This window comes from Desulfurellaceae bacterium (genome assembly GCA_021296095.1).
Taxonomy (GTDB): domain Bacteria; phylum Desulfobacterota; class Binatia; order Bin18; family Bin18; genus JAAXHF01.
Genome location: JAGWBB010000004.1, coordinates 51590 through 105381, shown reverse-complemented (window position 1 = coordinate 105381; position 53792 = coordinate 51590). Strand labels below are relative to the sequence as shown.

The window sequence follows — 53792 nt, the reverse complement described above, 5'->3', positions numbered from 1 at the left end:
CCTGGGTCAGGAGCTGCCAGCCCTGCCAGTCGTCCTCGGCCAGGCCGTCTTCAATCGAGACCAGCGGATAGCGCTCGGCCCAGCGCTGATAGCGCTTGACCAGCTGGGCAGCGGTACGCCGGCTACCGCCCGACTTCTGAAACACGTAGGCGCCATCCTGGTAGAGTTCGGTGGCGGCCACGTCAAGGGCCAGCCCGATCTGACGGCCGGGCTGGTAGCCGGCCCGCTCTATGGCGTCGAGCAGCAGGTCGAGCGCCTGCTCGTCAGAGCGCAGGTCGGGCGCGACCCCGCCCTCGTCGCCGACTGCGGTGCTCAGACCCTTGGCCTGGAGCAGGCTTTTGAGGGCGCTGAAGATCTCGGCGCCCATGCGCAGGCCGTCGCCAAAAGACCGCGCTCCGAGCGGAACAATCATGAACTCCTGGATATCGAGGGTATTGGTGGCGTGCGCGCCGCCGTTCAGCACGTTCAGCAGCGGAACCGGCAGGGTGCGCGCCCGGCTGCCGCCCAGCCAGCGGTACAGGGGCTTGCCGCTGGCTGCGGCGGCTGCCTTGGCCACGGCCAGCGAGGTGGCGATCATGGCGTTGGCGCCCAGCTTTTTCTTGTTGGGCGTGCCGTCGAGTTCGCACAGCAGACGGTCGAGACCGGTTTGATCGCTGGCATCCTTGCCGGCCAAACCCTTGGCGATGATAGTGTTGATATGGGCTACCGCCTGTTGTACGCCTTTTCCGCCGTAGCGCTTTCTGCGCCGGTCACGCAGTTCCCAGGCCTCGTGGGCGCCGGTCGAGGCGCCGGACGGTGCGGCTGCGCGGCCGATCAGGCCGCTGGTCAGAATTACATCCGCCTCAACGGTGGGGTTGCCCCGGCTGTCGAGAATCTCTCGACCCCGGACAGACTTGATCTTCATGCTGGTGTCTCCTCTCTGAGCCCTGCCTCACAGTGGCTGGGGGCGGGCAGGTACGGGGCCTTGCCCCTGCGGTTCTGCCTGCCCACCGTTGCGTGGGGGGCCGGGTGGACCTACAATGCACCTCGTGGGTCGCTTTCTTTCCTTGCGTGTCGTGTGGCTGCCAGCGGTTCTGGGCGTCTATGTGTTGCTCGGCATCTCGACCGTGTTCGGTGGCTGGGGATTGTTGCACCTGCGGGGCTTGGCCCAGGAGCGGGCCGACCTTGAGGCTGCGGTGTTTGCCCGGCTGCGTGAAAGTGAGGCCCTGCGGGTGTGCATGCGGCGGCTGGAGACCGACGACACGTTTCTGGAACAGCTCGCCCGTGAAGAGTTCGGTTTTGTCCGGCCGGATGATATTGTCTACCGCTTTGACGCGCCGCTGGACGAGTCGCTGCCCCCCTGGCAGCGGATGTGTCTGAGCCGTTTCCCGGCCAACGTCCCGGTGTCGGCCGACGATGTCCCCCGTGGCCATGGTTCCACCGCTTCCCGCGCGCCCTAGTCGGCTCGCCGGGCAAGCCCGTGGGCCATATCGCTGACGATCTGCCGGGCGGCCAGGCGTGGGTCGGCCGCGTCTCGGATCGGTTTTCCGACCACCACATAGTCTGCGCCCCGGCTCATCGCCTGTTGCGGGCTGAGCACCCGCTTCTGGTCGTCCCAGTCCGCCCCCGACGGCCGCACCCCGGGCACGATCAGGCGCAGTCGCGGGCCGCACTCGCGGCGCAGGCGGGAGAGTTCGTGGGGAGACGTCACCACCCCGCCTAGGCCTGACGCCTGGGCCAGTCTGGCCAGGCGGACGACCTGTGTTTGCGGGCCGGCGGCAACCCCGGTCTGGCGCAGGTCATCGGCGTTCAGGCTGGTCAGGACGGTGACGGCCAGGATCAGCGGACGCCGCAGGCCCTCGGCCCGACAGCGTGTGGCGACCTCGGTTCGGGTCGTGCGCATCATGTCCAGGCCGCCTGCGGCGTGGACGTTGAACATGGCCACCCCCAGGCGGGCGGCCTCAATTCCGGCCTGAGCCACGGTGCGGGGAATATCGTGGAATTTGAGATCCAGAAACACCTGTCCGCCCCGGCTATGAACGAGCCGGACCGCCTCCGGGCCGGCATGCACAAAGAGCTGTTTGCCGACCTTGAACACCCCGACCTCGTCGGCCAGCAGTTCGACATACGCTTCAGCCTCGGCCAGCGTTGCGACATCCAGCGGAAAAATGAGGCGCTTTTTGGCGGCCCGCAAGCGGGCCGGGCTGGGGGGGGAAGGGGCCATGTCCGTTCGGCGTGGGTCACCCGGTCCACAAGCGCGGCCGAAGGACCGGGCTGGGTGCGCTACCCGTGTTCCAGTGCGCTGAAGGCCACCGTGCTGTGGGCAAAAGCGCCCCCGGCTCGCAGGGCCATGGTGACAAAGATGGCTTCGGCGATTTCTTCCTGCGACGCGCCGGCCTTCTCGGCCCGCTTGGTGTGCACGTCGATGCAGTACGGACACTGGGTGACATGGGCGGTGGCCACGGCGATCAGCTCTTTCATCTTGACGCTCAAGGCGCCGTCTTCAAACACCTTGGTATCGAACTCGACAAAGGCCTTGAACAACTCGGGGCGGGCGTTGCGCAGCTTGCGCAGGCCACCCATACCGTCTTTGGGGTAGAAACTGTCGCTCATGGGTTTCCTCCTTCGTTTTCGTGGCTGCGGGGCAGAGAGTATATGAGAAGAGGGAAAAGTCAAAGGTCACAGGGCCGAGTCATCTTGTGTTCCCGGCGGCTGAAAACTATAATTCGCCCCCGAACCGCCCCCGAGCAGGAGAGTCGTGTGGATTTTGATTACACCCCCCAGGAAGAAACCTTTCGTCAGGAACTCCGGTCGTGGCTGGAGACCAATTCGCCCGAGGGCTACGATCCGGCCCGGTTTGAGTTGATTGACCCCGACGAGCGCTTTGAGGTCAAGCTGCGCTGGCAGCGCAAGCTCCACGCCGCCGGGCTGGTTGGCATCCACTGGCCCAAGGAGTACGGTGGCCGTGGGGCGACCATTATTGAGCAGACGATTTATCAGCAGGAGATGGCGCGGACCGGCTCGCCCGGTCTGGCCAACCCGCTCGGCCTGTCCCTGGTCGGTCCGACCCTGATGCACTGGGGAACCGAAGAACAAAAGCGGCGCTACATCCCCAAGATCATGAACGCCGACGAGGTGTGGTGTCAGGGCTATTCGGAGCCGGGTTCGGGCTCCGACCTGGCGTCCCTGCAGACCCGGGCGGTCGAGGTCGGCGATGAGTTTGTGGTCAACGGCCAGAAGGTCTGGACCAGCTACGCCCATAAGGCCGACTACTGCATTCTGGTCACACGGACAGATCCCGACGCCCCCAAACACAAGGGCCTGTCCTACCTGCTGGTCAATATGAAGACACCCGGGGTAACGGTCCGGCCGCTGACCCAGATGACCGGCGACGCCGAGTTCAACGAGGTGTTCTTTGAAGACGTGCGCGTTCCCAAGGCCAATATCGTCGGCGAAAAGAATCAGGGTTGGCAGGTGGCGGTGACCACGCTCATGTTTGAGCGGGCCAATTTCGGCATGGTCTACAACCTGGAGCCCATGCTTGAACAGCTGACCGAGCTGGCCCGGCGGCTGCGCGTCAACGGCCGGCCAGCCGCGGAAGACCCGGACGTGCGCCAGCAGATTGCGGCCTTCCATGTGGCCACCCAGGCGCTCAAGTATAACGGCTACCGCATGCTGACCCGCCAGCTCAAGGGCGAGCCGCCCGGGCCGGAGGGCTCGATTGCCAAGCTGGCCGGCAGTGAGCTGTACGTTCGGCTCGCCCATTTTGCGACTGCCCTGCTCGGGCCGTACGGACAGATCGAGCTGGGCGACCGCCACGGGCTGGACGGCGGCTATTGGTCGCGCTGCGCGCTGCGCTCGCGCCTGTACACGATTGCCGGCGGGACCTCGGAGATTATGCGCAATATTGTCGGAGAGCGGGTGTTGGGATTGCCAAAGGGCTAGCCGGCGCCTGTTGCAGGAGGAGCTATGAATTTCGGTTTCAGCGAAGAACAAGAGATGCTGCGCGACGCAACCCGCCGGTTTCTCGATAACGAGTGTCCGAGCAGCTTCGTCCGCAAGATGATGGAGGACGACAGCGCCCACGCCACCGAGATGTGGAAAAAAGTGGCCGAGCAGGGCTGGCCGGCCATCCTGATTGACGAAGCTCACGGCGGGGTCGGGGGGAGTTTTCTGGACATGGTGGTGATCCTGGAGGAGATGGGCCGCTCGCTCCTGCCCGGGCCGTTCCTGGCCACCGCCCTGTTGGGAACGCCGGCCATTCTCGCCGGCGGCTCGGACGAGCAGAAGAGTGCCATTCTGCCCGGCGTGGCGGCCGGCGAGACGACCCTGAGCCTGGCCGTGGCCGAAAAGAGCGGCCGCTATGACGCGGGCGGCGTGGCGCTGGCGGCGACGCCCAAGGGCGAGGATTTTTTGCTGTCGGGTGAGAAGTTTTTCGTGCCGGACGCGCATGTGGCGGATCAGATTGTCGTGGTGGCGCGGACCGGGCAGGGCGCGGCGGCCGAGGACGGCATCAGCCTGTTTGTGGTCGATGCCAAGGCGCCCGGGGTGACGGTCACCCAGCTCAAGACGGTCGATATGACCCGCCGCCAGTGCCATGTCGCCTTCCAGGATGTGGCTGTACCCGCCGGCCAGGTCTTGGGCCAGGTTGGCGCGGGCTGGCCGATTGTCCAGCGCACGCTCGACCAGGCCATGGCCGGTCTGTGTGCCGAGATGGTCGGCACCGGCCAGCAGGCGCTCGATATGGCGGTCGCCTACGCCAAGGAGCGGGTCCAGTTCGGCAAGCCGATCGGCAGTTTTCAGGCTGTCAAGCATAAGTGCGTGGACATGATGGTCCAGGTCGAGAACGCCCGTTCGCTGACCTATTATGCAGCCTGGACGGTTGATGAGAATGTGCCCGAAGCCCGTCAGGCTGTACCCATGGCCAAGGCGTATTGCAGCGACATGTGCAAAACCGTGACCAGCGAGGCCATTCAGGTCCACGGCGGCATCGGATTTACCTGGGAGCACGATATGCACCTGTTTTACCGTCGCGGGCTGGCCTCTGAGGCAGCCTTCGGCAGCGCGCCGGTGCACCGCGAGGTGGTGGCCCAGGAGCTGAACCTGTAAAGCCCGGCAAGCGCCCGACTTTCCTTCCATGCCAGCAGCCCTGATTCTTCACGGCGGGGCGGGCGCCGCAGACCCGGATTCGCGCGGGCAGCGCGAGCGGGGACTGCGCGCAGCCTTTGCGGCCGGCTGGAATGTTCTGCACCCCGCCGGCCGCGCGCTTGACGCGGTCATCAGCGCCGTTGCCGTGCTCGAAGACGATCCGGTCTTTAACGCCGGTCTTGGCTCCTGTCTGACCCAGGACGGCACGGTCGAACTTGACGCCTCGGTCATGGACGGGGCGTCCTTGCGGGTCGGTGCGGTCGGGGCGGTGGCCGGGGTGCGCAATCCGATTCGCCTGGCGCGGGCCGTGCTAGAAGACGGTCGCCACGCCTTTGTGGTCGGTCCGGGTGCCCGGCGCTTCGCCCGTGAGCGGGCGGTGCCGACGCTGTCGGCCCAGAGCCTGATTACCGCCCGGCAGTACCAGCGCTGGCGAGCCGGCCGGAGCGCGGCAAGGCCGGGAACGGTCGGCGCGGTAGCTCGGGACGCGGCCGGCAATCTGGCCGCCGCCACCTCGACCGGCGGCCTGGTGCACAAACGCAGCGGGCGGGTCGGCGATTCGGCTATTATCGGGGCCGGCACCTATGCCGACAACGGACTCGGCGGCTGCTCGGCCACCGGCGACGGTGAGGCCATTCTGCGCGTCGGCCTGGCCCGGATCGCAGTCGAGCTGCTGGCCGACGGCCGGGAGCCGAGCTGGGCGGCCCAGACCGCGCTGCGGCAACTCGACCACCGCACGGGCGGTGAGGCCGGGCTGATTCTGATTGATGGGCTGGGCCGCATCGGCTACGCGCAGACCACGCCGGCCATGAGCGTGGCCCTGTCGGTCGAGCGTCAGGTGCAGCTTCGGGTCGCCTAGCGGCCCGTCGCCCCTGGCATTTTTGTGCAGAGTGTGACTATGATGCGTCCGATCAGACGCGCTGCTGATCTCCTGTTTTTAGACTGCGAAGGGTTTTCGAAAGGAGGGAGCTAGTATGGCCAAGGTTGATGGAAATTCTCTTGTCGTAAGATCGCTCAAAGATGAAGGAGTGGATACGGTCTTCTATATCACCGGCGGCCCGATGGTCGATGTGGCCTCGAAGTGCATCGAGATTGGGTTCCGTTCCGTTGACTGTCGTCACGAGCAGGCCGCATCAATGGCCGCGCATGCCTACAGTCGTGTGCTGGGCAAGCCGGGGGTGTGTTTTGCCGCCTCAGGACCGGGCGTGACGAACCTGATCACCGGGGTGGGGAACGCCTTTCTGGATGCGATCCCGGTTGTTGCCCTGGGTGGGGCGAGCGCGATTTCGCAGGATGGCATGGGTGCCTTCCAGGAAATGGATCAGGTCGGCATGTTCAAACCCATCACCAAGTGGGCCGAGCGGGTCAAAGATGTCCGGCGTATCCCAGAGCTGGTGAACAAGGCGTTTCGCATTGCGACCAGCGGCCAGCCGGGACCGGTGTATCTCGATTTGCCGGGGGATGTGCTGTATCGCGAGGTTGAGGAAGAAGAAGCCCCGTTTGTCAAGCGGCCACACGTGATTCCCCGTATCTCCGCCGATCCGGATCTGGTCAGCCAGGCCATTAGCCTGCTCAGAGGCGCCCAGCGTCCGCTGGTCCTGACCGGCACCGGGCTGTTCTGGTCAGACGCCATGGCCGAACTCAGGGAGTTTGTCGAAGCCAGCGGCATTCCGTTTTTTACCACTCCCCAGGGCCGTGGGGTGATTGAAGAAGATCACGCCCTGAGTTTCCCCGGTGCCCGCAACCGCGCCTGGAAGGAAGCCGATGTGGTCCTCGTGATTGGTACGCGTTTTAACTTCATCATCGGTTTCGGCCAGCCGCCGCGTTTTGCCGAGGATGTGAAGTTTATCCAGATCGATATTGCCGACGAAGAGATCGGTCGCAATCGCCCGGTCGATGTCGGCATCGTGGGCGACGCCAAAACGGTCTTGCGCCAGTTGATCAACGAAGGCGCCGACAGCATCCAGACGCCGGCCGACTGGATTGAGGCGCTGCGCGGCTATGACCAGCGCTCGCAGGCAAAATCCGAAGAGATCATGAATACGCCTTCTTCGCCGATGCATCCGTTGCAGCTGTGTAAAGAAGTCCGTGAATTCATGGATCGGGACGCCATTGTGGTGGTTGACGGGCACGAAATTTTGAATTTCGCCCGTCAGTCAGTGCCGACCCACGCGCCCGGCCATCGGGTCAACGCTGGTCCCAATGGTTGTATGGGCGTTGCGGCCGCATTTGGCGTCGGCGCCAAAGTCGCCAAGCCGGATACCCAGGTCATCGTGCTCAGCGGTGACGGCTCGTTCGGCATGAACGGCATGGAAATCGACACCATGGTGCGTCACAACATCCCGGCCATCGTTGTGATCAGCAATAATGGTGGCTGGGCTGGCGCGGGAGTGATGAACGCCGGGCGTGACCTGGGCTTCAGTCGCTACGACGAGATGGCCAAGGTGTTTGGCGCGCACGGTGAATATGTGGAAAAACCCGAGGACATCCGGCCCGCGCTTGAACGGGCGGCTGCCTCTGGAAAACCGGCCGTGGTCAACGTCATCGTCGATCCAAAGGCCCGCTCGTCAACGCAGTCGTTTGCCGCCTACCGGGCGATTTAAGCCCGCACAGACCCCTGGGGGCCGGTTCGCCCGGCCCCCGACTCCCACATCACCGCTGATGAAGAAACAATTCAAACGTCTTGACGACCCGCTGCTGCCGTTCATGCACGACGACCCCGAGGTCGCCGCCTCGCTGCCGGACCGGACGGTGGCCTTTCCGGCCGACCGTTCGATGGGCGAGCTGTTCGTCCGCAAGGTCTTTGCGCCCGAGGTGTACGCCTTTTGGGAGAAGTCCGGCCGGGCCCAGGGGCAGGTTGAGATCGCGGCCGGCAAGGAACTGCGTCTGAACGTCACGCCTCAGGCGTCGGCCGACTTGTCGCCGCTGGCCGGCCTGGCGGCCAACGCCCTGCAATACCTCCAGCTGTCCGGCACCCGGGTAGCGAATGCCGGGCTTGAGCACATCAGGCACCTGAGCGGCCTGCGCGTGTTGTGGCTGTACGACACCCGTATCAGCGACGCCGGGCTGCCCCTGCTTCAGGGCCTGAGCAGCCTGCGGGTGCTGAACCTGCGCAGCACCCTGGTCAGCAAGGGCGGCATCCGTCAGCTTCAGGAATTTCTCACTCATTGCGAGATCCGCCAACCCTGGAACTGAGTACCGACCGTTATTTGCCCGTATAGCCGGGATTGGTCGGTCGTTCGAGCCAGTCGCGGCGCTGGTCGTAGGGCAGGTCGATATAGGTCTGCATGGCCAGCAGGCCGTCGTCCGACAGCATGGTCTCCAGGAAGTCGGCGCTCTCGATATCCAGGCCGGCGTCCAGGTGGGTGTCACTCCCGGTGTAGACGGCGTGCTTGGCCCGGGCCACGGCCAGCGGCGGAAAGCCGGCGACTTCGTGGCCGATCTCCTGGGCGCGGACCAGGGCCTCATCGGCCAGTTCGTGGACCAGGCCCAGGTCCAGGGCTTCTTCGGGACGGACCACCCGCGAACGCAGCACAAACTCGATCGCCCGGCCGGCGCCAATCAGGCGCGACAGGCGCTGGGTGCCGCTGCCGCCCGGCAGAATGCCGAGCTTCACCTCGGGCAGGCCAAAGCGATAGTCGCCGCGCTGGCCGATGCGGATATCGCAGGCCAGACTCAGCTCAAAGCCGCCGCCCATCGTATCGCCGTTCATGGCCACGATGACCGGCTTGGACAGATTGCGCAGCCGCAGCAGCATGGCGTGATAGCCGGCGGTCAGCGAGGTGCCCAGGCTGCGCATCTTTTCCCGGTCGCGGGCCAGCTCGACGAGTTCTTCGACGCTGTAGTGGGTGATGAATTTGCCCTCCAGCCCGCCGCCTAACACCACGGCGCGATAGGACGGGTCGCGCCAGGTGTCAATCAGGCGGCTCAGCTCTTGGGCTCCCTCGGCGCAGAAGTAATTCATCGGCGGGTTGTGATAGCGGGCAACGACAACGCCGTCCCGTGTTTCGGTCGTCCACATGCTCATGGCATCCTCCTGTCGGTGTACTGAGTGTGGCTCATACGTGAGGCAGGCGGACCGGGCAAGGGCCGGGCCGATCAATCCCCCCCGAATCTCCTCTCGTAGAAAAGCCTGTCAACTCCAGCTATGATCCGGGCGAGCTTGACAAAGGAGGATAATCGTCATGCCACATCCCAAACCCGCCGTTGCGCTCGTCGCGGTTGCCAGCCGACGCCGGGCAACCCTGGACGTCGCCCAACAGCTCGAACGCGAAGGCTTTAGCGGCATCTACTGCCAGAGCGTGGGCGATGGCCTGGGCTTATGCCAAGCCCTGGCCCTGGTGACCAACGAGATTCCGTTCGGGACCAGCATCGCCAACTTGTACACCCGTCACCCCTACGATTACGCCCAGACCGCAGCCCTGATCCATGAACTCTCGGGCGGCCGTTTCCGTTTCGGCATCGGGGTGAGCCACGGCCCGGTCCATAAACGCCTGGACCTCCAGGTCGGAAAACCCCTGGCCGACGTGCGCCAATTCATCCACGACCTGCGCGCCGGACTGCCCAGAAACGACAGCCTGCCGCCGATCATTCTGGCCACCCTGCGCAAGGCCATGGCCAAGCTGTCGGCCGAGATTTCGCAGGGCGCGGTGTGGGCCAACGCCGCGCGCTCGCATATGGCGACCTCGCTCGGCTTTCTGCCGCCCGAAAAAATGCGGGACGACGACTTCTTTGTCGGTAATATGATCCCGACCGTGATTACCGACGATAAGGCCGCCGCCGCCAAGGTGCTGCGCCGCATCCTCAGCTCGTATGTCGGCCTGCCCAACTACCAGCAGTACTGGATTGAGGCCGGCTTTGAAGAAGAGATGCGGGATATCCAGCAGGCGGTCGCCGACAAGCAGCCCGACAGGATTCCGAGCCTGATGTCCGACCGCTGGCTGCAACAGACGACCCTGTACGGCGGCGTTGCCGAGGTGCGAGACGGCGTCGAGGCCTGGTATGACACCGGCCTGAAGACACCGATTCTGGTGCCCTCGTCGGCCAACGGCAATCAGATGGTTGCCCTCCAGGAAACGATTGAGGCGTTTCGCTAGAGAAAGGAGTCAGCCATGAAACACTATCGCGTGATCTCGGCCGATTCGCACGCCATCGAGCCGCCCGACCTGTGGCAGCGCTATCTGCCCCGGGCCTACACAGACCGCGGTCCGCGGGTCGTCTCGACTGACTCGGGCGACCGCTGGGTGTGTGAGGGCCTGCCGTCCCACGTGGCCCGGCGTCCGATGGGCGCGGTGGCCAGAAATCGGGACAAAGCCTATGCCGCAGCGGCCGAGGGCGATAAGCGCTACGCCACGGATGCCACGGACTGGCAGCCCGACGCCCGAGTCGAGTATATGCGCATGGACGGGGTCGATGCCGAGGTCTTGTATCCGAATTACACCATGCGGGCGTTCGGGATTCCCGACCCGCAGCTCCAGCAGGCGGTGTGTCAGGCGTATAACGACTGGCTGAGCGATTTCTGTCGCAGCCATCCCCAGGACTTGTTCGGCGTTGGCGTGGTCCCGGTCTTCGACATTGAATGGGCGATCCAGGAGTGCCGCCGGGCCAAGGCCAAGGGACTGGTCGGCGTGCTGTTGCCCCAGGATACGCCGGACGGCTCACGCTACTCGGCGCCCGAGTGGGACCGGCTGTGGGCGACGCTGGACGAGCTGAATATGCCGCTCAGCCTGCACATCATCGCCTCCGGGCACGCCAATGTGAACTGGACACAGGATGAGACCGGCGAGGAGAGCGCGGCCGTCGGCTATGCTGTGCTGCCGGTTCGCATGGCCCGGGCCTTTGCCACCTTTATCCTGGAAGGGGTGTTTGACCGTCATCCCGGCCTACGCCTGATCTCGGCCGAGAACGAGCTGTCGTGGGCGGCCAATTTTCTGCACCGCCTGGATTGGGGATACCATCGCCGCACCATGGCCAAGGACCCCATGGTGCGCTGCCGACGGCTGCCCAGCGAGTACTGGCATGAGCACTGTTACCTGACCTTTATTGACGATGTGCCGGGGGTCATGCTGCGCGAGTTCATCGGCGTTGACCGCATGATGTGGTCGTCAGACTTTCCGCATCTGGACAGCAGCTGGCCGGAGTCGCAACAGTTTCTGGACCGCCACTTTGCCGGGGTGCCGGCCGACCACATGCAGTCTATTGTGGCTGACAACTGTGTGCGGCTGTATGGGCTGGTCGGGTAGGCTGGGGGGCGGCTACGGAAGGGCAGCCAAACTACGGAAGGGCAGCCAAACTACGGAAGGGCAGCCACAGGGGGTTGCCCCTACCTCAGAAACGCGACGATGCGCTGATTCACCGCCTGGGGCTGCTCCAGATGCAGGAAGTGTCCGGTCCCGGGGTAAATCTCCTTGTCCAGTCCCTTGGCAAACAGATGGTCCATGGCCTCAAAGGCGGCCAGCCGGCCGGGCCGGTCTCTGGTGCCGTGCAGGGCCAGGGTCGGAACCTGGGTCGCTTGGGTCAGGCGTTCCTGGAGGTCTTGGAGGGCCGGGTCGCGGTTGTCCGGGTTGAAGGTGTGGCGGTAGTAGTCGAGGGCTGCCTTGACCACCCCTGGCTGACGGAAGGTGTTTTTGACGCTGTCCATGACCTCGTCGGGGATGTCGTATTCGGGTGAGGCGTCCTGCCACCAGCGTCTGATGAACTCGTAGTCATTGGCGGCGACGGCCTGGTCGGAGAACGGCATCTGGAAAAAATAGGCGTGCCAGCCGCCCTTAATCATGTCATAGTCCGTGGCCATGGCGCCCAGCAGCGCTCCGGGATGGGCGACCGCGATGGTGACGATCTTCTGGACCCTGTCGGCCGCCAGGGCTGCGGCGCCATAGGTTGCCAGTGCCCCCCAGTCGTGGCCGACCACACACGCCTGCTCGGCGCCCAGGGCGTCGAGCAGGGCCACCACATCCTGGGCCAGCAGCACCGACTGGTAGCGTCCGTCCGGAGCCGGGCCGGTTGGCGCGTAGCCGCGCATGAACGGGGCCACGGCCCGGAATCCGGCCTCGGCCAGAGCCGGCAGCAGCGCACGATAGGAATAGGCGTTGTCGGGAAAGCCGTGCAGACACACGACCAGCGGGCCCTGGCCGGCTTCGAGATAGTGAAAACAGATGCCGTTGGCTTCGACGTTGCCGGTTTGAAGTGTTGCCATAGCTGACCTCCTGGGGAGCGGACCGCTGAAACCTGAGCTGCGGGCGTGTCGCTGCTTTCTCGGGCCATACCAAAAAAGCTCAGCATTGCCAAACCCGCCCCGGATACACTATACCGTCTTGGTCGATTGCCGACAGCGTGGGGAGGAAGCATGGACGATCTCGATCAACGCATTACCGACCTGGAACGTCAGCTGGCCGAACTCAAGCAGCGCCGGGCGGCCCAAGGCTCGCGCCCACCAGCCGCCACCCTGACCCGGCCGCTCCAGGGCATACGGGTTGTGGATATGTCGCGCTTTCTGGTCGGACCGTTTTGCGCCCAGATGCTGGCCGATATGGGTGCCGAGGTGATCAAGATCGAAACCCTGCCCGGCGGGGACCCGATGCGGGCTGCGGGCAGTAAAGACTGGGGCGGCGAGAACCTGTTTTTTCTGGCCCGCAACCGCAATAAGCAGAGTCTGGCCGTGGACATCAGGCAGGACGCCGGCCGTGAGGTTGTATACCGTCTGGTCAGGACGGCCGACGTGTTTGTGGAAAATTTTCGGCCCGGCGCTGCGGACAAGCTCGGGGTGGGCTATGAGCGACTCAGCCGCGAGAACCCGCAGCTCATCTACTGCGCGGTCTCGGGCTACGGTCAGGAGGGGCCGGAGCGCGAGCGGCCCGGCCAGGATCTGCTGATTCAGGCCTTTTCCGGGCTGGTCAGCATCACCGGCTGGGACGACGGCCGGCCGACCACGGTCGGCACGCTGGTGGCCGATATGGTCGGGGCGTTTCACTGTGCCTACGGCATTGCCATTGCGCTGCTGGGTCGGGAGCGGCTGGACATCGGCCAGAAGATCGAGATTTCCCTGCTGGACAGCCTGCTGGCCCTGCAAGCCATGGAAGCCACGACCTACCTCAACACCGGCATTCCGCCCAAAAAAGCCGGCGCCGGACACGGTATTGCCCCAGCCCCGTATCGGATCTTCGAGGCCCAGGGCGGCGCCTTTGCTCTGGTCGCGGCCTCGCAAGCCTGGTGGCAGCGGCTGGGCAAAATCCCCGAGCTGCGCGACATCTGCGCCGACCCGCGCTTTGCCTCGCGCGAATCCCGTGGCCGCCATGCCGACGCCCTCCACGCCCTGCTCGAAGAACGCTTTCGAGAAAAGTCGGCGGCCAACTGGCTGGCCCGCTTTGCCGAGTACGATGTCCTGGCCGCACCGGTCCAGACCTATGCGGAGGTGTTCAGCGACCCCCAGGTCGTGCACAACGAAATGATCATCAGCCAGCAGCATCCCCGGGCCGGGTCGATTCGGACGCTGGGCATCCCGGTCAAGCTGAGCCGCACGCCGGGCCACACCGGCGCGCCCGCGCCGCTCCTCGGCCAGCATACCCAGGCCGTGCTGGCCGGTCTGGGCTACAGCCAGGCCGAGGTCGAGCGCCTGCGTTCGGCCGGCGTGGTCGTCCAGGCAGAACCAGAGACCGATGGGGCCTAGTACCCCGAAATTTTGTAAGGAGGAGAACGCTATGGAACTCGGATTACAAGGCAAGGTCGCTCTTATTACCGGTGGCAGTGAAGGAATCGGCAAGGGAATCGCCGTGTGTCTCACCCGGGAAGGCGCCAAGGTAGCCATCTGCGCCCGGCGACCGGACGTGCTGGAACAGGCCGCAGCCGACGTGCGGGCGCAGACCGGCGGCGAGGTCTTGGCCATCCCGGCCGATGTCACCGAGAGTGAAGACATTGATGCCTTTGTGGCCAAGGCGGCCGCGCACTATGGGCGGGTCGATATTCTGGTCAACAACGCCGGTCGCTCGGCGGCCAAGAAGTTTGAGGACATCAGCGAGGATGAGTGGACCGAGGACATCGACCTGAAGTTCACCGCTGCGGTGCGCTGCACCCGCGCCGTACTGCCCCACCTGCGCAAGGCCGGCGGCGGGCGGATCATCAACGTCACCCACCCGGGCGGCAAGGCGCCGGGCGCGCGGTCCTTGCCGACCTCGGTCAGCCGGGCGGCCGGGATTGCCCTGACCAAAGCCCTGTCGCTGGACTACGCCGGAGAGAATATCCTGGTCAACACGGTGTGTCTGACCAATATCGTCAGCGCCCAGACCGAGCGCTACTGGCAGCGGATGGGGTCCACGGGCACGCTCGACGAGTTCAAGGACAAAATGGCCCAGAACGTGCCGCTCAAGCGCCTGGGCCAGCCCGAAGAGGTCGGCGCGCTGGTGGCCTTTCTGGTGTCGGACCAGGCCGCTTTCATCACCGGCACGGCCATCAATATCGACGGCGGCGTCTCGGCGGTGGTGTAGGGGGGTGTAAAACCCGAGTTGCCGGCACGCTCATCAATAGGAGTGCCGGTCTCGGGAATCCGCGTCTTGGCAACTCTCGTCGGTCGCCCTCGATTATTGACACGATTTACGTGCCATGAAGAAGATCACCATCACCCTGTCGGATGAGGTCGCCCGCTGGCTGCGGGTCAAGGCTGCCGAGAACGAGCGCAGCGTGTCCGAATGGCTGGCCGAGTTACTCGAAGGAATGCAACGCCAGGAGGACGAGTACGAGGTCGCAATGAAGCGATTCCTGGCGATCAAACCCCGCAAGATGGAGTGGGTTGACGGGCGCAAGCCGACGCGGGAAGAGCTGCATGACCGTGCCGCTTTGCGGTGATACCAAATGCCTCGTCTACCGCTACGACACCAGACAGCCCGAGAAGCAGTCCCGCGCCGACGACTGGTTCAGGTTCGTTTGGCGCTGATCCGGAGCACGCCGCCCGTGCCCTCTTTGACGAAACTTACGGCAACAGCCGCCTCACCGCACACCGAAAACCGGGCAATACGTCCTCCCCAGTCAGCTCGGCGTCTTCGCCGAGCGCCTGCACGTCGTGCGGCGAGCGATAGACGTAGACCGTCCGCGTCGCGGGTTCGACGCCCCACACCAGCCGCGTTCCGGCCGAGAAATACTCGCCGATTTTGGTTTGCACGGCGGTGAAGCGGTCTGAAGGAGAGGTGACCTCGATCGCCAGGTCCGGCGCGAACGGCCAGTAGGTTTTGGGAATGCCGGTTTCGGGAATCCGCGCCTTGGCAACAAACGCGGCGTCCGGGGCACGAACGATATCGGGGTTGCGTTGCAGGATAAAACCCGTTTCCGCGCCACAGACAATACCAAGATCGTTGTCCTGTACATAGGCGTGGAGTACATATGCCACGCGGACCGTCAAAACGCCGTGTTCTCCGCCAGTCGGTGCCATCCGAATCAGCTCTCCTGCGACGAGTTCATACTTGTAGTCGTCGTTGGGCAGCTCGAACAGCTCTTCGGCGGTCATGAGGGCTTGCTGGGCTGGAACGGCCATGGCCTCCTCCTAATCCGCAACTCGCGCGACTGGTGCTTGGCGTGGGCGGCGTACGCCGTGTTGCTCCAGCAGCGGGACGACCCGTTGGATGAAATCGGCCAGCTCTTCTTCGGTATGGCGGAAGGTCAGGCCAATGGCATCAACCCCTGCCGCGTGCAGACGGGCGATATCGTAGGCGACTTTTTCGGGCGGACCGATGAGTTTGCTGCTGCCGATGCCGAGCACCAGACTCTTCAGCATGTCCTCAAGCGCCCCGCCTTCGCCCAGGACGGATTTTGTCGTGCCCAGGGTTTGGCCGCTGATGCCCTCCAGAAACTCTCTGGCGCCGTCATAGTCGCCCTGAGCCAGGATGTCCTCCACCTCCTGTTCGGCTGTGGCCTCGGTCTCCCGACACATCGTCAGCGCATAGGTGACGATGTGCAGCCGGCGGCCGTAGGTGGCCGCCCGGGCCTGCACGTCGGCGACTTCCTCCTTGACCGCTTCGGGGGTAAGGGCGGCGGTGAAGAACCAGTCGCAATAGCGGGCGGCGAACTCTCGGCCGGCGGCCGAGCTGCCGGCGTTGTACAGCAGGGGCGGCGACTCCGGCTTGGGAGCGCAGGTGCCCTGCCTGATGGTGTAATACTCGCCCGCGTAATCAAACCCGTCCTCGGTCCAGAACTTGCCCAGCACTTCGACAAACTCGGCCGAGCGGCGGTAGCGGGCGTCGTGCTCAATCAGCGGAATGTCGAGCATCCGAAAGTCGTTTTCGGCCCAGCCGCTGACAATGTTGAGGCGCCAGCGGCCGTGGCTGATCTGGTCCAGGGTGGCTCCGATGCGGGCCACCAGACCGGGGTGGAAAAAGGCTGTATGCACGGTCGAGACCAGCTGGAGCTGCTCGGTCGCCATGGCCAGAGCCGACGCCGTGGTGAACGAATCCAGCGAGGTGCCCCAGAAGCGTGACGGCCCAAAGCCCTTGCCGCCCCGCTGGGCCATGAAAAAGAGTTCCAGGCCGGCCCGGTCCAGCATCCGGGCCAGGCGCAGATTATAGTCGAAGGTCGGCTCGGTGCGCTGCTCGGCGTGCGACAGCAGAAAGGCGCCCGGTTTTCCGGCCGGCGGCATGCTGCCCACGGTCGGCGCAAACAGGCCGAGTTCAAGATGGCGCTCAGCCATGCGCCAGCCCCCTGTGTTTTGAGCGGTGCATGGTAATGACCCTAGCGTTCCGAGGGTTCCTTCACCTCTTTGGCAAACGTCTCCATATTCTCGATGATGCCATCGACATCGGCCTGAAACGAGCGCGGCATGAACATCATGCCGACGCCCGCGGCTTCGTACTTCCTGACATTCTCGACGGTCATCGGGACCTTGTGGTTGACGTTAATCGTGATGGCGAAGTCGTCAAAGCTCTTGCCCGCCCGGTCGCACAGGTCACGCAGTAGCTTGGCCTTGCGCGCCACTTCGTCCGGCGTTTCCCACACCGCGTGCCAGCCGCTGCCGAGTTCGACCGCCCGCCTGAGGGCGGGCCCGGAGTTGCCGCCAAACCAGATCGGTGGATGGGGTGTCTGGCGTGGTTTGGGGGCGAACTTGATGCCCGCAAAATCGTAGAACTCACCGTGAAACTCCGGGTCGTCCTGGGTCCAGCAGGCTTGCATGGCCAGCAGGGCTTCGCGGGTCTGGGCGGCCCGGTTACGCATGTCCAGACGCAGGGCGCGGAACTCTTCTTCCAGCCAGCCCACCCCCACCCCAAAGATGAACCGACCGCCGGACAACACATCGAGTGAAGCGATGATCTTGGCGCTGACCAGCGGGTCGCGGTACGGCACGATGATCACGCTGGTGCCCAGCTTGACCGTCTTGGTGACCGCTGCGGCGTAGCTCAAGACTGTGAACGGTTCAAGCAACGGATTGGACGGGTCGAGCGGCAATTTACCGTCGGGAGAATACGGGTAGGCCGAGGTGAGCTGGCTTGGAAACACGATATGATCGCTGACCCACAGAGAGTCAAAGCCGAGCTGTTCGGCGCGGGTCGCCACCCGGGCAATTTTTTCGCCTTCAATCATGCGGCCAGCCGCAACTAAGTGGACTCCAAAGCGCATCGCACATCCTCCTTCAGCGTCGTGGCCATAGACATATCCCGGCCCGGGTCAGCGGGCAAGGAAACCAGCGCGGCGTGGCCGCCTGGTAGGCTGCGTAGTCGTCGCCAAAGCGTTGTCTCAGCGCCGGCTCTTCCCTGAGGATTACAAATACATGCGCTACCAGAGCGAAGCCGACACTCGCCAGACCAAGGCCGGTACAGCGCAGCCCGCCCGCCGCACCGAGCCCGAGGCACAAGACGCCCAGCAGCATGGGGTGTTGGACATGAGCGTAGGGGCCGGAGACGACCAGGCGTTTCGGAGGCGTCAGGGACACCGGCGGCGCCTCTCCCCGCCGGCTCAGGTAGTAGGCGGCGGACAAGAAGAGCGTGGCGCCAGCCAGACCTAACAGCGTGCCACCGACCGCGCCGACCAGACCGAACAGATCCACACAATCTTCCTCGCGCGGAGAGAGACCGGCTTATACCCCTTGGAACTGCGGCTTACGCTTCTCCAGCATGGCCGTGACGCCCTCTTTGGCGTCCTGACTGGTCCGGGCCGTGGCCACCATGTCCTGTAAGTCGTGGTACTCAATCGTTTTACACAGCGAGATTGCCCGGTGGATGGTGGTTTTCATGCCGGACAGGGACAGCGGCGCGTTACCGGCAATCGTCCGGGCCAGGTCATAGGTGGCCTGTTCGAGTTCGGCGGCCGGGACCAGCTGATGCACCATGCCCATGTCGTAGGCGCGGGCAGCCTCGACCGGTTGGCCGCTGAGCAGAATCTGTTTGGTAAAGGCCGGGCCGACAATCTCGACCAGTTTCTGGCACAGCGGGAAGGGGATGACCAAACCCAGGCGGGCCAGCGGCATACCGAACCGGGCCCGGTCCGACACCACCCGCAGGTCACAGTGCAGGGCCAGCTCGCAGCCGCCGGCCAGGGCGTCGCCCTGGACCATGGCGATGGTCGGGTGGCGCGAGCCCTCGATCATTTGCAGGATCTCGACCACGCCCATCTCGGCGTCGGCGCCCTGCTGGCGGGCGCTGAGTTCGCGCAGGTCGAGCCCGGCGCAAAACGCCTTGCCCTCGCCCCGGATGACGATGGCCCGCACAGCGGTGTTGGTTTCGAGCGCGCTGAAGTTCTGGACCAGACCGTCGAGCAGGGCGCTGTTCATGGCGTTGCGCTTCTCGGGCCGGTTCATGGTGATGGTGGCAATGCCGTCTTGGACGGAACACAGGATCTCGTCAGCCATAGTCTGTCTCCTCTTCTTATCCTGCCCGCTCACATAAGGGGTTTCTGACCGGAGGTCAAGCTGAACAGAACGGGACTCGTGCTTTACCAATGTCCCGCACCCTTGCTAGAGTTCGGCCTGTAATGCACGGGCTCGGATAAGCGTGGACCTGGAGTAGTGTGGCCGACCACCCGAATAAACACATTCGCGAAGCTGTGGAGTATGCTTTGCTGCGTCACTGGACATTACGCAAGTCTGGACCGCGGGCGCATATCTGGGGACGATTGTACTGCCGCCAGACAGATCGAATGGGGTGTAGTCGAGCGGTCTATTCGACGCCCAGGCATCCAGAGGACCACGCAAAAGATATTCGTCGGGCGGTGGAGCGCTGCCCGCATTAGGAAATACTATGGCAAAGTACGAATTCAGCCTGATCCTTTCCGGCCCACTGGAATTGACCGAAGACCTGGCCGACAGTCTGTTCGAGGCGGGCTGCGACGATGCGACCCCTGGCACCTGTAATGGGGTCTTTTCCATTGACTTCCATCGCGAAGCCGACTCTTTGGAGGCGGCCATCCGCTCTGCCATCGCCAATGTCGAATCGGCTGGCTATCGGGTGACGCGTGTAGAGATGGAGGCTGAGGCGGTAGTCGGGCAGGCTGGCGTCTAGCAACACAGCGGGAGGCGGAGAGCAGGTCTCCGTCTGCCCGCTCTACTCGTCGAACTTCCAGGTATTGTCCGCGCTGCCGCAGATCTTCCAGCGCGGCACGACAATGTCCGCCTCGTTGGTCTGCTCAAACTCGACCTCGACCGGCAGACCGATGGCGACGGCGTCTTCGTCGTCGAGCAGCACGCCGCCGACGCGGACCAGTGAGCCGTCGGCCTCGTGGCAGTCGTCAAGTTCAATCAGACCCACCACATACGGCACAGCCTCGACAAAGGCGCCCAGAATCGGCTGGGTGACTACGATATAGCTGTGCAGCACGCCCCTGCCGGCCGTTTCAAACCAGCCCAGGTCCATGGAGTTGCACTTGTTGCAGGCCGGGAAGGGCGGGAACCACTTGTGGCCGCAGTCCTGGCACTGGCGGACCAGATACTTGCCCTGTTTGGTGCCCATCCACCATTCGGCCGTGTCAAAATCCGGGACAATCGTGATTTTGGTGTAATCAATCGGGCCTGGCATACTCCGCCCTCCTCTAGGCTGCAATCCCGCGCAGAATCGCCGAGCTTGACATGGTTTCCGTGCCCCAGCCCAGACAGGCCGCGATCCGGGCGTCTTTGACCTGCCGACAGCCGGCCTGCCGGTCGTAACTGTGACGGCCCTCGGCCCAGCCCGGACAGGCGTCGTCGGCGCGGTGGCGGAGCTGGCGGGCGTTCTCGATCACCATGCTGATGCCGTGGGTGTAGCCCTCGGACAGATGGCCGCCGGACAGGTTGGAGGGCAGCTCGTGGTCGATCTGCAAGCGCCCGCCTTTGACAAACTCGCCGGCCTCGCCCTTGCCGCAGAAGCCGTAGGCTTCGAGCTGGATCAGGGTGGTGAAGGTGAAGGCGTCGTAGCACGAGATCAGGTTGACGTCCTTCTGGCTGATGCCGGCCATGCCGAACAGGCGCTGGCGGCCATAGTTGCCGGCCACATAATGAATCTCCGGCCGGGAGTAGTTCCAGGCCGCGTTGGGCGCCATGGTGCGGCCGGTGCCGCCCATGATGAAGACCGGCGGCTGGCGCAGGTCGTAGGCCCGCTCGCGCGAGGTGACGATCAGGGCGGCCGACACGTCGGTCTCCAGACAGCAGTCGAGCAGGCGGAAGGGTTTGACGACCCAGCGCGAGTTCTGATGGTCTTCGATGCTGATCGGGTTGCGCATGACAGCCTTGGGGTTGAGGCTGGCGTGGCGTCGGTGGGCGACCGCCACCTCGGCCAGGGCCTTTGTGGTGGCGCCGGTATCGCGCAGATAGCGCATGGCCGACATGCCGAAGCGCTGGGCCGGCGAGGTCCAGCCCCAGTGCATCATGAACTGGTTGTCCTCGGCCGCCCGGGTCGGCGGGACCGGGCCGCTGGGCGCCTGTCCGCCCATACGGCGGCCCGAGCGGCCGTTCATCGAGCGGAAGATGACCATGGTTTTGCAGTAGCCGGCTTCGAGCAGGCCGATGGTATTGCCGATCAGCGCCTCGGTGCTGGAACCGCCGCCCAGGATATCGACCGAATAGTTGAGCCGCATGCCGAGCGAGGTCGCAATATGGTTTGAGGTGGTTGAGTCGCCGGCCTGATAGCTGGTCATGCCGTCGATGTCGCCCGGTCCCAGACCGGCGTCGGCCATGGCCTTTTTGACGGCCTCGCAGGCCATGGACAGGGTGGTGCGGTTCGACGGCCGCATGTGCGGTGTCTCACCCACGCCAACGATGCAGTACTTATCGGTCAGTGCTCCCATGCTGCCTCCTGTGTGCTGACGGTGCTTAATACGAGCGGGGCATGCCCAGCACGTGCTCGGCCACGTAGTTGAGGACCATGTTGTTCGAGATCGGAGCGATGCTGAACAGGCGGCACTCGCGGAATTTGCGTTCCACGTCGTACTCGGCGGCAAAGCCGTAGCCACCGTGGGTGTCGAGGGCCGCGTTGGCTGCCGCCCAGGCCGCCTGGGCACACAGCAGCTTGGCCATATTGGCCTCGGGACCGCACGCCTGGCTGGTATCGAACAGCTCGGCAGCCTGAAAGCGCATCAGGTCGGCGGCCTCGGTCTGGGCGTAGGCCTGGGCGAGCGGAAACTGGATGCCCTGGTTCTGGGCGATCGGTCGGCCGAAGATGACGCGCTCCTTGCCGTATTTGACGGCCCGGTCGATAAACCAGCGGGCGTCGCCAATCGACTCGGCCGCGACCAGAATGCGCTCAGCGTTCATGCCGTCCAGAATATAGTAGAAGCCGCGGTTTTCTTCGCCGATCAGGTTGGCCTTGGGAATTTTCAGATCGTGGAAAAAGAGCTGGTTGGTTTCGTGGTTGATCATGGCGTCGATCTTGCGAACCTCGACCGCGTCACCGGCCTGTTGCAGATCGACCAGGAACACACTCAGGCCCAGCGTTTTTTTGGGGCACTCGGCCGCCGGGGTGGTGCGCGCCAGCAGCAGCATCATGTCGGAATGCTGGACGCGAGAGATGAAAATCTTGGCCCCGTTGACAATGTAGTAGTCCCCGTCCCGGCGGGCGAAGGTTTCGAGCTGGGTGGTGTCCGAGCCGGCGTTCGGCTCGGTCACGCCAAAAGCCTGGAGGCGGATATCGCCACTGGCGATTTTGGGCAGATAGCGTGCTTTCTGTTCGTCGCTGCCGTGGCGCAGCAGGGCGCCCATGATGTACATCTGGGCGTGGCAGGCGGCGGCGTTGCCGCCCGAGCGGTTGACCTCTTCGAGGATCACGCTGGCCTCCCGGACCGTCAGGCCCGAGCCGCCGTACTGCTCGGGGATCAGCGCGGCCAGCCAGCCGGCGTCGGTCAGCTCCTGCACAAAGTGTTCGGGATACTCGTCGTCTTTATCGAGCTTGCGCCAGTATTCGTCCGGATACTTGCGACACAGCTTGCGAATCTCTTCGCGGATTTCGGGGCATTGTTCCATGGACGGCATGCGGCTCTCCTTATCAAGCGGAAGCAACGGGCGTGGAGCTGACGGACGGGCTACGCCTTCCGCCCGCTCAGTCTCGGCTCAGGATCAGGTCCGGGCTGACCACCGCTCCCCCGAAGGCGGCGGCATTGACCGTGGCCTTGGAGACCAGAACGGCCTTGGGGTTCTTGTCGATCAGGCTGTCGGCCAGCTCGCCTACCGTGGTGGCCAGGGCGTCTTTGTGAACAACCCGGTTGAGCAGCCCCAGGGGGACGAGTTCCTCGGCCATGTAGCGGCGGCAGGTGATGATGATCTCCTTGGCCAGGGTCGGGCCGACATGGGCGGTCAGCAGGGCGGTCGAGTCCGGGCTGAGCGGCACCCCGAGATCGACCTCGGGAAACCAGAACTGGGCTTCCTCGACGGCGATCCGGAAATCACAGCCCAGGGCCAGCGCCCAGCCGCCGCCGACCGCATAGCCGTTGATCGCAGCAATGGTGATCGGCTCCAGGTGGACCAGGGTGTCCAGAATGCGGCCGACCAGCCGTCCCCGGCGCTGTCGGTAGCTGGCGAAGATGCGCTCCCGCTCGTGCCGGTCGGTGATGCCCTTGGTCTGGGACAGGTCGGCGCCGGCACAAAAGGTGTTGCCGGTGCCGGTCAGGATCATCACCCGCACCTCGGGGTCGTCGCGAACCTGATGGAGCAGACCCTCGAGTTCGCGCAGGATCTCCTCGTTCAGCGGATTGCGTTTTTCGGGCCGGTTGAAGCGCAGTGTGGCAATCCGGCCGTCTTTGTCCAGCACAAAATGATCTGGCATGGTCTTCCTCCCTGCGGCGTTTCGAGCGGCTGCCTAGTCTATCTGGACAGGCCGGATGCTGGCAAGGGTTGGCCGGGCTCTGGCAGCCCAGCCGCACAAAGGCTATGTAGACCTGATATTGCGAGAAGCGGAGGGAGCTATGGATCTGGGACTTACAGGCAAGGTCGCGATGGTCAGCGGGGCCAGCCGCGGAATCGGCAGGGCGATTGCGCTAGGCCTGGCCGCCGAAGGCTGCCGGCTCAGCATCTGCGCACGTGGCCGGGAAGCGCTGGAGCAGACGGCCGAGGACATCCGCAGCCGGGGTGGTGAGGTCCTGGTCACCGCCCTGGATGTGGCGGACGAGAGCCAGGCCAGGGGCTGGGTTGAGGACACCCGCCGGCAGTGCGGCGCCGTCGATATCCTGGTCAACAATGTCGGCGGCTCGCGGCCGGGCGGCAATCTCGACGCCTCGGCCGAGGACTGGCAAAAAGGTTTTGCCCTGAACTTCTTTTCGGCCTTGGATCTGTGCCGGCTGGTCGTGCCGGCCATGCGCGGGCAACAGAGCGGCTGCGTGATCAACATCAGCTCGATCTACGGGCGCGAGTGGGGCGGGCCGATGACGTATAATGCCTCCAAGGCGGCCATGATCAGCCTGTCGAAAGAAATGGCCCGCGAGCTGGCTCCGCACGGCGTGCGGGTCAACAGCGTGGCGCCCGGCTCGATTCTGTTTCCCGGCGGCTCGTGGGAGCGTCGTCAGCAGGAGAACCCGGACGGCATTGCGGCCTTTATCAAGGCCGAGCTGCCGGCGGGCCGCTTCGGCACGGTCGAGGAGGTGGCCGATGTGGTGGTGTTCCTGGCTTCGGGCCGGGCCAACTGGGTCTCCGGCGCCTGTATTACCGTGGATGGCTGTCAGTCGCGGTCCTTGATCTAGGGGAGAGGACCATGAATGAGCGCTATGACACCCTGGAACTGCGGCGTGACAACGACGTGCTGTGGCTGGTCTTGAACCGTCCGGCGGCGCTGAACGCGATGAACAGCCTGCTGGTCAACGAACTCCACGCCTGCCTGGATGAGCTGGCGGCCGACCACAGCGTCCGGGTGGTGATCCTGCGCGGCGCCGGGCGAGCGTTTTGCGCCGGACTCGATCTCAAGGAGGCGGGTGAGGCCGACGGGCGCGGATCGGTGGCCGACGGCCTGCGCGGCCAGCGTCACATCGCCGAGCTGGCGATTAAAATCCACCGCGCGCCCCAGCCGTTTATTGCCGCCGTTCACGGCGCGGCCGCAGGCGGCGGGTTCGGTCTGGCTCTGGCCAGCGATATTCGGATTGCGGCCGAGTCGGCGCGGATGAACGCCGCGTTTATTCGGATCGGCCTGTCGGCCTGCGACGTGGGGGTGAGCTACTTTCTGCCACGGCTGGTCGGCAGCTCGGTCGCCTCAGAGCTGCTGCTGACCGGCGATTTCATAGACGCCCAGCGCGCCCTGGCGACCGGCTTGGTGTCGCGGGTCGTGCCCGAGGCCGAGCTTGACCGGGCGGCTGCCGAGATGGCGGCCAGGATTACCCGCAACTCCCCGCTTGGCGTGCGGCTGACCAAGGAGTGTCTGCGCTACTCGGTTGACGCGCCGACGCTTGAGGCGGCGGTGGCGATGGAAGATCGTAATCAGATTCTGACCACCCGGACGAATGACGTGCGGGAGGGAATTGCCGCCTTCCTTGAGCGGCGTGAGCCGCACTACGAAGATGCCTGAGTCCGAAGAGGTCGTGCTGCTCGACAGCGCCGACGCTGCGGTCACGCTTCCGTATGAACGGGCGTTCCGTCTGGTGACGGACGCGCCGCATATCATCCGCCTGCGCCAGGACCCCGGCGCGCTGTTTGAGACCTCGGGTAGCCGCTCGCGTCTCTCGCCGTATTCGACGGCCTACCTCATACCGCGGCTGGCCGAAAACGTGCGCTTGGAAGGAACGGGTCGGTCGGCTGCGGCGGAGCGTATTCTGGCCTTTATGACCGGCCGGGAACGTCGGCTGTCGCTCGAGTATCGGGACCAGGACGCGATTGCGGTACAGGGACACTGGCAGGACGCGGAGAATGTCATCCAGGACGTTGGGCTGGGCTTTCTGCCCAGCCCGGTGGTTGCCCAGCTGAGAGACCTGGCGGCCGAGTCAGTGCCCCTGGGCGTGGCGGCCACGATCCGCCTCCTGGCGTTGCCGGGGCCGGACCGCGCGGCTGGGGTATGGTGCGACGTGTGGACGCTTGAGGGCGGGCCGCGCTCGTGAAAACCCAGCGCGCCAGTCGCCGCACCCTGAACGCGTTTGCTTTTGGCGCTATCGCCAGTGGGGTGAAGAATAACGTCTTTGGCGGCTGGGTGCTGGTGTACTACAACCAGGTCCTGGGTCTCGACCCGGCCCTGGCCGGACTGGCCTTGGCTCTGGCCCTGGCGGTTGATGCGGTCACCGACCCGCTGGTCGGCGTCTGGTCGGACCGGGTGCGGACGCGCTGGGGCCGGCGCCACCCCTTTATGTATGCCGGCATTCTGCCGTTTGCCGTCTCGTTCTACGCCCTCCTCCAGCCGCCGACCGATACCAGCCAGAGCGGTCTGTTCGTGCGGCTGTTGTGTCTGGCCGTGGCCGTGCGGGTGTCCATGACCCTGTACGAAATTCCGCGCGGCGCGCTCGGCCCGGAACTCACCAAGGACTACGACCAGCGCACCCAGCTGGTCGGCTGGAGCACCTCCTACGGCTGGTTTGGCGGGGCTGGCTTTGCCTGGCTGACGCTGGCCTTCTTGTTGCCGGAGACCGCCGAGTATCAGGGCTCACGAGCCTACCTGAACCCGGACGGTTATCGGGATATGGCCTGGATTGGCGGCATGCTCATTTTTGCTACCGGCATGATCTCGACGCTCAGCCTGCATGGACACATCCCCGCCCTCCACGTCCCGCATGAAAGCGCTGCGGAACGCCTCAGCCCGCGCCGGCTGGTCCGGGACATTGTTGAGACGCTGTCGAACCGTTCGTGGCTGATGCTGTTTGCCGCCGGGCTGGTGTTTGCCCTGTATATCGGCCTGCACAGCAACACCGACCGCTACTACGACCTGTATTTCTGGCAGTGGACCCCGGAACACGTCCAGATCTTTCCGGTTGTGCACATGATCGTGGCCATGAGTTGCGGGCTGCTGGCCTATCCGCTGACGCGCGGGCGGGACAAGAAGCGGACCGCAATCGGCCTGTTTGTGCTGTCGTCCGCGCTGGGGCCGCTGCCGCTGGGACTGCGGCTGCTCGACCCCATGGTGTCGGTGTCGCTGTTTCCGGCCAACGGCACCGACCTGTTGTGGTGGCTGCTCTTGGCGCACAGTACGTTTCTGGTGGCGGTGGCGGTCATCGGCTTCGTCCTGGTCGGCTCCATGGGTGCGGATATCGTCGAGGAGAGCCAGCGCCAGACCGGGCGCCGGAGTGAGGGCTTGCTGACCTCGGGCTCGGCCCTGGCCCAGAAGATGATCAGTGCCGGCGGCGTGTTCATCGTCGGACAGCTGCTGTCAGTCTTCGGCTTTTCGGTTGCCAACCCGAGCGTAGAGGCCATGCAGGAGCCGATCCGTAATCTGGCCGCTTTCCATCTGGCCCTCAACCTGAGCCTGCCCTGGATTTCGATCTACCTGGTCAGCAAATACACCATCACCCGGCACGGGCACGAGCAGGATATCCGCAGCCTCGGCTATGCCGAAGCGGACGAGGCGTGACAGCTGGATGCGAGGCCGGACCGCCGTCGCGGCCGTCCGGTGTTCAGTCTGATGATGGGCTGGGCAGGAGCTGGACCTCGTCGCCAAGCCGGATGTCGCCCGGGGTCAGCACAAAACACGTGACCCCGCCCCGCCAGGCCGGGACGAGCGCCTGACGTAAGCCCATGTGCTGCATGTCCATCCGCTCGCAGGGGTCGGTTTCGCCCGTAATGGCGAGTCTGACCGGGCCGATGTGCAACACCTGGCGGGTCGTTCGCTCAAGCTCAACTCCGCTGACGAGCAGGTTGGCCCGGCGGGTCGTCCACGGCAGCTCGGTCTGGACGGTGTCACACGCGGCCTGCCACGCCTCTTGGGACAGGACAGTGATCTGGCGGGGGCCGTATCTGCCGCGATAGTCGCCCTCAAGACCCGTGTCTTGGCTGATGTGGACGGTGTCCCGGGTCTCCATTGGCGCACGCGAGGCGCCACGAACGGCAATACCAAGCAGACGTCCCATGCCTGTCTCCTCCTATGCGGGCGCCAGAATGTCTGGCAGCTCGGCCACGCTGTCCAGGATGTAGTCCGGCGCGTGGTCGGTCATGATTTCGCGGGTGCTGGTGCCGGTCAGGACGCCGACGGTATGTGAGCCGGCCGCCCGGCTGGCCTGCACGTCGATGGGCGAGTCGCCGATATACACCGCCTCGTGGGGCTGAAGCGCCAGGCGCTCCAGACATTTGAGAATCGGCTCGGGGTGCGGTTTTCTGTGGGTGACATCCTCACGGCCGATGATACTGCTGAACAGATGGCGGACGCCCCAGTGGTCCAGAAACGGCAGCTCGCGTCCCGAGGAGGTGGCAATGCCGAGCCGCAGCCCCTGGGTGTGCAGGCTCTTGAGCAGGTCCAGGCTGCCCGGAATCGCCTCGGTCTTGTGGTGATAGTGATCCATCCACATGTCCATCCGCGTATCGACAATGCGCTTGAGGGTCGCCTCGGGGTCGGGATGGTCGGGCGGAAAGAGTTTGGCCAGCGGATTGTCCTGGCCGGTCCGCATGAGTTCATACACCCGCTCGCGTGACGGCAGGGGGATGCCGGCGATCTCCAGGACTTCGAGCGAAACATGATAGAAGTACTCGACCGAGTCGGCCAGGGTGCCGTCCATATCGAAGATGACACCGCGGACAGACAGTTTGCTCATCGAGACAGCCGCTCCCAGGCCTGGTCTACGCGCTGTTTGAGGTCGGCCAGCGAGCCGTCATTGTGGATAACGAGCTGGGCGTGTTTGCGCCGCTCGGCGTTGGACAGCTGGCTGGCGATGCGCGCCTCGGTGTCGCTGGCCGCCAGGCCGCGCTGGGCGGCGACGCGTTCGACCACGGCCCCGGTGCTGGCCTCGACCAGCCACACCTCGTCGACCAGGGGAATCCAGTTGGCCTCAATCAGGATGGCCGCCTCAACCACGATGGGCTCGGAAAATCCGGTCGCCCGCTTGGCCTGAATGCGCTCGGCGATATCCTCGAACATCAGGGGATGGACGATGGCGTTCAGACGCTGGCGGGCCGCGGTGCTGCCGAACACGATTGCTCCGAGCTTCTTGCGGTCAATAGTCTGATCTGCAGCCAGAATCTCCGAACCAAAGGCAGCCGTGACCTGCTTCCAGGCTTCTTTGCCCGGCAGGTAGATCTCGTGGCCGACCTTATCGGCGTCAATGACGAACGCGCCACGTTCCGCCAGCAGTTGGGAGACGGTGCTCTTGCCCGAGCCTATGCCACCGGTCAGTCCTATGGTTTTCATATGCCCCGTGTGTTGTGGCAGAGATCGGCGTGTTCTGCAAGAGAGCGGCCGCCCGATTCTCTCCTGCCCATGTTCTCTTCTGCCCGTGATCGTGGTACCAGGATGGGTCACGCACAGGAGGTGAAGATATGCCGTATGCACAGGTCAGGGGAGCCAGGCTGTACTACGAAGACCATGGCCACGGACCGCCGCTGGTCTTGGTTCCCGGTGCGCTCGGAACCGCCCAGTCGGACTTTGGGCCGCAGCTCGAACAGCTGCCCGCGCTGGGCGTGCGGGTGATCAGCTTTGACCCGCGCGGTTACGGCAGCTCACGCCCGCCCCGGCGCGCATTCCCGATCGATTTCTACCACCAGGACGCCGAAGACTGCGTGGCTCTGATGGACCAGTTGGGCTGTGAGTCCTACGCGGTTGGGGGCTGGAGCGACGGCGCGATCATCGGCCTGCTGCTGACCCTGGCCCATCCCCAACAGGTGGAAAAACTCGTCGTGTGGGGCGGCAACGCGTATATCAGCCAGGAGGATATCGACGGCTATGAAAAAACCCGCGCCGTGTCGTCCTGGTCGCCCCGGATGCGCGAAGGGATGGGCGCCATATACGGTCAGGAACTCCAGGGGCTGTGGACGGACTGGTGCGACGCCATGCAGGCCCTGTATAAAGCCGGGGGCGATGTGTGTCGTCAGCGCTTGGCCGAGATTCGCTGTCCGACGTTTATCCTGCACGGCGAGAAAGATCCGCTCGTGCCGCGTTTTCATGCCGATGTCCTGCACGGGGGCATTGCCGGCTCGCGGGTGCATCTTTTTCCCGACGGCAAACACAATATCCACCTGGCCTACGCCGAGGACATGAACCGGATGATTGCCGATTTTGTGACCGCCTAGCCGCTCAGAGAGGAGAACACCCATGGCCACTCAGGTAGAATTCTTTTACGACTATTCCAGCCCCTGGACGTATCTGGCCTTTACCAGGATCGACGGGCTGTGTCAGAAATACGGGGCCGACCTGGAGTGGCGGCCCATTCTGGTCGGCGGGATCTTCAACTCGATCAATCCGTCGGTGTACGAGTTTCGCGAGAAGGGCGTCCCGGCCAAGCAGAAATACATGGCCAAGGACATGCAGGACTGGGCGCGCTATTACGGGCTCAAGATCAAGAATCCGCCCAGCGTGTTTCCGGTCAACTCGGTCAAGGCCCTGCGCGGCGCCCTGGTCGCGCTGGAACAGCCGGGCCGCTTCCTGGCCTATAGCTCCCGCGTGTTTGAGACCTACTGGGGCGAGGACAAAGACATCAGCCAGGACGCGGTGCTGCGCGCCATTGTGGAGGAGGTTGGGCTCGACCCGCAGGAGTATTTTGAAAAGATCGCCCGCCAGGAGTACAAGGACCGCGTGCGGGCCAACACGGACGAGGTCATGCGGCGCGGCGGCTATGGCACCCCGACCATGTTTGTCAACGGCTCCATGTTTTTTGGTAACGACCGGCTGGTCCTGGTCGAAGAAGAGCTGAAGCGTAGCACCTAGGCAGATCCGTGACAGGGGCAAGAGCGATGCTCTTGCCCTGAGAGCGTCAGCCGTCCCAGCCCCATTTCTCTTTATTGGCCTGGATCTCCTCGGCCGAGGGGTTCTCCGGTTTCTCGTGGACGGCGACCTCGAAGTCGTCGATCGGATCGACCATAGCGTAGTTCAAAGGCGTATCTTCGGCGAAAACGTCGGGAACGGCAACTTCCTCAAAAATGGCCTGCCATGGACATTCCGGCTCACACGCCCCACAGTCGATACATTCGTCGGGATGAATGTACAGCTGGGCCGGAAACTGCTCGTTGTCATCACCAACGTATTTATAGATGCAGTCCACCGGGCAGACGGCGACACAGCCGGTGTCAAGACAATCCCGACACAGCCGGGTGATGATATAGGTCATTGTTTTTCTCCTTCCTGTGCTCTCCGCTTTCTTGCAGTCGTGTCTGAAGTGTCTGCTTTCGTAGCATTTGCTATCGTATCGCCGACAGTGGGTCAATTACGGCCGCCGGGCAGCGCCAGGCGGGGCTCGGCGCACTCCTCCCGGGCGGCGGCTAAGGCCGGCGGGGCGAGTGCCCGGGCTCTAGGAGGCCGAGGCTGGAGCGTGAAAACGACGGTAGCCGGTGACCAGAGCCAGCGCTCGGGCAGCCCGGGCGTGGGTGGCAAAGGTGGGCAGCCCTGCGGCGTGAAACTTATCCCGGACCGATAGCAGCTCGGCCTCGCGGTTGAACGGCTGAAGGACGGTCAGGAAGGGCTTGGCCGAACGTGCAGCAAAGGCCGACAAGGTGTCGAGCAGGCTGTCGAGGCGCTGCGGGCGGGCCTGCCATTGGCCGGCTACCAGCCCGGCGCCGGTATCCATGACGATGGCGTCAATCTTGGGGTCACGCTCCAGAATCGACAACAGCCGGGCCAGATTGTCGGTCGATTGTCCCATGCCGATCGTATAGCCCGAGTCGAGCGGGTTGCGGAAACTGCCGCCTATGACGGTGAAAAACGACGCCAACTCCTGGTACGATTCCTGGCTGAGTTCCGGAACCCGCAGTCCCGCCTGTTCAAACGCATCGGTAATGACCACCGACGGCCCGCCGGTCATGGCGACGAGTCCAACCCCGTCGCCGGTGGTGGATTTGGCAAAGCCGAGGAGGTGCAAGACATCCAGCAGGGTGTCAAAGTCCGCGACCGGAATGGCGCCGGCCTGTTTGACCACCGCATCCCAGATCGCCACCGGCGTGGCCAGCGAGCCGGTATGCGATGAGGTCGCCCGCTGGCCGGCCTCGCTCTGGCCGCCCTTCCAGATGACTACCGGCTTGTGGGGGCTCACCTCCCGGAGCAGGGAGAAGAAGCGCCGGCCTTCACGCACGCCTTCCAGATACATGCCGATGCGCCGGGTCTGCTCGTCCGCAGCCAGATAGTTGAGATAGTCGCTGGCGTCCAGCACTGCGGCATTGCCGAAGCTGACCGCCTTGCTGATGCGAATGGCGTGCTGGGGAGCGGCCAGGCTGAAGGTGATGGTGTGGGTTCCGCTCTGGCCGATGAACCCGACACTGCCGGCCTCGCCGGTCGGCAGCTCGGTGTAGTTGCGCAGACCGATCTGGGGGTTGTACACGCCCATGCAGTTCGGACCGATCAGGGCCAGCTCGGATGCCTGGGCGGCCTCGACCAGCCGCTGCTCCAGCTGTTTGCCCTCCTCATCGCCGACCTCTGAGAAGCCCGAGGTAAACAGCATCACCCCACCGACCCTGTTGGCCGCGCAGTCGGCAATAATCCTAGGCGTGACCTGACGCGGCACGGCGGTCATGACGTAATCAATCTCGTCCGGAATATCGGCCAGGCTGGTATAGTTGGGCACCCCCAGGGCCTCGATGCCGGGGAGTTCGCGCTCGTCGATCTGGACCGAGTAGACCTTGCCCTGGAACCGGTTTTGACTGCGCAGCCACATATAGTTCATGGCTTTTTTATCGCCGATGACCGCCACCGCCTTGGGGTGAAACACCCGTTCCAGGGCTGCCCGGGTGCGCTCGGACAGCGGACGCGGGACAGGTGGCGGGCCGTCAGACCGCAGGACGATCCGGGCATCGACCGCCAGACAGCCGTCGGGATAGGCGAGGCTGGGGTTCAGGTCGAGTTCCTGGATCTGGGGATAGCTGGTCGCCAGCCCGGAAACCCCGAGCAGCAGCTGCTCAAGCGCGCTCAGATCGACCGCAGCCTGACCGCGATGACCGGTCAGCAGGGGCAGACCGCGCAGCTCGCGAATCATGCCGCGCGCGTCGTTGGGGGTGAGCGGTGCCAGCCGAAAGGCTACATCCTGGAGGACTTCAACCGCCACCCCACCCAAACCGAACATGAGCAGAGCGCCGAACTGGGGGTCGGTCGTCAGACCGATAATAACCTCAACACCGGGCTTGGCCATGGGCTGGACGGACACGCCGTCGAGCCGGGCGTCGGGCTGGGCCGTGCGGGCGGCGTCCATGATGGCGTCAAACGCCTGGCCAACGGCGTCGGCCGAGCCGAGCTTGAGCCGCACCCCGCCGATATCGCTCTTGTGGATGATGTCCGGGGAGCAAACCTTGAGGGCGACCGGCCAGCCGAGGTCCTCGGCCAGACCGACGGCCTGGTCGCGGCTTGAGGCCAGCTCGGTGCGCACCACATCAAGACCGACGGCGCGCAGCAGGGCTTTGGACTCGACTTCGGTCAGCAGCTGGCGGTCCTGGGATTGGGCGGTGTGGATGATCGTCGTGGGGTCGGGCTGTGTCATGGCTGGGCTTCCTGGGAAAGGCAACAGGCAAAGGGCAACAGGCAGAACTGGACCGGCAGGTCAGGGTTTCAGCTCTCCGAGCTGCTGTCTGAGCCGGGCCAGCTCGTCGCGCAGCTCCTGCAGCGGACCCGACAGGGAGCCCTCGACCGCCTCTTTGACGAAATTTTCAATATACTTGCCCTGCATGTCGGTCTCGATATTGACCCGGTCGCCGGGCTTGCGGTGTTTGAGGGTCGTGACCTGATGGGTGTGGGGAATGATCGCACAGGTGAAGGATGTCGGTTGACAGTCGAACACCGTCAGGCTGATGCCGTCCACGGCAACCGAGCCCTTTTCGACCAGATACCGGCTCAGCTCGCGGGGAATCTCAAAGGTGTACAGAAACGAATCCCCCTCGGCCTGAATCGAGCCGACCGAGCCCAGACCGTCCACATGGCCAAAGACCAGATGGCCGGATAAACGATCCTCCAGCCGTAGCGAGCGCTCCAGATTGACGGCTGAGCCCGGCCTGAGGTCGCCCAGGTTTGTACGCCGCAGCGACTCGGCCGAGACCTCAAAGCTCAGCTCCGCGTCTCCGATGGCCGTCACCGTCAAGCAGGTGCCGTTCACACAAATACTTTCCCCAAGACCGACCTCAGCCACGGGCAGTTCGCTCGACAGGCTGAGCCGAACGCCCTCGGCGATGTCGTCAATCCGGGTAATCGTGCCGCTGGTTTCAATAATGCCGCTGAACATACCTCGTCCCTGTGTATGTTTTCAGTTTTGACATTTGCCTTTTGACTTGTCTTGTCTGCTCACCCCGCGGCCTGGATACTCGGTCGCTCTTGCACTCGCTTAAGCCACGCCTCGACCCTGGGGTGAGGGACCGTGACCTTGAGCAGGGGAAACAGCAGCGACCACGACACATACGGGATATCGGCCAGGCTGAAGCCCGAGGCCAACAGATAGTCCTGCTCGCCCAACTCCTGGTCGAGTTTGTCAAAGCAGGCCTGGAGGTCGGTCGTGGCTTGGCTGACCGCCGCCTCGTCCGGGCTGCCGCCCTGCATCGGCTTGAAGATGAGTTCTCCGGCCAGGCGGGCAATGGCGCCTTCGTACGGATTGTCGGCGTAGTGCATGAGAACCCGCGCCCGGGCGCGCTGGCCCGGCGCAGAGGGCAGCAGGGGCGGGTCCGGGTAGGTGTCGTTCAGGTATTCCATGATAATCGTCGATTCGTACACCGTGGTCCCGTTGTCTTGGAGCGCCGGCACCTTGCCGTAGGGGTTGATGGCCAGGTAGTCGGGTGTTTTTTGCTCGCCTTTGGTAATATCGATGTTCACCTTTTCGTATGCCAGACCCTTTTCGGCCAGCACGATGCGGACCTTGCGGACCCGTGGAGACATGGGAAAATCGTACAGCTTGATGGTGTTGGGCATCGACGCCTCCTTAGCGTTGTTGCGAACGGGTGTCCCTGAGCGATCCTTGGCGTCCGGGCGTGTCCTTGCGATTTGATTGGGCGCGCCGGACAAGATCTCGGCCCGTCTGCTTGATCCGGGTGTACAGCCGGTCTGCCCAGTGAAATTCCGAACTCAGCAGCCCCAGCCCCAGGATGAGCACGACAATGCCGGGGCCCGGAATGCCCGGCAGACTGAGAAAAATGCCGGCCACGACGAGCGCCCCCCCGCCGACCACACGACACGCCCGCCACAGGAGAGTGCGCGCCCGACGGATCATAGCACCGACCCGGACCGGGCTGAGTAGGCCGGAGCAGACACGGGGGAGGGCTCAGCACTCAATTTAGAGATCATCTTAGACATCATCGCCGATCTTCCCGCTCCGAGCTTTTTCGACGGTTTCCTCGAACTGCGATCCGAGATCGGCCCCCATCTCTTTGGCCCGCTTCTTGGCCCACAGGCCGACATTGCGAGAGTCGCGGTAAAAGGATTCGTCGCGCGGGGCGCCGGTATCAAAATCTTGGAGGCGACTGGCCTCGCTCTGGTGGTAGGCAAAACGGGACAGGATGCGCCTGAGCCGGGGCTCGCCACACCACCGGCATGTCCGTTCTCCGATCTCGGCCTCGGTCAGGCTGAGGAAGAGCAGACTCTGGGTTTTGTGACACGCCTGACAGTGGTAATCGTAGATCGGCATAGGCTTTTCCCCTATCATACCTGACACGCCGGTGCTATAAGAAATCCGTTACGTTCCGTCAACGAAAAACCCCCGCCCGGTGTCGGTGCCCATATGATTCCGATTGGGTCAACGATTCCTTTGCAGCGCACGCCGTGGGTCACCTTCGTCGTGATAGCAGTCTGCATCGGTCTGTTCGGCTTTGAATTATACCAGCAGTACGCAGGCCGTGACCTGGCTGCGTTTTTTGTCCACTATGGCTGGGTGCCGGCCCAGTTCTCTGAGGCCGTCGTGCAGGGCCGGCTGCCGCGTCTGTTGCCCCTCCTGAGCAGTATTTTCTTGCACGGCAGCTGGACCCATTTGATCGGCAACCTGTTTTTTCTGTACATCTTCGGCCGGCATGTTGAGGATCGTCTGGGCCCGAGCTGCTACGGGCTCTTTTTCTGCTTCGGCGGGATAGCGGCGATGCTGGTCCAGACCTATGTTGCGCCCTTTTCGACCGTCCCGATGATCGGTGCCAGTGGCGCCATCGCTGCCGTGGCCGGCGCCCACTGTGTCCTGTACCCGACCGCTCGGATTCTGACCTGTATTCCGCTGCCTTTTTTCTTTCGGGTTGTTCGGGTGCCGGCCGTTGGCTATCTGCTGGTCTGGCTGGTCTTGCTGTTCGTGTCTGAATGGTATCTCGCTGCCCGCAACGAGCAGCTGATGACGTGGCGGGCACATTTGGGCGGATTTGTGGCCGGGGTCATCTTGGGCCCGCTGTCTGTGGCTATTCGGCGGCGGCGGACGCGTAAGAAACGGATGTGGCGGCCGGACTCGCCTCTCATCGTGGAGAACTCGCGGTCTGGCCGGCCGTAGGCCCTGGCGGCAGGGTGAGATGCAGGTAGACGGACACGGCCGCATAGTAGACCGGGTAGAGCAGCGACCCTCCCAGGAGCCAGGGGTGTGGCGCTGGCAGTTGCCAGATCAGGACGACTACCAGGGCGGTCCACACCACCCCGAGTCCGTTGCTCAGGCGGCGGAACGGGACGGTACGGGAGGGGTATACATACCGGATGGGGACAAAGACGAGGACGATGCACACGCCCACTAGGCCGGCATTCAGCCAGGCCGGCGTGTGAGCGGCGTACAGGTAGAAGACCACGATATTCCAGTACGACGGAAACCCGGTAAAGAAGAAATCGGCTGTTTTGGCCTCGGCCTGACAGAAGCCGTAGCCGCTGGCCATGAGCATGAGGCCGGGAAACAGGAGGCTTGTCGAGGCTGGCATGAGCTGGAAGTGGTACACAAACACGGCCGGCACGAAGACGAAGGTGACATAATCAACCAGGTCGTCGAGTTTACTCCCGTCGAACCACGGCGCGAGCTGTTTCACCCGTGCGGCCCGGGCCAGCGTCCCGTCTGTCGCATCAATCAGCACCGCGACCAGCATCCACCCGAAGGCGCTCCGCGCCTGCCCGCCCACGGTCGCCCGCAGGGCCAGAAAGCCGGCCACAAAGCCCAAGGCCGTATACGCGTGGACCGCCCAGACCGCGGCGTATTGGAGGGCCGAGAACCCAGGCTCCTTACCCGAGCCGTTGGGGACTGAGGCTTGGCTCATATAAAATCTGGATCCGGTTGCCGTCCGGGTCGGCGCAATACAGGGACCGGCTGCCGTCCCGGTGGGTTCGCGGTGCGGCAAGGATAGGGATCTGCCGGGCGCTCAGCACCTCGGCCGCCCGGTCCACATCGCTCGGCTGGACTACCACAAAACCGACATGGTCGAGCCGCTGGCCGGCGGCGGACGGATCGGACGCGGCCCGGTGCAGGGCCAGATTGTCGCAGCCGGACGACAGGTAGGCGTTCTGATCGTCGGGCTGCCAGACGACCCGCATACCGAACAGCCCGGTGTAGAAGGCGACCGAGGTCGCCACATCGGCAACGTTGAGGGCCACATGGCGCAGCCCCGTGGTGGGAATGGCTGGCGTTGACATCGTCCTGCTTCCCCTTGCCGCTCAGCGTTTTTTTAGCAGCAGGTAGAGTTCGCCCTGCTCGGCCATGTAGCCGGCCTCGACCTGGGCGCCACTGCCCCAGAAGATATCGACCCGCCCCGGCCCGCTGATCGCGGCGCCGGTATCCTGGAGCAGCACGAAACGGGAAAAGGGCTGCCAGGCAACTGTCTGGTGCCGACCGACACGGGGGCGCCTGGTGCGGATAAAGCCGAGCGCGCCGAGCGGATAGACCTTGGGGTCGATGGCAATCGAACGTCCGGCGGTCAGCGGACTGCCCAGGCTGCCGCGCGGCTCACCCCGGCTGGGCCGAAAAAACACGTAGCGCCGATTCTGAAAAAAGATCGTCCGCTGTTCGTCGGGGTGGGTATGCAGGTAGTGCTGGATCGCCGGCGAAGAGGTCCGCCCGGGTTGGAGCTTGCCTCGTTGCTTCAGCCATTTGCCGATACTGGTATAGGGGTGTCCGTTCGTTCCGGCATAGCCGACCCGCAGGTGCGAGCCGTCCGTCAGCGCGATCTGTCCAGAGCCCTGAATATGCAGAAAGAATAGGGCGACCGGATCGTCCAGCCAGGCAATCTCATAGCCCCGCTTGGCCAGTGCGCCCTGCCCATCGATCTCGGCCCGGGTGAAATAGGGTACGAACCGGCCTCTGACCCAGCGACCGATCCGCCGCTCACCCGTATCCGAGGCGGGGGCGCGTTCGACCAGATCGTCGGGCAGACGGTAGAGGGGATAGCGATAGCGCCGGGTGCGGACCCGACTGCCCCTGAGCAGCGGCTCGTGATAGCCGGTAAACAGGGCCGGCGCGGTGGCGCGATAGAGGTGAAAGTCGCGCCACACCGCTGCCGCCAGATCTTCCTCGGTTTCCAGCAGGGTGTAGAAGTGTTGCAGGCTGTCACGGACATGGGCCAGGCTCAGCTGCTGGGAGCCGAAGACCACGGATTCGGTGTCAGGTCTGGGACGCAGGGCGGTCAGGCTGCGTCTGACCGCATACTTGAGAGAGGTCCGGCTGAGGTCGTCGTACAGGGCTGGCGCGGTGTGGGGGGTGAGGCGGACGAGCGTGGGCGAGGCGGCGTGGAGGGGAGGGGGGAGGAAGACAAGACAAGGCAAAAGGCAAAAGGCAAATGGCAAATGGCAAAAGGAAACCCCACCCAACCCGCTCCACATCCGCATCCTCATGGTTCATCCCTCTTTCACTGATAGCCTGCGCGTGCCGCCCGGACCGCCGTGCCGGGTCGGCACGGATGGCCGTGTTGGGCCAACACCGCCTCCAGCGATTCCAACAGAAGCAAGACGTTTTCCTGCGAACTGGACTCTCCCATCAGGCCAATCCGCCACACCTTGCCGGCAAACTCGCCCAGCCCGGCGCCGATCTCGATATTATACTCGTTCAGCAGGGCGCTGCGTACCGCCGCCTCGTCAATTCCGTCGGGGACGCTAACGCTGTTGAGCATCCACAAGCGGTGGCCCTGCTGGGCGACGAGTTCGATGCCCAGGGCTTTGAGGCCGGCCGCCAGGGCCTCGTGGTTACGCTTGTGGCGGGCGTGGCGGGCGGCCAACCCCTCTTCTTTGACCAGGCTCAGGGCTTCGCACAGCGCATAGGTCATCGAGATCGGGGCGGTATGGTGATAGACCCGCTTGGCCTGGCCTTCGTCCCAGTAATTGCCCAGCAGGCTGACGTCCAGATACCAGCTCTGGACCCGCGAGCTGCGCCGACCAATGACATCCAGCGCAGCCTGACCGAAGGTAATCGGCGACAGCCCCGGCGGACAGCTCAGACACTTCTGGGTGCCGCTATAGCAGGCGTCAATACTCCAGCTGTCGATCTCAAGCGGACAGCCGCCCAGCGAGGTGACGGCGTCCACCACAAACAGGGCGCCGGCCTGGTGAATGGGAGCGGCCATGTCTTCGAGCGGCTGCCAGGCGCCGGTTGAGGTTTCGGCGTGGACCAGGGCGACAAACTTGGGTCGCCGGCACCGGCCCAGGGTCTCTTGGACCTGCTCGGGGGTGAAGACACGGCCCCACTCGGCGCGCATCTCGACCGGGGTGGCGCCACAGCGCTTGGCCACCTCGACCATGCGTGTGCCAAAGACGCCGTTGACCCCAATGACGACCTCGTCTCCGGGTTCAATCAGGTTGGCCAGACAGGTTTCCATGCCCGCGCTGCCGGTGCCGGAGATGGGCAGGGTCATTTTGTTCTGGGTCTGGAACACAAACCGCAGCAGCTCTTGGGTCCGATCCATCAGCTCGACAAACGTGGGATCGAGGTGACCGACCAAGGGGGTGGACATTGCTTGCAGAACGCGCGGATGGACGTTGCTCGGACCCGGACCGAGCAGGACCCGGTGCGGAATGGACAGGTCACCAACGCTTGCCATGTATGCTCCCCTCGTCGCTCAATGTGAGACTCGGTAGCCTAGCACGGACGGCTGGGGGGGAAAAGCCGCCGCACCGCCGAACGGCAGACAGCCGCGCTCGTCTTTACAGACACCAACGCGCTTTTTTGCTACAAGGGCAGCTGACAACAGGAAGCCGCCAAGGAGAAGGAGGTCGAACGATGCCGCTTCTCAACGGAACTGAGCTTGGTTTGTTGCCCACCATGGGGGTAGGATCGTACGCCTCACCGGGCTGGCTGACCGCCATGCGCCGGGCGCTGCGGGCCGGGACGGCCGGACCGGCGGACCTGGAAGAGGCCATTCTCGACGCGGTCAGGGTTGCGGTGTGTGACCAGGAGGACGCCGGGCTCGATATTCTGAGCGATGGGGAAATCCGCCGCCAGCGTTTTCTGTGGAATGTGGTTGAAAAGCTATCCGGCCTGAGCGTAGTGCCCGCCCAGCGCAAGCTGGGGGTGATGAGCTATGACAGCGCACCGCGTTTTGAGACGCTTGAGCGGGTCGGCGCACCCCAAGGCTTCGGCCTGGTCCAGGAGTATACGGATGTCCGCAAGCTGACCCACAAGCCGATCAAGGTCTGCTGCCCGGGACCGCTGACGATTGTCATGCCGATCACCCCCAAGGGTGGCTACGATGGCGACTACCTGCCGCTGCTGTACGATCTGGCCGAGCTGGTGAACCGCGAACTCAAACAGGTGGTGGCTGCGGGCGCGACGTTTATTCAGATTGACGAGCCCTCGGCGGTGGGCCGCACGCCGGTGCTGCCGGTTGAGGAAACGGTCGCCCTGTTCAACAAGACGGTCGAAGGCCTGGAGGCCAAAATCGCGTTGCACATCTGCTTTGGCAATAATCAGGGCCGACCGGCCATGAAACGCACCTACCGCCCGCTCTTTCCGGGTATTCTTGAGGCCAAGGCCGAGCAGATCGCTCTGGAGTTCTCGAATCGGGAAATGTCGGAAGTCGAGCTGTGGAGCGAGTTTGGCGGCGAGCGGGAGCTGGCCGCAGGGGTGATCGACGTGAAGTCGATGTATCTGGAGACGCCCGAAGACGTGGCCGAGCGGATTCGGACTGTGTTGCAGCACGTCGCTCCCGAGAAACTGTACCTGACCTGCGACTGTGGCTTTTCGGCTTCGTCGCGCGGGCTGGCCCGGGCCAAGCTGCACGCCCTGGTGGCCGGGGCCAGGATCGTACGTCAGGAGTTGCAGGGCACCTAAGCGCTACCTCCTCGTCTCGCGATTCGTTGTATGAAGGTGAGGGAGGTCATTCGACTGCTTGAGACTGATGGCTGGTACCAAGCGCGGGTGCGCGGCAGCCATCGGCAATTCAAGCATCCGACGAAACGGGGTTTGGTGACAGTGCCTGGACATCCGAGCGACGATCTTGCTATTGGCACCCTCAACAGCGTTCTTAGACAGGCGGAGCTGAAGAAATGAAGTATCTTGTTGTTGTAGAGAAAACCGAAATCGGCTTCTCGGCATATTCCCCCGACGTGCCGGGTTGCGTGTCCACGGGTCGGACGGAGGAAGAGACCGAGGCCAACATGAAGGAGGCGATTGAGTTTCATGTCGATGGCCTCAAGCAGGAAGGTCTGCCCGTCCCTCAACCGTCCGCGAAATCGGCCTATGTAGAGATCAGTGCCTAGAAAATCCCCCTCAATCCCCCTTTGGCAAAGGGGGAAGCGCGATAGCGCAGGGGGATTTCTGGGAGAGGACCAAGGTGAGGACGTATGGATTTTCGATATACCCCTGAACAGGAAGCGTTTCGGGAACGGCTGAGCGCCTGGCTTGATCGCAATATGGCCGAGGTCTTTGGCGATGCCCGCGATCCCCTGGCCCAGACCGATGAAGACGCCGAAAGACGCTGGCAGCGCACCAAGGAGTGGCACCGGCGCCTGTACGAGGCCGGCTATGTGGCGCTGCACTGGCCCAAGGAATGGGGTGGGGGCGGGGCCGATCTGGTCGAGCAGGCGATTTATCAGGACGAGGTGCTCAAACGCGGCTTGCCGCTGTACGGGGCCAACCAGCTGGCCATTGATCGGATCGGGCCGACGCTGATGTTCATGGGCAATGACGAGCAGCGCCAGCGTTACCTGGCCAAGATGCTGACCGCCGAAGAGATCTGGTGTCAGGGCTATTCGGAGCCCAACGCCGGCTCTGACCTGGCCGGGCTGCAAACCCGGGCGGTCATCGACGGGGATGATTTTGTCATTAACGGCCAGAAGGTGTGGACCAGCCTGGCCCATCGTGCCGATATGCAGGTCTTGCTGGTCAGGACTGATCCTGACGCCCCCAAGCACCGGGGCATTTCGTACCTGCTGGTCGATATGAAGACGCCCGGGATTACGGTTCGGCCCCTGGTCCAGATTACCGGCGAGTCAGATTTCAACGAAGTGTTTTACGATAACGTCCGTGTGCCGCGTGAAAACCTGGTCGGCGAACTCAACCAGGGCTGGCGGGTGTCGATTGCCACCCTCATGTATGAACGGGTGTCGGGCGGTACGCGCCATCCGGTTGAACGGACGGTCAACGAGCTGGTCGGTGTGGCCAAGACGGTCGAGTTTGAGGGCCGGACGGCCTCACAACATCCCTATGTGCGCCAAAAGCTCGCCAGCCTGTCCACCGAGGCGCTGTGTCTGCGTCTCAGCCGCTACCGGTCGCTGACCGCCCAGCTGAACGGCAAGGTGCCCGGTCCGGAAAGCTCGTTCGGCAAGCTGCACGCGACCGAGCTGAATCTGCGGGCGGCCATGTTTGCCGATGAGCTGCTCGGCCCCTACGCCCAACTCGAACGGGGCTCGCTGGGCGCGATTGAAAATGGTCGCTGGAGCTACCGGGCGCTGCGGGCGCGCGGGCTGACGATTGCGGCCGGCTCCAGCGAGATTCAGCACAACATCATTGGCGAGCGGGTGTTGAAGCTGCCCAAGGGCTGATGGATAAATCCGAATAAGGGAAAGAGCGGCGAGAACTCGTTCCGCTCCTCAAATACGGCTACACGACCTGATCTTGTATAAGATGAGGGAAAGAGGCTGGAGCTTGCCAAGCTTCAGGCCGAGATTGCTCAGCGCGACAGCAGAATCGAGCGGGTGAGTCTTACTGATATTGCAAAATATGCCCCGAAGAGTTCCGCCTTCGATGACATACGCTGAAGCGTTCCATAGCGAAACAGCCAGCCGTCGCCTTAACCCTGCTGCACGGCCTCCAGGGCTTCCCAGCGGGCAAAGGCGGCTTCGAGTTCGTGCTCCACGGCGCTGAGTCTGGCCTTCAGGGAACCGACCTGGTCGCCGTTGTGCTGGTAGAGCTTCGGGTCGGCTAACTGGTGGTGAAGATCGTTCTGCTCGGCTTCGAGCTGTTCGATTTTTTCGGGCAGGACGTGGAGTTCCTGCTGCTCCTTGTAGCTCAGCTTTTTCTTGGTTGCCCGTGGCGGACGGGAGGTGTCCGGCTTGGGCTGCGGCGGGGGCGTGGGGGATGGCGCCGGGCGACGCTGACGCAGCCAGTCGTCGTAGCCGCCGACGTATTCATGCACCCGGCCCTGGCCCTCAAAGGCCACAACGCTGGTGACGACATTGTTGAGCAGGGCGCGGTCATGGCTGACCAGCAGGACCGTTCCCGAGTAGTCCAGCAACAGCTCTTCCAGCAGTTCCAGGGTGTCCACGTCGAGGTCGTTGGTGGGCTCATCAAGGACCAGGACATTCGACGGCTGGAGAAACAGGCGGGCCAACAGCAGCCGGTTGCGCTCGCCGCCCGACAGCGCCTTGACTGGGCTGCGAGCGCGGTCGGGCGGAAACAGAAAATCCTGCAAATAGCTGATGATGTGGCGCGGTTTGCCGTTCAGGACGACGGTGTCGTGCCCGTCGCCGACCATGTCTTGGACGGTTGTGGTCTCGTCCAGCTGTATCCGTAACTGGTCAAAATAGGCGATCCGCAGCCGGATGCCGTGCTCAAGCGTGCCGTGCTGGGGCGGCAGCAGACCGAGCAGGAGTTGGAGCAAGGTTGTTTTACCCGAGCCGTTGGGACCGATGATGCCGACCTTGTCGCCGCGCATGATGGCGGTGGAGAAATTGTGGATGAGCGGCTGGTCGGTATAGCTGTAGCTGAGGTCGGTGGCCCGGATGACGCGCTTGCCCGACCGCTGCGCAGCCTGGGCTTGCAGACGCACGCTGCCCGACTGTTCCCGGCGGGAGCGGCGGGCCGCGCGCAGGGCCTGGAGGGCGCGCACCCGGCCTTCGTTGCGCGTCCGTCGGGCGGTAATGCCTTGACGAATCCAGATTTCTTCCTGGGCGATTTTTTTATCCAGCCGCGCCCACTCCTGGGCTTCAGCGTCGAGCGCCGCCCGCTTGCGCTGTAAGAAGGCGTCATAATCGCACGACCAGCTGCTGAGCCGCCCCCGGTCCAACTCGACAATCCGGGTGGCCAGCTTGCGCAGCAACAGACGGTCGTGGGTGACAAACAGCAGGGCTTTTTCACGCTGGAGCAGAAAGGCTTCGAGCCAGCCAATCGCGGCGATATCGAGGTGGTTGGTCGGCTCGTCGAGCAGCAGCAGGTCGGGGTCGCTGACCAGGGCTGTGGCCAGCAGGGTACGCCGCTTGAGGCCGCCCGACAGGCTGGTAAACGACGCGCTCGGATCGAGATCAAGGTGCGACAGAATCTGCTCGACCTGGCGGTGGACCAGCCAGCCGCCGTCCGTGTCCAGGCTGTGCTGGAGGCGGTCGAGCCGGGCCAGCAGATGGCGGTTGCCGTGGCGGTGCGCCAGCTCGGCGCTGAGCTGCTGGTAGGCGGCCAGGGTGTGGCCCAGTTCGCCCAGCCCGCGGGCGGCCAACTCGAACACCGTGCCGTCCAGACCCTGGGGCACCTCCTGGGGCAGGAAGCTGACCCGCAGATCCTGTTGGCGGACAATCCGGCCGCTGTCCGCAACGAGTTCGCCCGCAATACACCGCATCAGGCTTGACTTGCCGGCCCCATTGCGGCCCAGCAGACACACCCGTTCGCCGGGCTCGATGTGCAGGCTGACAGAGTCCAACAGCGGCGGGTCGCCAAAGCTCGTCCGAACCTGCTGAACGCTCAGCAGGGCCATGCTGCCTCCCTCACCTCATGCGCCGTGCTTCGGCGGTGTGTGCCCCGTCCTGCCTGGCTCTGCGCAGGTCAGACGCTCTGGCGGGAAAGAAACTCCTGAAAGACGTCCAGAAAGGGCTGGCGGGCGGAGGTCACAAAGCCGTGGCCGGCATTGTCAAAAATACGCAGCTCGGCGTTCGGAATCTCACGCGCCAGGATTTCGGAGTTGGCGGACGGAATCAGGACATCGTCACGACCGGTCGCCACCAGGGTCGGAGCGCTGATGTCTTTGAGCTGCCTGAACACGCGCAGGGTCATGGTAGCCTGAATATGGCGTTCGTAGGCAAAGCGGGGCGTGACGTGGGTCAGCGACTGCTGGAGGTGGGCTTCGAGTTCGTCGCCATGCTCACGGATATAGTCCTCGGAATAGGCCAGTTTCCAGGCCGCCCGCCCGGCCTCTTCCGGCGTCTGTCCGGCCCGGCCTTTGAGGGCTTCCATGGATTCCGGCGGTGCCGGAACGGAGTGTTTGCCGCCCGGCGTGGTACAGCCCAGGCTCAGGCTGGCCAGGCGTTGGGGATAATGAATCGCCAGCTCCTGGGCGATCATGCCGCCCATGGAAATCCCGAACACATGGGCTTTGGGAAGTTGCAGCTCGTCGAGAAGTCCGACCGCATCGCTGGCAAACAGGGCGATCGAGTAGTCTTCGTCGGGTTTGTCGGACTGGCCGGTGCCCCGGTTATCGTAGGTGATGACTTGGTGGGTCCGGGTCATGGCCTCAACAAAGGGCTGGTCCCAGTTCGCGGCCGGTGCGCCGAGGCCCATGATGAGCAGCAGCGGCTGGCCCTGGCCCTGGATGTCGTAGTGCAGCTGAATCCCGTTGACGTGTGCGTGTGGCATAAGTCCTCCTTTGTGGTGTGGTCTTATAATCTCCGGCCACAAAGCGCCAGAGCCGTCTTGCCGGGTCAGGGCGGGCGGTGTACATCTGGGCGCATGCAGACGCTCGCACCGGACGCGGTGGATTTGCGCGACACGATCAAGCGGCTGTCCCGACCGCACAGCCTGGCTGGGGTGTATCATCTGGCCGAGGTGTGGACCGTGATTGCGGCCGCCATCTACACCAGCGCGATGCTGGTGCCACCCACCTCAGGGCTGCCCGGCCTTGGGGTGTATCTGGCCGCGCTGGCGGTGATTGCCTCCCGTCAGCACGCCCTGATGGTCCTGGGCCACGAAGCGATCCACAAACGCTGGTCGTCACACCTGTGGGTCAACGACTGGCTGGGGCGCTTCCTGGCCCTTTTCCCGGTGTTCATCTCGCTGGCCAAGTGGCGTTTCATCCATCTGTGCCATCACCAGCACACCCATACGGCGGACGATCCGGACCGGGCGATCTATGCCCGCTATCCGCTTGCCGCCTCGGCCTGGTGGCGTCTGCTGGTGCGCGATGTGTGCGGGCTGAACCTCGTCTCGACCCTGAAGTATTTTATCGACCTCCCCTGTGTCACGGCCGACTTCAACCGGCGTTTCCTGGGCGAAGCGCGCGAACGGCGCTACCGTCAGGTGTCGGATATGCGGGCCTTCTGGGTGTTCTGGAGCCTGGTCCTGCTCGGCGGCGGGTACTGGGGCGGAACGTCCTGGCTGCTCGCTTTTGTCCTGTACTGGCTCATCCCCTACTGTAGCCTGACGCAGATCTTCTTCCGCGTCCGGGGAGCAATCGAGCACGGCAACGTGCCCGAACCCGATAATCCGTACCGGCGGACGCGGACGTATTTCATGCACCCCGTTGCGGCGTTTTTCTTGGCTCCCAAGCGGGTCCACTACCACCTTGAGCACCATCTGTACCCGGCGGTGCCGTTTTATCACCTGCCCCGGCTGCACCGTTTGTTGCGTCGTGAGGTCTACCCGCACGAGCAGGCCTACTACGAGCGCTTTGGCCAGGGCGTGGGCAAGCTGGTGGGCTGAGTCCTGGCCTCTCCCTTCCGGCGCCGATTTCGAGGCACAGCAGTTTCAGCCTGGGGAAGCGCTCCAACACCCCGCCCTCAAAGAAGCTGACGAACGAGGCTTGAATATCAAAGCCGAATCTATGCCTGACTTCATCGTCCTGCTGGATGGCGGTCACGACGGTCCGTTACACCTGATTGTTGAGATCACAGGCTATCGGGGTGAAGACGCCAAGGAAAAGAAGGCGACCATGGAGACCTACTGGGTCCCTGGGGTGAATCGTCATGGGCAGTATGGGCGCTGGGCCTTCGCCGAGTTCACGGAGGTCTATCAGACCGAGGCCGACTTTCAGGCCAAGCTCGAAGCGCGCTTCGACCGGCTTATCAATCGACCCCAGGAGTGACCTGCGTTGCCAATTGCCGCTGGCTATCTGTCTACTATGGCCTTGCCGTACTCTCTTATATGGGTAGTATGGGAAATATGAAAACGACACTTGATATCCACGACGAATTGCTGGCACGGGCGAAACGTCACGCCAAGAAGACAGGCCGCCCCTTGCGCGCTGTGGTTGAAGACGGGCTCCGTCAGGTTCTTGCTACGTCTCCCTCTCAGAACCGCTACCGGCTGCCCGATTTGAGTACCGGCCATGCTGGCGCGGAGGACCCTCTTGAGGCCTATTCATGGCAGGACCTGCGCGGGTTGATCTACGGAGAGACTGAAACACGGTGATCGCGGTCGATACGAACCTGCTCGTCTACGCCCACCGCAAGGAATCCCGCGTGCATGAAGCAGCCCTTGCGATTGTGCGGACACTTGCCGAAGGAAGCCAAATATGGGCGATTCCCTGGCCCTGCTGCTACGAATTCCTGAGTGTGGTGACAAACCACCGTATTTGGAAAGACGCGGCAACATCGCCGGAGCGTGCATGGCAACAACTCGAAGCCTGGACGACATCGCCAAGTAATCGTCTGCTCGGCGAGACCGATGACTTTCTCAAGGTATTGAGTGGCCTCGTGCAGCGACCGCGGGTGCGCGGTGCGGTCGTCCACGATGCCCGGATCGCCGCGCTCTGCCTGGCACACGGTACTGAAGTGCTCCTTACCCGTGACCGCGATTTCTCGTTATTCCCGGAGCTGCGAACACGGGATCCATTCAGTTAGGAAAAGGGAAAAGACGAACAGGACTAGTCGGACCTGGTCGTCCAAGCCCCACCGCTCTACATCCAAGAGAAAGTGCATCCCAAGGTCCTCTTGACGACCTGGTGAAGAGTGAGCAGTGGGGAGTGAAGAGTGGAGAGCAGGGCACGGCACGGAAGAACTAGAGGATTTTCACGCTATCTTGAGTCATGGCCGGCTGGGCGCCGTCATCAGGGGCTGCTTCGGGCGGGCAACCTGGGAGCGCGGGCGTCCCGCCCGCCTCTTCAGCTTCAGGGGCATCGGAAATCGCTGAGAATGCTCCAGACCACGATATCAATCCGAGACCAGCACGGATGATGGTGCATCAGGCCATCCGCCACATCCTCAGTCCGAATCAGTCCAAGGTCGGATAAGCCTGAGACGTAATCTGACATCCCTCAGGCCTGTCTTTGTCTTATTCCCTCTCCCCGTGAGGGAGAGGGCTAGGGAGAGGGGTGTCTGCATCGGGCGTGGCTGGGACGATTGAGAAAGAAGTTGTTGTCATGACTGAGAATGATTTCGAGCTTGTCCGAGGAAGCGGGAATGTGTTCCGCGATTGCAACGAGCCTCACGCCGATTTGAAGCAGACCAAGGCCCCCCTTGCAGCCCGGATCATTACCGTGCTGGATGAGCGCTCTTTGACTGTGCGCAAGGCTGCTACCCTGACCGGGTTTGCTGCCGCCGATTTCTCCAGAATCTGTAACATAAACCTGGGCCGCTTCACCCTGGATCGGCTCATCAAGATGCTTGCCGCCTTGGATAGCAGCATACGGGTAACGGTTCATGTCGCTTCAGAACCGTCTGACCCCTCGGCCACGCCATCACGCAGCGGCTGACCGTTCTCAGGGGGCGAGGCGTAAAAACGGTCGAACGGCGGTTCTGTCTCCGTTTGATCCTCTCTCATCTTTGAGGGAGTACCGCAGGGCGGACGATGCTCTGTTCATCCGCCCGCTTGGCTAACGCAGACGTTCGGCGTAGCTGGCTAAACGGCGGCGGATTTCGGACCTGGGAAGACGACAGCGCGGATGCTCAGAGATGGCGGTCAAGCCGTCGTACAGTTCACGGATGCTCACTACGGCGGCGTCACGCAATTGGTCAAGAAGCCAGAGTACGCCGTGACACTCGACCGCCTCAGCAACCGCGAGTTGGCGAAGTGCGCTGTCGCCGCTCAGCAGAACCCAGGATCGGGTTTGCGCGAGCGCGAGGGCGAAGCAATCGGGAAGAGAAAGCGCAGGCGCTTGCTGCTGATAGGCAAGGGCGCGTTGTACACCGTCACCGTCCAACTCCTTGACGGAGAGGCCGAGTCGTATCAACTCCTCGCCGCCCCAGTTCTTCAATTCGCGTTCGTAGAGCAGGTCGGGGACAGAGAACCGGAACGGCAGGCGGAAGCTGGCCTCCAGCAGGGACCCGCGTTCCAGATCAACCAGAACAGAGGTATCGGAGACCAGGACCTGCCGCATGGAACTCAAACCCCAGCCGCCTCGTGTTCAACAGGCGGTGGTTCCTCCATCTGGCGGTTCAGTTCGCGCACGGACACGCCGAGCAACTCCGCGGCTTTGGCTTCGGAAATAGCCTCCTCGGCGAGCGCCCGGAAGGTGAGGCGTTCAAAACGCTTCGGCTCTTCGCCTTTCATTGCATGCGGCTCCTCGTACGGTGGTCTGCGCCACCCAAAACGATTGAAGTCGTTGAATAGCCGCCGGAACATGGCCTCACTGAAAATGCCAAGGTCTTTGCAGCGATACGTGACCGCCTGAACACTCGTACCAAAGAGTTGCTTCAACTCGAAAAGCTCGCTCCAACCGATTGAGGTGCGGTGCTTGCCGATTTTCGCCCAAAGGGCGTTGGCAGGCATAAGGAAAGCCCCAGCGAAACGATGTGCAGCCTTCTCCTCGTCCAAACCAGAGGCCACCTCCATAATCAGGTGCCCAAGCTCATGGGCCAGCGTGAAGTACTGCCGCTCTCGCCAGTCTTTGCGGTTCACGACAATGACCGGTGCCATGCCTTTTCCGGCGCGGCGGACACGCGCAGTCAGACCGTCAATTTTTGTAGAATCGACGGCAAGCACCTTAATTCCCTGTTCCTCCAACAACTCGATGAGATTCGGTATCGGATCGTTGCCAAGGCTCCAGTGATCCCGCAAACTTCGGGCCGCCCGGTCGGCCTCGAAAATATCCCGCACGACAGGATAGGGGGCCTCGGGCGGGCGGTGCCATTCGACACTGTGAAGGCCAAGCAGCTCTTCAACCAAAAGATAGCGCTCCAGAAGATGCAGCACCTTGGCCTCAATCTGGGCTTCCTGTCGTTTGCTCGTGATCTTCTTCTTCCTGAATTCCACCGCTTCGAGGACCATTTTCTGATCTCCGACCAGATAATCCACCGAGACGCCGAGCGCATCGGCAAGCGCGATCAGCACGCCTGAGCCGGGCATGGACTCGTTGCGCTCATATTTCCCGATTGCCTGTGCCGTAACGCGGTTTCCAATTTTGTCCTCCAAACCTCTTAGAGACAAGCCTGCTGCAGAACGTGATACTTTAAGTCTTTGCCCTATCATGTCTATCCCCTCCTTGACTTCGGTTTACAATTATGAATTATTATGGTCGATAAGTAAACCAGAGAAAATCTGAGAAAGGCTGAACCCTTTTGGGAGAACTTGTGGAGGGGAAATTATGTCTAAAGTCATCAAGTGAGACAAGATTAAGAATTTGGAGGAATGCAAGAGAGGATCGCGTGCCGCAAATCGGCCATTGGTCATTGAAGTTAGGAGGCCTCAAATGACGAAAAAAACAATCCCATCGTACCTCACAAATTCAGCGGATATTCTGCTGGCTGACGTGGCAATCCGCGTTCAACTCAGCCGGACGAACTACGATAAGGCTGTGTCCCGGTATGAAACAGTCAACAAATGGATTGAGCGTGACGAGAGCCCATTAAAGGACCGCGTCCAGTTGTTTTATCCGCAAGGGTCAATGGCTATCGGGGCCACCATAGCGTCAAAATTGAGAACTGATGAGTTCGATATTGATGTCGTCGCTCAGCTTGATCTACCGGACCACGTATCGCCCCAGGAAGCCCTCGACTTGCTGTACAAGGCGATACGTGGAGAGCCAGGGTCCAGATACTACGAAATGACAAAACGCAGAACACGGTGCGTCACGATTGACTACAGCGGCGACATGCACCTCGACGTCACGCCCATGCTACGCATGTGGGGTACGCTGGAACGTCAAAGTTGGATATTTCACCACCGACCGGAAGCGCCGCGGGAGCCAAGTTACCGGTTTATCGCAAACCCTTATGGATTCGCGGAATGGTTCAAGGTCAGTACGCCACAGGACTATGATTTTGCTGATATCTTCGAGAAACGCGCCGAGGAGTATGAACGCCTGGGCATACGAGCCGAGGCGGACAGTGACCCCGTTCCTCCGCAACAACCCCCATTTCGGAAGTCGAAGGCCGTCATCGTGCTGCAACTCCTGAAGCGTTGGCGCAACGTGCAGTATGACTCTCGACAGGGGCGGAGACCGCCGTCAATTATGATTGCGAAGCTTGTGGCCGATGCAGCTAACCATACGGAGCATCTATCGGAAGAGTTGTTGCAACAGGCAAGGTGTATGCTGTCCGTTTTCCAAGAAGCCCACGCTCAAGGCCGGCTCGTTCACATCGTCAATCCGGTGTGCGAAAAGGACGTGCTGACAGATCGCTGGCCGGAATCACTACAGGGCCAAGCTCTCTTCATCCATGATCTTGAGAACCTGGTACTCAAGGCCGAGCGGCTGGTTGCAGGGTGCGATCTGGAAGAAATGCAGGAAATCATGGCGAGCCTGTTCGGCGAAGTACCGGCAACAGAAGCTGTCAAAGCACTTAACGAAAGAATTGGGAAAGATATTCGTGACGGACGCAGCCGACACGATCCCGGGAAGGGAGGATTGAGCATTCCAGCTCTCATCACCCCGCCCGTCTCTCGACCAGCGCCCCGACCAACACCAAGACATAAATTCTACGGCACTGAGAGGAGAAAACGGTGATTCTTTCAACAATGAAGCAGGCCGAACTCATGCGGAAGAAGTGGCCGATGTTCAAGATTCTCCGCCGTACCCGTTGGGAGGTCCTTTGGGAAGGGCCGCTACGACCCCTGTGTCAGCCCTACACAATCCAAGTTTTGTTGTGGCGCGAGAAGAATCACAGCAAATCTGATCTCCCACGGACTCCACAAGTGACGGTGATCAATCCTCTGCTCCGCCGACGGTCAGGAGATCCCTCTGACCCTATCCCGCATCACTATCCGAATCGGAGCAATCCTGAGCTGCCCATTTTGTGCCTTTACGATCCAGCCGACCGAGAGTGGCATCCTGGCCTCGCGGCTGCCCAGACCACAATCCCTTGGACAATAGATTGGCTCGCCTGCTACGAGGGCTGGCTGGCTACAGGCGAATGGACCGGCGGCGGACGGCATGGTTAAGTCAAGCGTATTCCTCAATGTCCAGCGATACTGAAAACCTTCCACCGAAACGATCCTCCGGGTCGCTCAGACGACGGCGAGTTCCTCTCCCCTGGCCGGAAGATCGAGAGTTTCGCATCCTTTCCATTGATGGTGGCGGCATCCGGGGAATCTATCCGGCCGCTTTCCTGGCAGGACTGGAGGAGCGTTACTTGAAGGGGACTTCGATAGCACAATACTTTGACCTCATTGCTGGAACGTCAACTGGCGGGATCATTGCTCTTGGCCTTGCCGCCGGTCTGAAGGCCGCGTACCTGCGCGACCTTTATATTGATCGCGGGTGCGAAATCTTCCCCCCCATTCGAGGCGGGGTTGTTGGGGCGGTAAAGCACCGTCTGAGAAACGCTTGTCAATATTATAAGTTCCGCTATGACCGTAAGGCGTTGATGCGGATTCTGTGCGACACTCTCGGCGTTCGGAAATTTGGCGAGGCACAGGTGCGATTGTGTATCCCCTCTTTTGAGGGACGCTATGGCGAGGTCTATATCTTCAAGACTCCTCACCACCCGGATTTCAGAAAAGACGCCACTGAGCGGATGACAAAGGTGGCTGCCGCTACAGCAGCAGCTCCGACGTTTTTTAAGCCCCTCCAAGACGGCGGCTACACGTTCGTTGACGGCGGAGTGTGGGCGAACAATCCGATTATGATAGCCCTTGTTGACGCGTTGTCCTGCTTTTCCGTGCCTCGCGAGCGCGTTCAAATTCTGAGCTGATCCGTATAGCGTTGACCACTCGAAGATACGGCTCGGCGGTATGTGGGCGTGGCGGGACAGCATCTATGCAGCCATGCGCCTTCAGTCCCTCAATGCTTTAGGCCAAGCTGGACTTTTGATCGGTGCGGACAAGATCATACGGGCCAGCCCTCCGACGAGTGAGGATAAGATTCAAATGGACGACTGGAGCCGTGCCGTCTCGGAACTGCCCGGTGCGGCAGAATCGACGCTCGACGAACTGGGAGAGAGCGTGTCTAAAACGTTCCTTTCGGAACCTGCAAGCCGGTACGAACCAGTCGGTGCAAAGCCTCTTTCCTAAGTTCGTTTGCGTTGTCAGTGATTCTCGTCCGGTGCCAGTGTCTCATGCAACATCGCTTCGACCAACCGTCCCCGCGTTGCGTCCCCCGTGGTAAGGCTCGCCTCTAGTCGGTCGCAGAGGGCCATCAGTTCATCGACTTTGGCGACGATGCGGTGTTGTTCGGCGAGGGGTGGGAGTCCAACGACAATCGGATAAATCTTTGAACCGGATATAAACTGGCTGTGCAGTAGCGTTCTCGTCTTCCTTCAGGTTTGTTCCATTAAGAAGGAGGACTAAGAACCGTAGATAGATTTCATCCTGAGAAAAATGTGTGATGAAGGCGTTGTCTGTTACCCATGCGTTCGCCGGTGTCACATGAATTGATCCGCAATAATATCCAACCCTCCCGATCACGACGGTCGGCTGATCTACGTTGTTCTGGGCGTGGTATCCGTTGATACCATTTCCCCCAAAAACAGGGATCGGCCCATCCTTCATGTTCGCAGTGGTCAAGCCATCACCTGACTGAATATAGATGATTTCGCCCAACCGCGCGAAAGCCCATCCGCTAGAGCACTTCACGA

The 53792-nt window shown here is 63.0% G+C and carries 62 protein-coding genes (1 of these 62 cut by a window edge); 30 read left to right on the top strand and 32 right to left on the bottom strand.

From position 1 onward, the window contains the following. A protein-coding gene (gene eno, locus J4F42_01780) for a phosphopyruvate hydratase (GenBank protein MCE2484215.1) crosses the window boundary here: on the bottom strand, positions 1-904 show its 5' portion. It extends 380 nt beyond the left edge of the window; only the first 904 of its 1284 coding nucleotides appear in the window; its start codon is at positions 902-904; its stop codon lies beyond the left edge, outside the window. Between the two features lie 115 nt (positions 905-1019). Between eno and J4F42_01775 the strand changes: the two genes are divergently transcribed. Beyond that, the gene (locus J4F42_01775) at positions 1020-1439 is read left to right on the top strand and encodes a septum formation initiator family protein (protein MCE2484214.1); all 420 of its coding nucleotides are present in this window, start codon (positions 1020-1022) and stop codon (positions 1437-1439) included. Here J4F42_01775 and pyrF read toward each other — a convergent pair. Both pyrF and J4F42_01765 read right to left on the bottom strand, forming a co-directional pair. Next, on the bottom strand, positions 1436-2203 hold the full coding sequence (gene pyrF, locus J4F42_01770) for an orotidine-5'-phosphate decarboxylase (GenBank protein ID MCE2484213.1): 768 nt from the start codon (positions 2201-2203) through the stop codon (positions 1436-1438). The genes J4F42_01775 and pyrF overlap by 4 nt on opposite strands. 59 nt (positions 2204-2262) lie before the next feature. Then, on the bottom strand, positions 2263-2592 hold the full coding sequence (locus J4F42_01765) for a carboxymuconolactone decarboxylase family protein (GenBank protein MCE2484212.1): 330 nt from the start codon (positions 2590-2592) through the stop codon (positions 2263-2265). A gap of 147 nt (positions 2593-2739) precedes the next feature. On the opposite strand from J4F42_01765, the gene J4F42_01760 reads away from it, so the two are divergent. The 5 genes from J4F42_01760 to J4F42_01740 all read left to right on the top strand — a co-directional run bounded on the left by J4F42_01760 (position 2740) and on the right by J4F42_01740 (position 8319). After that, the gene (locus tag J4F42_01760) at positions 2740-3924 is read left to right on the top strand and encodes an acyl-CoA dehydrogenase (GenBank protein ID MCE2484211.1); all 1185 of its coding nucleotides are present in this window, start codon (positions 2740-2742) and stop codon (positions 3922-3924) included. A 24-nt stretch (positions 3925-3948) separates the two neighbouring features. Further along, on the top strand, positions 3949-5088 hold the full coding sequence (locus tag J4F42_01755; GenBank protein MCE2484210.1) for an acyl-CoA/acyl-ACP dehydrogenase: 1140 nt from the start codon (positions 3949-3951) through the stop codon (positions 5086-5088). Positions 5089-5116: 28 nt separating this feature from the next. Further along, entirely contained in the window at positions 5117-5983 is an 867-nt protein-coding gene (locus J4F42_01750) for an isoaspartyl peptidase/L-asparaginase (protein ID MCE2484209.1), read from the top strand. Between the two features lie 115 nt (positions 5984-6098). After that, positions 6099-7727 carry a thiamine pyrophosphate-binding protein gene (locus J4F42_01745; protein ID MCE2484208.1) on the top strand — a complete coding sequence of 543 codons (1629 nt, stop codon included), beginning with the start codon at positions 6099-6101 and terminating at the stop codon, positions 7725-7727. Positions 7728-7785: 58 nt separating this feature from the next. Continuing rightward, a complete protein-coding gene (locus J4F42_01740) occupies positions 7786-8319 on the top strand; it encodes a leucine-rich repeat domain-containing protein (protein ID MCE2484207.1) in 534 nt (177 codons plus the stop codon). 10 nt (positions 8320-8329) lie between these two features. On the opposite strand, the gene J4F42_01735 is transcribed toward J4F42_01740, so the two are convergent. Continuing rightward, positions 8330-9151 carry an enoyl-CoA hydratase/isomerase family protein gene (locus tag J4F42_01735; GenBank protein MCE2484206.1) on the bottom strand — a complete coding sequence of 274 codons (822 nt, stop codon included), beginning with the start codon at positions 9149-9151 and terminating at the stop codon, positions 8330-8332. A gap of 157 nt (positions 9152-9308) precedes the next feature. On the opposite strand from J4F42_01735, the gene J4F42_01730 reads away from it, so the two are divergent. Next, the gene (locus J4F42_01730; GenBank protein ID MCE2484205.1) at positions 9309-10220 is read left to right on the top strand and encodes an LLM class flavin-dependent oxidoreductase; all 912 of its coding nucleotides are present in this window, start codon (positions 9309-9311) and stop codon (positions 10218-10220) included. 15 nt (positions 10221-10235) lie between these two features. Beyond that, positions 10236-11366, top strand: coding sequence for an amidohydrolase (locus J4F42_01725; protein ID MCE2484204.1), 1131 nt, complete (start codon positions 10236-10238; stop codon positions 11364-11366). Between the two features lie 80 nt (positions 11367-11446). On the opposite strand, the gene J4F42_01720 is transcribed toward J4F42_01725, so the two are convergent. Beyond that, on the bottom strand, positions 11447-12319 hold the full coding sequence (locus J4F42_01720) for an alpha/beta hydrolase (protein ID MCE2484203.1): 873 nt from the start codon (positions 12317-12319) through the stop codon (positions 11447-11449). Between the two features lie 150 nt (positions 12320-12469). On the opposite strand from J4F42_01720, the gene J4F42_01715 reads away from it, so the two are divergent. The 3 genes from J4F42_01715 (at position 12470) to J4F42_01705 (ending at position 14961) form a co-directional block, all read left to right on the top strand. Next, the gene (locus J4F42_01715) at positions 12470-13789 is read left to right on the top strand and encodes a CoA transferase (protein MCE2484202.1); all 1320 of its coding nucleotides are present in this window, start codon (positions 12470-12472) and stop codon (positions 13787-13789) included. Positions 13790-13820: 31 nt separating this feature from the next. Continuing rightward, the gene (locus tag J4F42_01710; protein ID MCE2484201.1) at positions 13821-14603 is read left to right on the top strand and encodes an SDR family oxidoreductase; all 783 of its coding nucleotides are present in this window, start codon (positions 13821-13823) and stop codon (positions 14601-14603) included. Between the two features lie 115 nt (positions 14604-14718). After that, positions 14719-14961, top strand: coding sequence for a CopG family transcriptional regulator (locus tag J4F42_01705; GenBank protein MCE2484200.1), 243 nt, complete (start codon positions 14719-14721; stop codon positions 14959-14961). A gap of 124 nt (positions 14962-15085) precedes the next feature. Here J4F42_01705 and J4F42_01700 read toward each other — a convergent pair whose 3' ends face one another. From J4F42_01700 to J4F42_01680, 5 genes are read right to left on the bottom strand one after another with little or no spacing between them, the layout of a single operon-like run. Continuing rightward, a complete protein-coding gene (locus tag J4F42_01700; protein ID MCE2484199.1) occupies positions 15086-15643 on the bottom strand; it encodes a Uma2 family endonuclease in 558 nt (185 codons plus the stop codon). 9 nt (positions 15644-15652) lie between these two features. Further along, on the bottom strand, positions 15653-16792 hold the full coding sequence (locus J4F42_01695; protein MCE2484198.1) for an LLM class flavin-dependent oxidoreductase: 1140 nt from the start codon (positions 16790-16792) through the stop codon (positions 15653-15655). 41 nt (positions 16793-16833) lie between these two features. After that, positions 16834-17715, bottom strand: a complete 882-nt coding sequence (locus J4F42_01690) for an LLM class F420-dependent oxidoreductase (protein MCE2484197.1) — start codon at positions 17713-17715, stop codon at positions 16834-16836. A 13-nt stretch (positions 17716-17728) separates the two neighbouring features. Beyond that, positions 17729-18142, bottom strand: a complete 414-nt coding sequence (locus J4F42_01685) for an isoprenylcysteine carboxylmethyltransferase family protein (protein MCE2484196.1) — start codon at positions 18140-18142, stop codon at positions 17729-17731. 30 nt (positions 18143-18172) lie between these two features. After that, on the bottom strand, positions 18173-18943 hold the full coding sequence (locus J4F42_01680; GenBank protein MCE2484195.1) for an enoyl-CoA hydratase/isomerase family protein: 771 nt from the start codon (positions 18941-18943) through the stop codon (positions 18173-18175). Positions 18944-19331: 388 nt separating this feature from the next. On the opposite strand from J4F42_01680, the gene J4F42_01675 reads away from it, so the two are divergent. Beyond that, positions 19332-19592, top strand: a complete 261-nt coding sequence (locus J4F42_01675; protein ID MCE2484194.1) for a hypothetical protein — start codon at positions 19332-19334, stop codon at positions 19590-19592. 42 nt (positions 19593-19634) lie between these two features. Here J4F42_01675 and J4F42_01670 read toward each other — a convergent pair whose 3' ends face one another. The 4 genes from J4F42_01670 to J4F42_01655 all read right to left on the bottom strand — a co-directional run bounded on the left by J4F42_01670 (position 19635) and on the right by J4F42_01655 (position 23318). Next, a complete protein-coding gene (locus J4F42_01670; protein MCE2484193.1) occupies positions 19635-20105 on the bottom strand; it encodes an OB-fold domain-containing protein in 471 nt (156 codons plus the stop codon). A gap of 13 nt (positions 20106-20118) precedes the next feature. After that, positions 20119-21348, bottom strand: a complete 1230-nt coding sequence (locus J4F42_01665) for a hypothetical protein (GenBank protein ID MCE2484192.1) — start codon at positions 21346-21348, stop codon at positions 20119-20121. A gap of 25 nt (positions 21349-21373) precedes the next feature. Then, complete coding sequence (locus J4F42_01660; protein ID MCE2484191.1) at positions 21374-22528, bottom strand: acyl-CoA/acyl-ACP dehydrogenase; 1155 nt, start codon at positions 22526-22528, stop codon at positions 21374-21376. 67 nt (positions 22529-22595) lie between these two features. Continuing rightward, the gene (locus J4F42_01655) at positions 22596-23318 is read right to left on the bottom strand and encodes an enoyl-CoA hydratase/isomerase family protein (GenBank protein MCE2484190.1); all 723 of its coding nucleotides are present in this window, start codon (positions 23316-23318) and stop codon (positions 22596-22598) included. Between the two features lie 139 nt (positions 23319-23457). Here J4F42_01655 and J4F42_01650 point away from each other — a divergent pair, with 139 nt between their 5' ends. Genes J4F42_01650 through J4F42_01635 form a run of 4 tightly spaced genes read left to right on the top strand, consistent with a single transcriptional unit; the run spans position 23458 to position 27026 of the window. Further along, positions 23458-24228 (top strand): glucose 1-dehydrogenase, encoded by a 771-nt coding sequence (locus tag J4F42_01650; protein ID MCE2484189.1) that lies wholly within the window; start codon positions 23458-23460, stop codon positions 24226-24228. A gap of 11 nt (positions 24229-24239) precedes the next feature. Further along, complete coding sequence (locus J4F42_01645) at positions 24240-25043, top strand: enoyl-CoA hydratase/isomerase family protein (GenBank protein MCE2484188.1); 804 nt, start codon at positions 24240-24242, stop codon at positions 25041-25043. Further along, positions 25036-25569 carry a hypothetical protein gene (locus tag J4F42_01640; GenBank protein MCE2484187.1) on the top strand — a complete coding sequence of 178 codons (534 nt, stop codon included), beginning with the start codon at positions 25036-25038 and terminating at the stop codon, positions 25567-25569. The genes J4F42_01645 and J4F42_01640 overlap by 8 nt, the downstream gene beginning before the upstream one ends. Further along, positions 25566-27026 carry an MFS transporter gene (locus J4F42_01635; GenBank protein MCE2484186.1) on the top strand — a complete coding sequence of 487 codons (1461 nt, stop codon included), beginning with the start codon at positions 25566-25568 and terminating at the stop codon, positions 27024-27026. The genes J4F42_01640 and J4F42_01635 overlap by 4 nt, the downstream gene beginning before the upstream one ends. A gap of 43 nt (positions 27027-27069) precedes the next feature. Here the strand turns inward: J4F42_01635 and J4F42_01630 are convergent, their stop codons facing one another. Genes J4F42_01630 through coaE form a run of 3 tightly spaced genes read right to left on the bottom strand, consistent with a single transcriptional unit; the run spans position 27070 to position 28793 of the window. Beyond that, positions 27070-27522: an MOSC domain-containing protein gene (locus J4F42_01630; protein ID MCE2484185.1), complete on the bottom strand. Its 453-nt coding sequence runs from the start codon at positions 27520-27522 to the stop codon at positions 27070-27072. Positions 27523-27534: 12 nt separating this feature from the next. Then, entirely contained in the window at positions 27535-28200 is a 666-nt protein-coding gene (locus J4F42_01625; GenBank protein MCE2484184.1) for an HAD family hydrolase, read from the bottom strand. Beyond that, positions 28197-28793: a dephospho-CoA kinase gene (gene coaE / locus J4F42_01620; protein MCE2484183.1), complete on the bottom strand. Its 597-nt coding sequence runs from the start codon at positions 28791-28793 to the stop codon at positions 28197-28199. Before coaE ends, J4F42_01625 begins: the two co-directional genes overlap by 4 nt. A gap of 128 nt (positions 28794-28921) precedes the next feature. Between coaE and J4F42_01615 the strand changes: the two genes are divergently transcribed. Further along, complete coding sequence (locus J4F42_01615; GenBank protein MCE2484182.1) at positions 28922-29671, top strand: alpha/beta hydrolase; 750 nt, start codon at positions 28922-28924, stop codon at positions 29669-29671. Between the two features lie 22 nt (positions 29672-29693). Further along, complete coding sequence (locus J4F42_01610; protein MCE2484181.1) at positions 29694-30305, top strand: 2-hydroxychromene-2-carboxylate isomerase; 612 nt, start codon at positions 29694-29696, stop codon at positions 30303-30305. Between the two features lie 46 nt (positions 30306-30351). On the opposite strand, the gene J4F42_01605 is transcribed toward J4F42_01610, so the two are convergent. The 6 genes from J4F42_01605 to J4F42_01580 form a co-directional block, all read right to left on the bottom strand. Next, positions 30352-30705 carry a 4Fe-4S dicluster domain-containing protein gene (locus J4F42_01605; GenBank protein ID MCE2484180.1) on the bottom strand — a complete coding sequence of 118 codons (354 nt, stop codon included), beginning with the start codon at positions 30703-30705 and terminating at the stop codon, positions 30352-30354. Between the two features lie 180 nt (positions 30706-30885). Beyond that, complete coding sequence (locus J4F42_01600) at positions 30886-33057, bottom strand: acetate--CoA ligase family protein (protein MCE2484179.1); 2172 nt, start codon at positions 33055-33057, stop codon at positions 30886-30888. 60 nt (positions 33058-33117) lie between these two features. After that, positions 33118-33792, bottom strand: a complete 675-nt coding sequence (locus tag J4F42_01595) for a riboflavin synthase (protein ID MCE2484178.1) — start codon at positions 33790-33792, stop codon at positions 33118-33120. Between the two features lie 59 nt (positions 33793-33851). Beyond that, positions 33852-34469 (bottom strand): glutathione S-transferase family protein, encoded by a 618-nt coding sequence (locus J4F42_01590; GenBank protein MCE2484177.1) that lies wholly within the window; start codon positions 34467-34469, stop codon positions 33852-33854. A gap of 10 nt (positions 34470-34479) precedes the next feature. Beyond that, positions 34480-34767, bottom strand: coding sequence for a hypothetical protein (locus tag J4F42_01585; GenBank protein ID MCE2484176.1), 288 nt, complete (start codon positions 34765-34767; stop codon positions 34480-34482). A 75-nt stretch (positions 34768-34842) separates the two neighbouring features. Then, positions 34843-35181, bottom strand: a complete 339-nt coding sequence (locus J4F42_01580; protein ID MCE2484175.1) for a zinc ribbon domain-containing protein — start codon at positions 35179-35181, stop codon at positions 34843-34845. A 93-nt stretch (positions 35182-35274) separates the two neighbouring features. Between J4F42_01580 and J4F42_01575 the strand changes: the two genes are divergently transcribed. After that, entirely contained in the window at positions 35275-36018 is a 744-nt protein-coding gene (locus J4F42_01575) for a rhomboid family intramembrane serine protease (protein MCE2484174.1), read from the top strand. Here J4F42_01575 and J4F42_01570 read toward each other — a convergent pair. From J4F42_01570 to J4F42_01555, 4 genes are read right to left on the bottom strand one after another with little or no spacing between them, the layout of a single operon-like run. Then, a complete protein-coding gene (locus tag J4F42_01570; GenBank protein ID MCE2484173.1) occupies positions 35984-36760 on the bottom strand; it encodes a hypothetical protein in 777 nt (258 codons plus the stop codon). The two genes, J4F42_01575 and J4F42_01570, sit on opposite strands and share 35 nt — an antisense overlap. Further along, the gene (locus tag J4F42_01565) at positions 36726-37133 is read right to left on the bottom strand and encodes a VOC family protein (GenBank protein ID MCE2484172.1); all 408 of its coding nucleotides are present in this window, start codon (positions 37131-37133) and stop codon (positions 36726-36728) included. The genes J4F42_01570 and J4F42_01565 overlap by 35 nt, the downstream gene beginning before the upstream one ends. Positions 37134-37154: 21 nt before the next feature. Then, positions 37155-38327 (bottom strand): MltA domain-containing protein, encoded by a 1173-nt coding sequence (locus tag J4F42_01560; protein MCE2484171.1) that lies wholly within the window; start codon positions 38325-38327, stop codon positions 37155-37157. A 14-nt stretch (positions 38328-38341) separates the two neighbouring features. Beyond that, positions 38342-39526 carry an alanine--glyoxylate aminotransferase family protein gene (locus J4F42_01555; protein ID MCE2484170.1) on the bottom strand — a complete coding sequence of 395 codons (1185 nt, stop codon included), beginning with the start codon at positions 39524-39526 and terminating at the stop codon, positions 38342-38344. A 179-nt stretch (positions 39527-39705) separates the two neighbouring features. Between J4F42_01555 and J4F42_01550 the strand changes: the two genes are divergently transcribed. From J4F42_01550 to J4F42_01535, 4 genes are all read left to right on the top strand, one after another. Then, positions 39706-40755, top strand: coding sequence for a hypothetical protein (locus tag J4F42_01550; protein MCE2484169.1), 1050 nt, complete (start codon positions 39706-39708; stop codon positions 40753-40755). Positions 40756-40785: 30 nt separating this feature from the next. Continuing rightward, positions 40786-40974: a type II toxin-antitoxin system HicA family toxin gene (locus J4F42_01545; protein MCE2484168.1), complete on the top strand. Its 189-nt coding sequence runs from the start codon at positions 40786-40788 to the stop codon at positions 40972-40974. Then, positions 40971-41183, top strand: a complete 213-nt coding sequence (locus tag J4F42_01540) for a type II toxin-antitoxin system HicB family antitoxin (GenBank protein MCE2484167.1) — start codon at positions 40971-40973, stop codon at positions 41181-41183. The genes J4F42_01545 and J4F42_01540 overlap by 4 nt, the downstream gene beginning before the upstream one ends. Before the next feature lie 84 nt (positions 41184-41267). Beyond that, positions 41268-42467: an acyl-CoA dehydrogenase family protein gene (locus J4F42_01535; GenBank protein MCE2484166.1), complete on the top strand. Its 1200-nt coding sequence runs from the start codon at positions 41268-41270 to the stop codon at positions 42465-42467. Positions 42468-42715: 248 nt separating this feature from the next. Here J4F42_01535 and J4F42_01530 read toward each other — a convergent pair whose 3' ends face one another. Together J4F42_01530 and J4F42_01525 are read right to left on the bottom strand one after the other, a co-directional pair. Beyond that, a complete protein-coding gene (locus tag J4F42_01530; protein MCE2484165.1) occupies positions 42716-44608 on the bottom strand; it encodes an ATP-binding cassette domain-containing protein in 1893 nt (630 codons plus the stop codon). Positions 44609-44676: 68 nt separating this feature from the next. Then, entirely contained in the window at positions 44677-45483 is an 807-nt protein-coding gene (locus tag J4F42_01525) for an alpha/beta fold hydrolase (GenBank protein MCE2484164.1), read from the bottom strand. 93 nt (positions 45484-45576) lie between these two features. Between J4F42_01525 and J4F42_01520 the strand changes: the two genes are divergently transcribed. The 5 genes from J4F42_01520 to J4F42_01500 all read left to right on the top strand — a co-directional run bounded on the left by J4F42_01520 (position 45577) and on the right by J4F42_01500 (position 48535). Then, a complete protein-coding gene (locus J4F42_01520; protein MCE2484163.1) occupies positions 45577-46545 on the top strand; it encodes a fatty acid desaturase in 969 nt (322 codons plus the stop codon). Between the two features lie 121 nt (positions 46546-46666). After that, a complete protein-coding gene (locus J4F42_01515; protein MCE2484162.1) occupies positions 46667-46927 on the top strand; it encodes a hypothetical protein in 261 nt (86 codons plus the stop codon). A 77-nt stretch (positions 46928-47004) separates the two neighbouring features. Next, positions 47005-47253 carry a hypothetical protein gene (locus J4F42_01510; GenBank protein MCE2484161.1) on the top strand — a complete coding sequence of 83 codons (249 nt, stop codon included), beginning with the start codon at positions 47005-47007 and terminating at the stop codon, positions 47251-47253. Further along, positions 47250-47684 (top strand): PIN domain-containing protein, encoded by a 435-nt coding sequence (locus J4F42_01505; GenBank protein ID MCE2484160.1) that lies wholly within the window; start codon positions 47250-47252, stop codon positions 47682-47684. The genes J4F42_01510 and J4F42_01505 overlap by 4 nt, the downstream gene beginning before the upstream one ends. 518 nt (positions 47685-48202) lie before the next feature. After that, on the top strand, positions 48203-48535 hold the full coding sequence (locus J4F42_01500; protein ID MCE2484159.1) for an XRE family transcriptional regulator: 333 nt from the start codon (positions 48203-48205) through the stop codon (positions 48533-48535). A 120-nt stretch (positions 48536-48655) separates the two neighbouring features. Here J4F42_01500 and J4F42_01495 read toward each other — a convergent pair whose 3' ends face one another. Both J4F42_01495 and J4F42_01490 read right to left on the bottom strand, forming a co-directional pair. Continuing rightward, complete coding sequence (locus J4F42_01495) at positions 48656-49168, bottom strand: hypothetical protein (GenBank protein ID MCE2484158.1); 513 nt, start codon at positions 49166-49168, stop codon at positions 48656-48658. Then, positions 49165-50250, bottom strand: coding sequence for an ImmA/IrrE family metallo-endopeptidase (locus tag J4F42_01490; GenBank protein MCE2484157.1), 1086 nt, complete (start codon positions 50248-50250; stop codon positions 49165-49167). The genes J4F42_01495 and J4F42_01490 overlap by 4 nt, the downstream gene beginning before the upstream one ends. Positions 50251-50470: 220 nt before the next feature. On the opposite strand from J4F42_01490, the gene J4F42_01485 reads away from it, so the two are divergent. Next, positions 50471-51724 (top strand): nucleotidyltransferase, encoded by a 1254-nt coding sequence (locus tag J4F42_01485; protein ID MCE2484156.1) that lies wholly within the window; start codon positions 50471-50473, stop codon positions 51722-51724. 451 nt (positions 51725-52175) lie between these two features. After that, on the top strand, positions 52176-52910 hold the full coding sequence (locus J4F42_01480; GenBank protein MCE2484155.1) for a patatin-like phospholipase family protein: 735 nt from the start codon (positions 52176-52178) through the stop codon (positions 52908-52910). A 448-nt stretch (positions 52911-53358) separates the two neighbouring features. Here the strand turns inward: J4F42_01480 and J4F42_01475 are convergent. Beyond that, a partial coding sequence (locus J4F42_01475) for a hypothetical protein (protein ID MCE2484154.1) occupies positions 53359-53792 on the bottom strand: 434 nt, incomplete at its 5' end.

Bases quoted from the DNA above. Each gene is read 5' to 3' on its own strand.
- J4F42_01500 (MCE2484159.1), top strand. From the start codon at position 48,203: ATGACTGAGAATGATTTCGAGCTTGTCCGAGGAAGCGGGAATGTGTTC.
- J4F42_01590 (MCE2484177.1), bottom strand. From the start codon at position 34,469: ATGCCCAACACCATCAAGCTGTACGATTTTCCCATGTCTCCACGGGTC.
- J4F42_01715 (MCE2484202.1), top strand. From the start codon at position 12,470: ATGGACGATCTCGATCAACGCATTACCGACCTGGAACGTCAGCTGGCC.
- coaE (MCE2484183.1), bottom strand. From the start codon at position 28,793: ATGAAAACCATAGGACTGACCGGTGGCATAGGCTCGGGCAAGAGCACC.
- J4F42_01605 (MCE2484180.1), bottom strand. From the start codon at position 30,705: ATGACCTATATCATCACCCGGCTGTGTCGGGATTGTCTTGACACCGGC.
- J4F42_01560 (MCE2484171.1), bottom strand. From the start codon at position 38,327: ATGAGGATGCGGATGTGGAGCGGGTTGGGTGGGGTTTCCTTTTGCCAT.
- J4F42_01550 (MCE2484169.1), top strand. From the start codon at position 39,706: ATGCCGCTTCTCAACGGAACTGAGCTTGGTTTGTTGCCCACCATGGGG.
- J4F42_01660 (MCE2484191.1), bottom strand. From the start codon at position 22,528: ATGCCGTCCATGGAACAATGCCCCGAAATCCGCGAAGAGATTCGCAAG.
- J4F42_01545 (MCE2484168.1), top strand. From the start codon at position 40,786: ATGAAGGTGAGGGAGGTCATTCGACTGCTTGAGACTGATGGCTGGTAC.
- J4F42_01580 (MCE2484175.1), bottom strand. From the start codon at position 35,181: ATGCCGATCTACGATTACCACTGTCAGGCGTGTCACAAAACCCAGAGT.
- J4F42_01730 (MCE2484205.1), top strand. From the start codon at position 9,309: ATGCCACATCCCAAACCCGCCGTTGCGCTCGTCGCGGTTGCCAGCCGA.
- J4F42_01610 (MCE2484181.1), top strand. From the start codon at position 29,694: ATGGCCACTCAGGTAGAATTCTTTTACGACTATTCCAGCCCCTGGACG.
- J4F42_01565 (MCE2484172.1), bottom strand. From the start codon at position 37,133: ATGTCAACGCCAGCCATTCCCACCACGGGGCTGCGCCATGTGGCCCTC.
- J4F42_01650 (MCE2484189.1), top strand. From the start codon at position 23,458: ATGGATCTGGGACTTACAGGCAAGGTCGCGATGGTCAGCGGGGCCAGC.
- J4F42_01765 (MCE2484212.1), bottom strand. From the start codon at position 2,592: ATGAGCGACAGTTTCTACCCCAAAGACGGTATGGGTGGCCTGCGCAAG.
- J4F42_01745 (MCE2484208.1), top strand. From the start codon at position 6,099: ATGGCCAAGGTTGATGGAAATTCTCTTGTCGTAAGATCGCTCAAAGAT.
- J4F42_01775 (MCE2484214.1), top strand. From the start codon at position 1,020: ATGCACCTCGTGGGTCGCTTTCTTTCCTTGCGTGTCGTGTGGCTGCCA.
- J4F42_01595 (MCE2484178.1), bottom strand. From the start codon at position 33,792: ATGTTCAGCGGCATTATTGAAACCAGCGGCACGATTACCCGGATTGAC.
- J4F42_01555 (MCE2484170.1), bottom strand. From the start codon at position 39,526: ATGGCAAGCGTTGGTGACCTGTCCATTCCGCACCGGGTCCTGCTCGGT.
- J4F42_01570 (MCE2484173.1), bottom strand. From the start codon at position 36,760: ATGAGCCAAGCCTCAGTCCCCAACGGCTCGGGTAAGGAGCCTGGGTTC.
- J4F42_01485 (MCE2484156.1), top strand. From the start codon at position 50,471: ATGACGAAAAAAACAATCCCATCGTACCTCACAAATTCAGCGGATATT.
- J4F42_01750 (MCE2484209.1), top strand. From the start codon at position 5,117: ATGCCAGCAGCCCTGATTCTTCACGGCGGGGCGGGCGCCGCAGACCCG.
- J4F42_01695 (MCE2484198.1), bottom strand. From the start codon at position 16,792: ATGGCTGAGCGCCATCTTGAACTCGGCCTGTTTGCGCCGACCGTGGGC.
- J4F42_01675 (MCE2484194.1), top strand. From the start codon at position 19,332: ATGGCAAAGTACGAATTCAGCCTGATCCTTTCCGGCCCACTGGAATTG.
- J4F42_01725 (MCE2484204.1), top strand. From the start codon at position 10,236: ATGAAACACTATCGCGTGATCTCGGCCGATTCGCACGCCATCGAGCCG.
- J4F42_01600 (MCE2484179.1), bottom strand. From the start codon at position 33,057: ATGACACAGCCCGACCCCACGACGATCATCCACACCGCCCAATCCCAG.
- J4F42_01525 (MCE2484164.1), bottom strand. From the start codon at position 45,483: ATGCCACACGCACACGTCAACGGGATTCAGCTGCACTACGACATCCAG.
- J4F42_01700 (MCE2484199.1), bottom strand. From the start codon at position 15,643: ATGGCCGTTCCAGCCCAGCAAGCCCTCATGACCGCCGAAGAGCTGTTC.
- J4F42_01510 (MCE2484161.1), top strand. From the start codon at position 47,005: ATGAAAACGACACTTGATATCCACGACGAATTGCTGGCACGGGCGAAA.
- J4F42_01665 (MCE2484192.1), bottom strand. From the start codon at position 21,348: ATGGGAGCACTGACCGATAAGTACTGCATCGTTGGCGTGGGTGAGACA.
- J4F42_01710 (MCE2484201.1), top strand. From the start codon at position 13,821: ATGGAACTCGGATTACAAGGCAAGGTCGCTCTTATTACCGGTGGCAGT.
- J4F42_01530 (MCE2484165.1), bottom strand. From the start codon at position 44,608: ATGGCCCTGCTGAGCGTTCAGCAGGTTCGGACGAGCTTTGGCGACCCG.
- J4F42_01705 (MCE2484200.1), top strand. From the start codon at position 14,719: ATGAAGAAGATCACCATCACCCTGTCGGATGAGGTCGCCCGCTGGCTG.
- J4F42_01535 (MCE2484166.1), top strand. From the start codon at position 41,268: ATGGATTTTCGATATACCCCTGAACAGGAAGCGTTTCGGGAACGGCTG.
- J4F42_01740 (MCE2484207.1), top strand. From the start codon at position 7,786: ATGAAGAAACAATTCAAACGTCTTGACGACCCGCTGCTGCCGTTCATG.
- J4F42_01520 (MCE2484163.1), top strand. From the start codon at position 45,577: ATGCAGACGCTCGCACCGGACGCGGTGGATTTGCGCGACACGATCAAG.
- J4F42_01720 (MCE2484203.1), bottom strand. From the start codon at position 12,319: ATGGCAACACTTCAAACCGGCAACGTCGAAGCCAACGGCATCTGTTTT.
- J4F42_01680 (MCE2484195.1), bottom strand. From the start codon at position 18,943: ATGGCTGACGAGATCCTGTGTTCCGTCCAAGACGGCATTGCCACCATC.
- J4F42_01515 (MCE2484162.1), top strand. From the start codon at position 46,667: ATGCCTGACTTCATCGTCCTGCTGGATGGCGGTCACGACGGTCCGTTA.
- J4F42_01575 (MCE2484174.1), top strand. From the start codon at position 35,275: ATGATTCCGATTGGGTCAACGATTCCTTTGCAGCGCACGCCGTGGGTC.
- J4F42_01615 (MCE2484182.1), top strand. From the start codon at position 28,922: ATGCCGTATGCACAGGTCAGGGGAGCCAGGCTGTACTACGAAGACCAT.
- J4F42_01585 (MCE2484176.1), bottom strand. From the start codon at position 34,767: ATGATCCGTCGGGCGCGCACTCTCCTGTGGCGGGCGTGTCGTGTGGTC.
- J4F42_01490 (MCE2484157.1), bottom strand. From the start codon at position 50,250: ATGATAGGGCAAAGACTTAAAGTATCACGTTCTGCAGCAGGCTTGTCT.
- J4F42_01655 (MCE2484190.1), bottom strand. From the start codon at position 23,318: ATGCCAGATCATTTTGTGCTGGACAAAGACGGCCGGATTGCCACACTG.
- J4F42_01690 (MCE2484197.1), bottom strand. From the start codon at position 17,715: ATGCGCTTTGGAGTCCACTTAGTTGCGGCTGGCCGCATGATTGAAGGC.
- J4F42_01625 (MCE2484184.1), bottom strand. From the start codon at position 28,200: ATGAGCAAACTGTCTGTCCGCGGTGTCATCTTCGATATGGACGGCACC.
- J4F42_01645 (MCE2484188.1), top strand. From the start codon at position 24,240: ATGAATGAGCGCTATGACACCCTGGAACTGCGGCGTGACAACGACGTG.
- pyrF (MCE2484213.1), bottom strand. From the start codon at position 2,203: ATGGCCCCTTCCCCCCCCAGCCCGGCCCGCTTGCGGGCCGCCAAAAAG.
- J4F42_01540 (MCE2484167.1), top strand. From the start codon at position 40,971: ATGAAGTATCTTGTTGTTGTAGAGAAAACCGAAATCGGCTTCTCGGCA.
- J4F42_01755 (MCE2484210.1), top strand. From the start codon at position 3,949: ATGAATTTCGGTTTCAGCGAAGAACAAGAGATGCTGCGCGACGCAACC.
- J4F42_01640 (MCE2484187.1), top strand. From the start codon at position 25,036: ATGCCTGAGTCCGAAGAGGTCGTGCTGCTCGACAGCGCCGACGCTGCG.
- J4F42_01735 (MCE2484206.1), bottom strand. From the start codon at position 9,151: ATGAGCATGTGGACGACCGAAACACGGGACGGCGTTGTCGTTGCCCGC.
- J4F42_01670 (MCE2484193.1), bottom strand. From the start codon at position 20,105: ATGCCAGGCCCGATTGATTACACCAAAATCACGATTGTCCCGGATTTT.
- J4F42_01480 (MCE2484155.1), top strand. From the start codon at position 52,176: ATGTCCAGCGATACTGAAAACCTTCCACCGAAACGATCCTCCGGGTCG.
- J4F42_01630 (MCE2484185.1), bottom strand. From the start codon at position 27,522: ATGGGACGTCTGCTTGGTATTGCCGTTCGTGGCGCCTCGCGTGCGCCA.